The sequence below is a fragment of the Paralcaligenes ginsengisoli genome (assembly GCF_054781135.1).
Genome location: NZ_BAAGUZ010000029.1, coordinates 1 through 57,671, shown reverse-complemented (window position 1 = coordinate 57,671; position 57,671 = coordinate 1). Strand labels below are relative to the sequence as shown.

The 57,671-nt window shown below is 59.6% G+C and carries 41 protein-coding genes (1 of these 41 running past the window's edge); 17 read left to right on the top strand and 24 right to left on the bottom strand.

Translation table 11 applies throughout. The features are described 5' to 3' along the window. From ACYVIS_RS13755 to ACYVIS_RS13745, 3 genes are all read left to right on the top strand, one after another. Positions 1–1,805 carry the 3' portion of an EAL domain-containing protein gene (locus ACYVIS_RS13755; RefSeq protein WP_460874206.1) on the top strand. 1,369 nt of this gene lie to the left of the window's left edge, so only the last 1,805 of its 3,174 coding nucleotides appear in the window; the start codon falls outside the window, past its left edge; its stop codon occupies positions 1,803–1,805. A gap of 120 nt (positions 1,806–1,925) precedes the next feature. Further along, entirely contained in the window at positions 1,926–3,476 is a 1,551-nt protein-coding gene (locus ACYVIS_RS13750; protein WP_460874204.1) for a sensor domain-containing diguanylate cyclase, read from the top strand. A gap of 13 nt (positions 3,477–3,489) precedes the next feature. Beyond that, complete coding sequence (locus ACYVIS_RS13745) at positions 3,490–3,915, top strand: GNAT family acetyltransferase (RefSeq protein WP_460874203.1); 426 nt, start codon at positions 3,490–3,492, stop codon at positions 3,913–3,915. Between the two features lie 758 nt (positions 3,916–4,673). Here ACYVIS_RS13745 and ACYVIS_RS13740 read toward each other — a convergent pair. From ACYVIS_RS13740 to ACYVIS_RS13705, 8 genes are all read right to left on the bottom strand, one after another. Then, entirely contained in the window at positions 4,674–4,892 is a 219-nt protein-coding gene (locus tag ACYVIS_RS13740) for a hypothetical protein (RefSeq protein WP_232743741.1), read from the bottom strand. Between the two features lie 19 nt (positions 4,893–4,911). After that, positions 4,912–6,711 carry a gamma-glutamyltransferase family protein gene (locus ACYVIS_RS13735; protein WP_460874202.1) on the bottom strand — a complete coding sequence of 600 codons (1,800 nt, stop codon included), beginning with the start codon at positions 6,709–6,711 and terminating at the stop codon, positions 4,912–4,914. Positions 6,712–6,762: 51 nt separating this feature from the next. Next, complete coding sequence (locus tag ACYVIS_RS13730) at positions 6,763–8,268, bottom strand: ABC transporter substrate-binding protein (protein ID WP_460874201.1); 1,506 nt, start codon at positions 8,266–8,268, stop codon at positions 6,763–6,765. A 319-nt stretch (positions 8,269–8,587) separates the two neighbouring features. Next, positions 8,588–10,435, bottom strand: coding sequence for a dipeptide ABC transporter ATP-binding protein (locus tag ACYVIS_RS13725; protein ID WP_460874226.1), 1,848 nt, complete (start codon positions 10,433–10,435; stop codon positions 8,588–8,590). A 12-nt stretch (positions 10,436–10,447) separates the two neighbouring features. Beyond that, entirely contained in the window at positions 10,448–11,320 is an 873-nt protein-coding gene (locus ACYVIS_RS13720; RefSeq protein ID WP_460874200.1) for an ABC transporter permease, read from the bottom strand. After that, the gene (locus ACYVIS_RS13715) at positions 11,317–12,261 is read right to left on the bottom strand and encodes an ABC transporter permease (protein WP_460874199.1); all 945 of its coding nucleotides are present in this window, start codon (positions 12,259–12,261) and stop codon (positions 11,317–11,319) included. The genes ACYVIS_RS13720 and ACYVIS_RS13715 overlap by 4 nt, the downstream gene beginning before the upstream one ends. 99 nt (positions 12,262–12,360) lie before the next feature. Then, entirely contained in the window at positions 12,361–13,878 is a 1,518-nt protein-coding gene (locus ACYVIS_RS13710) for an ABC transporter substrate-binding protein (protein ID WP_232743746.1), read from the bottom strand. 29 nt (positions 13,879–13,907) lie between these two features. Next, positions 13,908–15,536 (bottom strand): gamma-glutamyltransferase family protein, encoded by a 1,629-nt coding sequence (locus tag ACYVIS_RS13705; RefSeq protein ID WP_232743747.1) that lies wholly within the window; start codon positions 15,534–15,536, stop codon positions 13,908–13,910. Between the two features lie 93 nt (positions 15,537–15,629). Between ACYVIS_RS13705 and ACYVIS_RS13700 the strand changes: the two genes are divergently transcribed. Next, positions 15,630–16,523 (top strand): LysR family transcriptional regulator, encoded by an 894-nt coding sequence (locus ACYVIS_RS13700; protein WP_460874198.1) that lies wholly within the window; start codon positions 15,630–15,632, stop codon positions 16,521–16,523. Here ACYVIS_RS13700 and ACYVIS_RS13695 read toward each other — a convergent pair. The 7 genes from ACYVIS_RS13695 to ACYVIS_RS13665 all read right to left on the bottom strand — a co-directional run bounded on the left by ACYVIS_RS13695 (position 16,501) and on the right by ACYVIS_RS13665 (position 25,236). Next, on the bottom strand, positions 16,501–17,103 hold the full coding sequence (locus ACYVIS_RS13695; RefSeq protein WP_232743749.1) for a peroxidase-related enzyme: 603 nt from the start codon (positions 17,101–17,103) through the stop codon (positions 16,501–16,503). The genes ACYVIS_RS13700 and ACYVIS_RS13695 overlap by 23 nt on opposite strands. Positions 17,104–17,235: 132 nt before the next feature. Beyond that, the gene (locus ACYVIS_RS13690; protein WP_232743750.1) at positions 17,236–17,928 is read right to left on the bottom strand and encodes an aspartate/glutamate racemase family protein; all 693 of its coding nucleotides are present in this window, start codon (positions 17,926–17,928) and stop codon (positions 17,236–17,238) included. A gap of 121 nt (positions 17,929–18,049) precedes the next feature. Continuing rightward, entirely contained in the window at positions 18,050–19,039 is a 990-nt protein-coding gene (locus tag ACYVIS_RS13685; protein ID WP_232743751.1) for a Bug family tripartite tricarboxylate transporter substrate binding protein, read from the bottom strand. Between the two features lie 110 nt (positions 19,040–19,149). Beyond that, the gene (locus ACYVIS_RS13680) at positions 19,150–20,913 is read right to left on the bottom strand and encodes a hydantoinase B/oxoprolinase family protein (RefSeq protein WP_232743752.1); all 1,764 of its coding nucleotides are present in this window, start codon (positions 20,911–20,913) and stop codon (positions 19,150–19,152) included. Then, on the bottom strand, positions 20,910–23,033 hold the full coding sequence (locus tag ACYVIS_RS13675; protein ID WP_460874197.1) for a hydantoinase/oxoprolinase family protein: 2,124 nt from the start codon (positions 23,031–23,033) through the stop codon (positions 20,910–20,912). Before ACYVIS_RS13675 ends, ACYVIS_RS13680 begins: the two co-directional genes overlap by 4 nt. Before the next feature lie 85 nt (positions 23,034–23,118). Further along, a complete protein-coding gene (locus ACYVIS_RS13670) occupies positions 23,119–24,375 on the bottom strand; it encodes an NAD(P)/FAD-dependent oxidoreductase (protein ID WP_232743754.1) in 1,257 nt (418 codons plus the stop codon). A gap of 75 nt (positions 24,376–24,450) precedes the next feature. Further along, positions 24,451–25,236: an IclR family transcriptional regulator gene (locus ACYVIS_RS13665; protein ID WP_460874196.1), complete on the bottom strand. Its 786-nt coding sequence runs from the start codon at positions 25,234–25,236 to the stop codon at positions 24,451–24,453. Positions 25,237–25,476: 240 nt separating this feature from the next. Between ACYVIS_RS13665 and ACYVIS_RS13660 the strand changes: the two genes are divergently transcribed. The 3 genes from ACYVIS_RS13660 to ACYVIS_RS13650 all read left to right on the top strand — a co-directional run bounded on the left by ACYVIS_RS13660 (position 25,477) and on the right by ACYVIS_RS13650 (position 29,660). Continuing rightward, complete coding sequence (locus ACYVIS_RS13660; RefSeq protein WP_232743756.1) at positions 25,477–26,445, top strand: DMT family transporter; 969 nt, start codon at positions 25,477–25,479, stop codon at positions 26,443–26,445. 87 nt (positions 26,446–26,532) lie between these two features. Continuing rightward, positions 26,533–27,294, top strand: a complete 762-nt coding sequence (locus tag ACYVIS_RS13655) for a class I SAM-dependent methyltransferase (RefSeq protein ID WP_460874195.1) — start codon at positions 26,533–26,535, stop codon at positions 27,292–27,294. A gap of 1,358 nt (positions 27,295–28,652) precedes the next feature. Continuing rightward, the gene (locus ACYVIS_RS13650) at positions 28,653–29,660 is read left to right on the top strand and encodes an aldo/keto reductase (protein WP_232743759.1); all 1,008 of its coding nucleotides are present in this window, start codon (positions 28,653–28,655) and stop codon (positions 29,658–29,660) included. Positions 29,661–29,680: 20 nt separating this feature from the next. Here ACYVIS_RS13650 and ACYVIS_RS13645 read toward each other — a convergent pair whose 3' ends face one another. From ACYVIS_RS13645 to ACYVIS_RS13615, 7 genes are all read right to left on the bottom strand, one after another. Next, positions 29,681–30,742 (bottom strand): serine hydrolase domain-containing protein, encoded by a 1,062-nt coding sequence (locus tag ACYVIS_RS13645; protein ID WP_460874194.1) that lies wholly within the window; start codon positions 30,740–30,742, stop codon positions 29,681–29,683. A 35-nt stretch (positions 30,743–30,777) separates the two neighbouring features. Beyond that, on the bottom strand, positions 30,778–32,013 hold the full coding sequence (locus tag ACYVIS_RS13640; RefSeq protein ID WP_232743761.1) for a CaiB/BaiF CoA transferase family protein: 1,236 nt from the start codon (positions 32,011–32,013) through the stop codon (positions 30,778–30,780). Between the two features lie 11 nt (positions 32,014–32,024). Further along, positions 32,025–32,804 (bottom strand): enoyl-CoA hydratase/isomerase family protein, encoded by a 780-nt coding sequence (locus ACYVIS_RS13635; protein WP_232743762.1) that lies wholly within the window; start codon positions 32,802–32,804, stop codon positions 32,025–32,027. 21 nt (positions 32,805–32,825) lie between these two features. Beyond that, entirely contained in the window at positions 32,826–34,109 is a 1,284-nt protein-coding gene (locus tag ACYVIS_RS13630; protein WP_232743763.1) for a TRAP transporter large permease, read from the bottom strand. A 16-nt stretch (positions 34,110–34,125) separates the two neighbouring features. After that, a complete protein-coding gene (locus ACYVIS_RS13625) occupies positions 34,126–34,668 on the bottom strand; it encodes a TRAP transporter small permease (RefSeq protein ID WP_232743764.1) in 543 nt (180 codons plus the stop codon). A gap of 27 nt (positions 34,669–34,695) precedes the next feature. After that, on the bottom strand, positions 34,696–35,718 hold the full coding sequence (locus tag ACYVIS_RS13620; protein WP_232743765.1) for a TRAP transporter substrate-binding protein: 1,023 nt from the start codon (positions 35,716–35,718) through the stop codon (positions 34,696–34,698). A 129-nt stretch (positions 35,719–35,847) separates the two neighbouring features. Then, positions 35,848–37,053 carry a pyridoxal-phosphate-dependent aminotransferase family protein gene (locus ACYVIS_RS13615; protein ID WP_232743766.1) on the bottom strand — a complete coding sequence of 402 codons (1,206 nt, stop codon included), beginning with the start codon at positions 37,051–37,053 and terminating at the stop codon, positions 35,848–35,850. Positions 37,054–37,340: 287 nt separating this feature from the next. Here ACYVIS_RS13615 and ACYVIS_RS13610 point away from each other — a divergent pair, with 287 nt between their 5' ends. The 7 genes from ACYVIS_RS13610 (at position 37,341) to ACYVIS_RS13580 (ending at position 49,165) form a co-directional block, all read left to right on the top strand. Further along, positions 37,341–38,015, top strand: a complete 675-nt coding sequence (locus ACYVIS_RS13610) for a GntR family transcriptional regulator (RefSeq protein ID WP_232744582.1) — start codon at positions 37,341–37,343, stop codon at positions 38,013–38,015. A 31-nt stretch (positions 38,016–38,046) separates the two neighbouring features. Continuing rightward, positions 38,047–41,064, top strand: a complete 3,018-nt coding sequence (locus tag ACYVIS_RS13605) for an FAD-binding and (Fe-S)-binding domain-containing protein (RefSeq protein WP_460874193.1) — start codon at positions 38,047–38,049, stop codon at positions 41,062–41,064. 134 nt (positions 41,065–41,198) lie between these two features. Continuing rightward, positions 41,199–42,692: an efflux transporter outer membrane subunit gene (locus ACYVIS_RS13600; RefSeq protein WP_460874192.1), complete on the top strand. Its 1,494-nt coding sequence runs from the start codon at positions 41,199–41,201 to the stop codon at positions 42,690–42,692. A gap of 18 nt (positions 42,693–42,710) precedes the next feature. Then, positions 42,711–43,889: an efflux RND transporter periplasmic adaptor subunit gene (locus ACYVIS_RS13595; protein ID WP_232743769.1), complete on the top strand. Its 1,179-nt coding sequence runs from the start codon at positions 42,711–42,713 to the stop codon at positions 43,887–43,889. Then, positions 43,886–47,071 (top strand): efflux RND transporter permease subunit, encoded by a 3,186-nt coding sequence (locus ACYVIS_RS13590; RefSeq protein WP_232743770.1) that lies wholly within the window; start codon positions 43,886–43,888, stop codon positions 47,069–47,071. The genes ACYVIS_RS13595 and ACYVIS_RS13590 overlap by 4 nt, the downstream gene beginning before the upstream one ends. Positions 47,072–47,105: 34 nt before the next feature. Beyond that, on the top strand, positions 47,106–47,792 hold the full coding sequence (locus ACYVIS_RS13585; RefSeq protein WP_460874191.1) for a heavy metal response regulator transcription factor: 687 nt from the start codon (positions 47,106–47,108) through the stop codon (positions 47,790–47,792). After that, positions 47,789–49,165, top strand: coding sequence for a heavy metal sensor histidine kinase (locus ACYVIS_RS13580; protein WP_232743772.1), 1,377 nt, complete (start codon positions 47,789–47,791; stop codon positions 49,163–49,165). The genes ACYVIS_RS13585 and ACYVIS_RS13580 overlap by 4 nt, the downstream gene beginning before the upstream one ends. Here the strand turns inward: ACYVIS_RS13580 and ACYVIS_RS13575 are convergent. Further along, the gene (locus tag ACYVIS_RS13575) at positions 49,143–50,138 is read right to left on the bottom strand and encodes a LysR family transcriptional regulator (RefSeq protein WP_460874190.1); all 996 of its coding nucleotides are present in this window, start codon (positions 50,136–50,138) and stop codon (positions 49,143–49,145) included. The two genes, ACYVIS_RS13580 and ACYVIS_RS13575, sit on opposite strands and share 23 nt — an antisense overlap. A 127-nt stretch (positions 50,139–50,265) precedes the next feature. Here ACYVIS_RS13575 and ACYVIS_RS13570 point away from each other — a divergent pair, with 127 nt between their 5' ends. Continuing rightward, on the top strand, positions 50,266–50,913 hold the full coding sequence (locus ACYVIS_RS13570; protein WP_460874189.1) for an FMN-dependent NADH-azoreductase: 648 nt from the start codon (positions 50,266–50,268) through the stop codon (positions 50,911–50,913). 37 nt (positions 50,914–50,950) lie between these two features. Here the strand turns inward: ACYVIS_RS13570 and ACYVIS_RS13565 are convergent, their stop codons facing one another. After that, the gene (locus tag ACYVIS_RS13565; RefSeq protein ID WP_460874188.1) at positions 50,951–51,163 is read right to left on the bottom strand and encodes a hypothetical protein; all 213 of its coding nucleotides are present in this window, start codon (positions 51,161–51,163) and stop codon (positions 50,951–50,953) included. Between the two features lie 315 nt (positions 51,164–51,478). Here ACYVIS_RS13565 and ACYVIS_RS13560 point away from each other — a divergent pair, with 315 nt between their 5' ends. Both ACYVIS_RS13560 and dbpA read left to right on the top strand, forming a co-directional pair. Then, positions 51,479–55,597 (top strand): Pls/PosA family non-ribosomal peptide synthetase, encoded by a 4,119-nt coding sequence (locus ACYVIS_RS13560; protein WP_460874187.1) that lies wholly within the window; start codon positions 51,479–51,481, stop codon positions 55,595–55,597. 113 nt (positions 55,598–55,710) lie between these two features. After that, on the top strand, positions 55,711–57,099 hold the full coding sequence (gene dbpA, locus ACYVIS_RS13555) for an ATP-dependent RNA helicase DbpA (protein ID WP_460874186.1): 1,389 nt from the start codon (positions 55,711–55,713) through the stop codon (positions 57,097–57,099). Positions 57,100–57,671: the final 572 nt, after the last annotated feature.

Here is a 57,671-nt window from a genome sequence, read left to right as displayed (position 1 = left end):
CATTGCTGGCCAATATCGTACTGCTGGTGGGCCTTGCACTTACCGCATTCCTGATCAGAACACAACGACTGGCATCGGGCATTCGTCATCGCTCCATCCAGTTGCATCACGGCTCGCTCCACGATGCCCTGACGAACCTTCCCAACAAGCGGCAGCTCGAGCTGCAACTAAGCAGGGTCTGCCAGGCGGCAAAGGCCGAGAACGCCGCCGTTTGGGTCGTCTTGGTCAATCTCGATGGCATGAAACTCATCAACGACTCCATGGGCCATAACATCGGCGACAAAATCCTTGTGGAAGTCGCTCAACGCATGCGTGAAGAAGTGGGTAAAAAAGGGGTTCTGGCCCGTATAGGCGGAGTCGAGTTCGTGGTTGTACATGCGGGTGTTGCGCGTCAAGATGTGCTTGATGCCACGCGGCGCATTATTGCCGCCGTTACCGGACCGTACCATATCGAGAATATGCAATTTCGCCTGACGGCCAGTGCGGGCATAACGGTTACCAACGATCACGCGGCCGAACCGATGGAGCTTGTGCGTGAAGCCGATCTGGCCATGACCCGTGCCAAGTACAACGGCCGCAACACGTGGCATGAATATACGACCGATTTAAGCGCACTCGTGGCCGAGCGCCTTTCATTGCGAACCGAACTTCAGAAATTCCTGGATGAAGATGGCCTCGAGCTGCACTATCAACCCCTGATCGACGGCAGCACAGGCCGTATAGTAGGCGTGGAGGCCCTGCTGCGTTGGCAACACCCGACTCTTGGATATATTCCCCCCTCGGTTTTTATTCCATTGGCCGAAGAAACCGGGCAAATCATTCCCTTGAGCGATTGGGTATTGAACACGGCATGCCGCCACATCAAAACCCTGAAAACGCGAAACCTGTCCGACTTTCCCGTGGTCGTGAATATCTCGCCCCTGCATTTTCAGAGAACCGATTTCATAGATAGCATCAGGAAGAAGCTGCAGACCTATTCCCTGCCCGCAAAATGCCTGGAAATCGAAATTACGGAAGGGATATTGCTGGACAATGCCACCCATACCATTACCAAGCTGAAAGAGCTGAAAGAAATAGGCGTGGCCGTATCCATAGACGATTTCGGGACCGGCTATTCCAGCCTCAACTATTTGAAAAATCTACCCATAGACAAAATCAAGATAGATCGCTCTTTCGTCAACGAGGTAATCAGCGACAGGCATGACGCCGCTATTGCAAAAGCGATTATCGACATAGCGCATCATCTGAATGTAAAAGTCATTGCGGAAGGAGTGGAAACAGAATCGCAGTACTGGTTTCTGAAGCGCAATTTCTGCGATCAGTTTCAGGGGTATCTGTTCGCCAAGCCCATGTCATTCGGAGACCTGGAGCAGCGGCTCAAAGAACATGGAGGCTGCGAAATCCTGCCGGAACCCAAATACAAAAAAGAATCCGACCGGACTCTCTTGTTGCTGGATGATGAAGAAAATATTCTTCGCGCCCTGGCACGGCTGCTGCGTCGCGACGGCTATCGCATTCTGACGGCAAAAACGCCGCCCGAGGCATTCTCGATATTGGCGACTCACGATGTTCAGGTAATTCTGTCCGATCAACGCATACCCGAAATGACCGGCACGGAATTTTTCAGCAGCGTCAAGAAAATGTATCCGGCCACCGTCCGTCTGATACTTTCCGGCTACACCGACCTGAAATCGGTCACGGAAGCCATCAACCGGGGTTCAATATATAAATTCCTGACCAAGCCCTGGGATGAGGAAGAATTACGCAGCGAAATCGCGCATGCTTTCAAAGGCTATGTGTCGTAAGGCGATCCATGTATTGCAGCCTGCGCGGCCCCTTGCCGACAGCCATGGCCGCACGGGAAAACGCTATGCTATGGTGCTGTGGGCACCATAGCGTTATTATTCGCCAAAGAACAACGAATAATGAAAACAACTTGCGCTCCGTCGATCCTCTCGCGGCTTGTATTGCTGGCCACGGCATGTATTGTGCCTGCCTCGTTGATGGCTGTCCTGCTTATTACCTACGACTATCATCAAGCCCGGACACAACTCACGCACAACTCAATGTCGACGGCCAGGGCGATGGTCCTGGCCGTCGACAGGGACTTCGCCAGCACAGAGTCCACTCTGATTGCCCTGGCCACGTCACCGTACCTGAGCACTCAGGATTATGCCGCCTTTTATAGACAGGCCAGCGAAATTCTTCGCGATCCGGCAAACATCGCCATTGCATTAAGCGACGCAGCGGGAAAACAATACCTCAACACCATTCGTCCGTATGGCGCACCGCTTCCCCGACAAAGCAATTCCCGTCAGCTGCAACGTGTTGCCGAGACGCAAAAAACGGTGATTTCCAATCTGTTTGTCGGCCCTGTAACCCGCCGGCCTCTCGCTGTCATGGGCGTCCCGGTCGTACGCAAAAACAAGGCCATCTATAACTTAAGCGCGGGAATGTTCGCCGAGCATTTCAGCAAACTGCTTGCCCAGCAAACATTGCCCCCAGACTGGATTGGCACTATTGTGGACAAGAGTGGAACGATTGTCGCCACCACCCACGACACGCATCGGCTCACAGGCATGCAAGCCCCCCTGAGCCTGATCAAGCATATGACCCTGGACCACGAAGGCTCGTTTGAAAATACCACCCTGGCGGGCGCACCCGCGCTGACTGTTTTCAGCCAATCTCCCATATCAGGCTGGACCATAGCGATAGAAATCCCGACCCAAAGCTTGGATTCCGCTTTGTGGGATAGATTCTTCTGGCTGATCTTCGCTACCGCCGCACTGCTGGCAGGCAGCCTGGGCTTCGCCTGGCTGATCGGCGGAAAGATAGCCCGATCGGTACGCGGCCTGGCCTCTCCGGCGCTTGCGCTGGGACGCGGCGAACCGGTCAAGCCATCGTCATACCATCTCAAAGAAGCCGACGAAGTCGGGCTGGCCTTGGTAAAAGCCTCCGAGATGCTTTTTCATGCCCGGCATCAGGCCAACCACGATCTTCTTACCAAACTCAGCAACCGGTCGCTTTTTACGGAAATCGTCGATCAGCAGTTGCGGCTTTTGGGAAGAATCCACAGCCACATGTCCATTCTCTACATCGACCTGGACGGTTTCAAGGCGGTCAATGACGAACATGGCCACGCGGCGGGAGACAAGCTGTTGCGTTTGGCGGCCGAACGGCTCAAGGCGGGAATACGGGAGTCCGATGTTGCCGCGCGACTGGGCGGCGACGAATTCAGTGTCCTGCTGGTCAATGCCTCGATGGCGGACGCGGAAATGATCGCCAAGAAACTCGCCAAGAGTCTTTCCGTTCCATACCAGCTTGACACATTATCCGTCGAGGTTTCGGCCAGTATCGGCGTAGCCAGCTTTCCCGAGTCGGGAACCACCAGCAAGGCGCTTTTGCACAGCGCAGATCATGCCATGTACAAAGCAAAGGCGATGGGCAAGGGGTGTGTGGTTGCAGAAATCAGCTAAGGAATACTCATCTATGCAAATCCGTGCCTATCAAGCCGCCGACGAAGAGGCTGTCATCGCCCTCTGGCACGAATGCGGGCTGGTTCGGCCCTGGAATAATCCGCGGCGCGACATTGCTCGCAAGCTTACCGAACAGCCTGAACTCTTTCTGGTGGGCACTGTAGCGCAAACCCTTGTCGCCACCGCCATGATCGGCTTCGATGGCCACCGCGGCTGGCTCTATTATCTTGCGGTTGCGCTCACGCATCGTCATCAGTCCTATGGCCGGCAGCTCGTGCAGGAAGCAGAGCATTTGCTGATCCAGCGCGGCTGCCCCAAGCTGAATCTGCTGGTGCGCTCTTCCAATTCAAAAGTCATCGAGTTCTACCAGAAACTGGGCTACGCCCAGGACGAAGCGGTCAGCCTGGGGCGCAGGCTTATTCCCGATCAGGATACCTGAGCTTTCCGTGGTCAGGCTCACCGGCCGCTAGAGAATTTTTGGTTTAAGTGTTTACGGGGGTGGACGCGTTTCAGTGGCTTTCGTTTTGAGCCGTTCAGGTCTGAGTTTATTACCTTGGACGGCAGTTCTATTAAGACGCCGCAGGGTGGGCGGTGCGGTGTAGTCCGGCACGTCCAGCGGTCGTGGTGCTACGCACCCCGACTGCCCGGGTCTGCCTCGTCCAGGCGGGCGTCGGGCGAACTCGCGTCGCCCCGCGATGCGGGGCGCCACTCAGACAGCGCCCGCCGAAAGCCCCCGCCTTCCCTTCGTCAGCACCCGGCGCTGGACTACCGCCGGACTACACCGCACCGCCCACCCTGCGGCTTGCGTTGAGGCAATGCATAGAGAGAGGCATTAGGGTCATGCACTGAGAGAAACGGTGAGGTCATGCATCGAGGTATACGCTGGGGCCGGCACGTTCATTCCAGGCATGCCCTAACGTGAGCCGTCTATCGGGACTTGGGGTCAGGACCGGCGTAAGGCGTGCGCCGGATGCTACCGTAGGGAAGGCGGGGGCTTTCGGCGGGCGCTGTCTGAGCCCAGCCTCGCGAGGCTGGGCGAGTTCGCCCGACGCCCGCCTGGACGAGGTAGATCCGGATCAAGCACGCCGTGCCGGCCCTGACCCCAAGCCCCGATAGACGGCGTCTTCAAATACCAAACCGTAAATACCAAAGCTACCAAAACGTCAAATGCCGCAAACACTTCGAACAAAAAATGCTCTAAGCAGGCCTTTGCCGCAACGAGTCGATCCAGTCCGGGTTGGGCTGGCCCACCCATGCCAAGGCCTGGGCGCGCGATGGCGCGCGCCACACCCCGCCGCCTATGCTCGGCAGCGGTTTCACCCCATACCAGAACCAGCGGCCGTCTTCGTCCTGCGCCACCCAGTTCCATCCGTGCGGAGCGCCCGACCAATCCGGCTCATTTATTTCGACAGACATTCCATTCCCTGGATCACCGTTATCGCCCGGCGGCATAGGCTTGAAGCAGCCGTGGCGAAGCAGCAGCGTGCATCAGGCCATCTTCGTCACGCGACACTGCGGTCAATCGCCCGATACTCCATTCCGGCGACTCTTCAATCTGATGCCCGCGCCGCTGCAAGTCGTCGATCACCTCGCGGCCATAGCTGCTTTCGATTGTAATATTTCCGGGCTTGCGACCGCGTGGATAAAAGGAACTGGGAAAATGCTGTGTGTGAAACATGGGCATATCGATGGCTTCCTGCAAGTTGAAGCCTTGCTGAATATGCCGTAAAAACAGGATCAATTGCCATTGCTCCTGTTGATCGCCTCCGGGTGTGCCGAAAGCCATGTAAGGCACCCCGTCTTTTGACAGGAACGTGGGGCTCAGCGTGGTTCTCGGCCGCTTATAAGGAGCCAGCGTACCGGGCAGACCCTCTTCGAGCCAAAACATTTGGGCCCGGGTATTCAGGCCAAAGCCCAAGCCCGGTATCACCGGCGACGATTGCAGCCAGCCGCCCGATGGCGTGGCCGCAATCATATTGCCCCAGCGGTCAATTACGTCAATGTGCGTGGTATCGCCCTTCTTGGCCGACACGAGCCGGTTTGCCTTATCCATGGCGGAAAGAGGCGTGTCATCCGCCGTTTGGGGCGACAGGCGGTTCAGGACAGCCATGACGCGCGCGACTTGCGCCTCGTAGCCCGGGATTATGCCTGGGCTCAATTCATTGAATGCCTGTTCGCCAATAAGGCGGCTGCGCACCCGGTTATATTCGTCGGACAAAAGCACGGACAGCGGAACATCGATAAAATCGGGGTCGCCGTAATAGGCCTCACGGTCGGCGAAAGCCAGCTTCATGGCTTCAACCAACAGGTGCACGAAACGCGGGTCGCCCGGCTTCAGGCTTGAAATATCGGTGTGCTTGAGCAAGGCCAGCACTTGCAGGAATGTCGGGCCCTGGCTCCACGGCCCCGTTTTGGCGACATTTATATTTCCATATTGGTACTGCAGCGGCGCTTCGTAACTGGCCGACCAGCGGGCCATATCGTCGCCTCTTATGACTCCCTTATGCGGCGCCCCGCTTTCGTCCATCACTTCCGTATGGGACGCGAACCGATCGATTGCCTCGGCCACAAAGCCCTTGTAAAACACTTGCCTGGCCATTTCGATTTGCTTTTCGCGATTGCCTCCGACGCTTTCCGCCTCGGTCAGCAAGCGGCGCCAGGTATTGGCCAGCGCCGGATTGCAAAAAAGCTTCTTTCCCCTGGGAACAGCACCTTGAGGCAAGTAGACTTCGGCCGAAGTCGGCCAATATGCCTCAAAAAAATCCTTCATGCTCGCAATGGTGTTGGACACGCGCGGCAACAGCGGATGGCCTGTCTGGGCGTAATAAATGGCCGGCTCCAGCACATCGCGCAGCGACTTCGTGCCGTGGTCGCGCAACAGGATCATCCATGCGTCGAAAGCGCCGGGCACCACCGCAGCAAGCAGCCCGTTGCCGGGGATAAGCGTTAAACCTTCAGCCCGATAGCGGTCCAGCGTGGCGGCGCCCGGCGTAGTGCCTTGCCCACACAGCACTTCGATTTTTTTTGTGGCTGCCGAATAGAAAATACCCGGCACTTCGCCGGCCGGCCCCACCAGATTGGGCTCGACCACATGCAACACGAACGCGCTGGCCACGCACGCATCGAAGGCATTGCCGCCGCGCTCCAGCATCGACATGCCTACCGCGGTGGCAAGCCAGTGAGTCGAGGTGACAACACCGAAAGTGCCGGCGATTTCCGGACGGGTCGTAAACATAATCAATGGCCTAGAATGTAAAAAGACTCGAACAAGCCAAACGGCAATGGCCTACTGCTTGGCCAGTTCCACCCCTTTCAGGCGAATCAGGCCGTCGGGATAGGGCACAAACCCCTTTACCCGTTTCTGCACGGCAAAGGTCCAGGGTAGATAGTAGGTGTAGAAAATGGGCCGTTCAACCTGCATCCGCTGAAGGAATTCCGCATAAAGCGCCTTGCGTTTGCCGGTATCCTGCTCCACTCGCGCATCGACCAGCAGCTTGTTGAGTTTTTCGTCGCAGAACTTGCCATCGTTGAGGCTGCCCTTGCAACTGACATACTGAAACACGTTGCCGCTGGGATCGACGCGGCCCGACCAACCGGCTTGCCCAAGCTGAAAATCGCCGCGCGCCAGAGTCGATTGCAAGGCGGCAAATTCCATGGGCCTGAGGCTGATGTCGAATCCGGCTTCACGCCCCGTCGCCTGTATCAGTTCCATGACCTGCTGCATAATAGTATTGGTGCCATACGAGATTTCAACCTTGACCCGATCAAACCCTGCCTCCTTCAACAAGGCGCGCGCCTTTTTTACATCGCGGCCTTTACGCTCGACGCTCTTGTCGTAAGCAAAACTGGCGGGAGGGAAAGGCTGGAAAGCGGGCTGGTACAGGCCCATCCCCACGACCTGATTTATGGCGTCCCTGTCGATGGCTAGATCAAAAGCCTGCCTGACTCGAGCATCTTTCGCAAAAGGGTTGCTGGCCCCTCGAGGGCCATTGGCAAAATTGACCGAAATGGCCTGGAAGCCCAGGCCGGTAATCGGCATGAATACGAGGCTGGGATCGTTCTTGACTGTTTCGGCGTCGCTCGGGGCAATGCGCTCGGCCATATTCAGCCCGCCGGCGCGCAGGTCATTGAGCCGCACCGTTGCGTCGGGAACCGGCTTGAAGATGACCGTATCGATATGAAAATCCTTGGCATCCCAGTATTGCGGAAATTTTTCCAGCACAATGCGGTCGTTCTGGACGCGCTCCTTGAAACGATAAGGGCCGGAGCATACGGGATGTTTTCCTGGATCTTTATCGAAGCTTTTCGGCGACTGCATCATGCCCGCACGATCGGACAACTGCGACAGGAACGATGCGTCGGGCTCGGACAAATGGAGCACGACTGTCCTGGAGTCCGGCGCGTCGACGCTGACCAGCGTTGCCAGCTCGCTTTTGCGATTGCTGTCGGGCAATGTCTTGGCGCGATCGAGGTTGGCCTTGACCGATGCGGCATCGATAGGAGTGCCGTCGTGATATACGGCTTTATCGCGTAAAGTGAATTTAAGTGTTTTATCGTCGAGCCATGTCCATGAGGTGGCCAATTGGGGAACGATTTTCAGGTCGGGCGTGATGTCAACAAGCTTGTCGCACAGCGACGCAAATACAATACGACCCACGAATGTCCTGGCTCGCACCGGATCAAGCTGGTCCGGATCGTCCTGCAAGCCTATTTTCAGGGTAGTCTGGGCAAACGCCGCGCCCGATAAAAGCACGCCCGCTATCGCTGCGATTTTCAGGATTACCTTGTTCATGATCAAGCTCCAATGGAAATGAGTTGTTTCGTTGGCGGATTAGATTCTTGGAACATCAAGCGGTGCCGGTGGGCCAGGCTGGGCAGGCGAGCTCGAACCCGCCACGCCAAGGACCCGGGGCGGGGAATCAAGGGAGCAACTGTCTGAGCGTGACGCTTGCGCACAGCCCGGGGGGCTGTGCGCCACGCGAGTTTTGCGACCGCCCCGAGCCAGGTCCTTGGCGTGGGCAGCCCTGGCACAGCCAGGGCCGGGTGAGGCGAGCCTGCCCAGCCTGGCCCACCGGCACCGCTGGCGCGGGCATCGGCAATACCGTCCGGCATCAATAGACCCCTACAGAATGGCGCGCCACAAAATGACCCTTGCCGACCTCCACCAGAGGCTCGACCAGCGGATCATCGCCCACACTGCGCACGGCGCTGGGAATTTCATCCACCAGCAGCGAGTGCTCCCGGTGCCGGCGCGAAGGGTCGGCAATCGGCACGGCAGCCATGAGCTTTCTGGTGTAAGGATGTTGCGGACTCTCGAAGATGGCGCTGCGCGGGCCGATTTCAACCACCTGCCCCAGATACATCACCACCACTCTATGGCTGACGCGCTCCACCACGGCCATATCGTGGGAAATGAACAGGATGGACAGGCCCAGCTCGCGCTGCAGGTCCAGCAACAGATTGACGATCTGCGCCTGTATGGATACATCCAGGGCGGACACCGATTCATCGGCAATAATGATTTTCGGGTTCAAGGCCAGGGCCCGCGCGATGCAAATGCGCTGCCTTTGTCCGCCTGAGAATTCATGGGGATAGCGGTCTATCATTTCAGGACTCAGGCCGCACTTGTCCATCAGCCAGCGCACCCGTTCGTACGCTTTGCGCCCTTTGGCCACGCCGTGGATCAGCAGCGGCTCCATAATTGAATAACCGATGGTCACGCGCGGATCGAGCGATGCAAAGGGGTCCTGGAACACGAACTGGATGTTCTTGCGCAAGGCCTGCATCTGGCCCGCACTCAAAAGGCTTATATCCTGCCCCGCGAAAAGAATTTTCCCGGCACGCAGCCGCTCCAGCTGGGCCAGGGAGCGTCCGGTGGTGGTTTTGCCGCAGCCCGACTCACCCACCAGGGCCAGCGTTTCGCCCGGATATAAATCGAAACTGACCTGCTCCACGGCATGCACCCGCTGACGCACGCGGCCAAACAGGCCGCTGGCAATATCGAACCGCGTTACCAGCTTATCGACTTGCAGGAGCGGCCCTTGCTCATATTTGACCGTGGATGACAGCGGCAGCGGCTCTTCATGGGCGGACGCGGCGTCGGCACCCAGCAAAGCAAAGGGCGTGGGCTGGCCTATGCCTTTCATGGAGCCCAGTTTCGGCACCGCGGACAACAAGGCTTTGGTGTACCAGTGCTGAGGCTGATTGAATAAAGCATCGGATGAGTTTTCTTCCACCTTTTCACCACGATGCATCACCATGACCCGGTCCGCCACTTCGGCCACGACCCCCATGTCATGCGTGATGAAAATCACGCCCATATCCATGTCCTGCTGCAATTGGCGTATAAGCTGCAGGATCTGGGCCTGGATGGTGACATCCAGGGCGGTGGTGGGCTCGTCGGCAATCAGCACCTGCGGCCGGCACGACAGCGCCATGGCGATCATGATGCGCTGTCGCATGCCGCCCGACAATTGGTGAGGATAGCGGCCTTGTATCGCACGGGCATCGGGAATACGCACGGTTTCCAGCAGGCGCAGCGTTTCCGCCTGGGCCGCGGCCGCATCCATGCCTTGATGCAGGCGCAGCGCCTCGGCAATCTGATTGCCGGTGGTAAAGCTCGGGTTCAGGGACGTCATGGGTTCCTGAAAAATCATGGCGATGTCGGCGCCGCGTATCGTCCTCATGGCGGGCTCGCTTGCGGCGACCAGATCGAGCACGTCGCCGCTGCGACGGCGCAACAGGATTTCGCCGTGTGTAATGCGGCCCTTGCCAAACTCGACCAGGCGCATCACCGACAAGGACGTTACCGACTTGCCGGAACCCGACTCCCCCACAATCGCCAGTGTCTCGCCCTTTTCCACGTAAAAGGACACATTGCGCACCGCCTGGACCAGGCGATCAGGGGTTTTAAAGGAAACGCTCAAGTCTTCAACTTGAACGACACGCTCTGCATTCATCATCGGCATATGTCAACTATCCTGACGCGGGTCCAGCGCATCGCGCAGGCCATCACCCAACAAATTGAATCCGAATACCACCAGGAAAATCGCCGAGCCCGGAAAAACCGACATCCAGGGCGCCTGGATCATGAAATTCTTTGCCGTATTCAGCATCGACCCCCAGGAGGGATCGGGCGGCTGCAAACCCAGCCCCAGGAACGACAGGCTCGCCTCGGCAATGATTGCGCTGGCAATCAGGATGGTTGCCTGCACAATCAGCGCCGGCATGATATTGGGCAATATGTGGCGCAGGATGATGCGGCGGTTCGAGGCACCCAGCGAGCGCGTGCTCTGGACGTAATCTTCGTTCTTGACCGACAAGACCTGGCCGCGCGCCAGGCGTATGAACAACGGCGCGGCCGACATCCCGATGGCAATCATGGCGTTGATCAGGCTGGGGCCCAGGAACGCCGCCAGTGCAATGGCAAGAATCAGAAACGGAATCGAAAACAGGGCTTCCGTCACGCGTGAAATACAGCCGTCGATCCAGCCGCCGAAATAACCCGCCAGCAAGCCGAACGGCACACCGACCATCAGGGCGATCAGGACCGAGCACATGCCCGCCATCAGGGACGCGCGCGTGCCATACACCATCCGGCTGAAAATATCGCGCCCCAGTTCGTCGGTGCCGAACCAGTGTGCCGCCGACGGCGCCTTGCGAATGGCCGAAAAACTGACCTGCACCGGATCTTGGCCGGCAATGAGCGGGGCCAGTACGGCAACCAGGACAAAAAACAGGACAATGACGGCCCCAAGCACGGCCGAGCGATTCCGCTTGAACTTTCCCCAGGACCGGCTCCTGCGGCGGGGAGCGGCGCCCGCATTCATGACTTGCGCATTCATGCGTACCTCAACCGGGGATTGACCAGGATATACAAGATATCGGCAATTAATGTCAGTGTAATGAAGCCCACCGCAATGCACAGCACAATGCCTTGCACCACGGCGTAATCACGGTTGAACACGGCGTCGACCAGCAATTTTCCAAATCCCGGTATGCCGAAAATCTGTTCCGTCAGCACCGCTCCGGCGAGCAGTTCGCCAAACAGGATCGTCACCAACGTCACGATCGGCATCAGGGCATTGCGCAAGGCATGACGCAGCACCACCACCCATTCCGAAGCGCCTTTGGCGCGCGCGGTACGTACGTAATCGGCGCTCAAGGCCTCGAGCATGGCCGAACGCGTATGGCGCATCAGGTAAGCGCTGATAACCGTCGACAGCACGGCCGCGGGCATGAGCATGGTTTTAAGCGACAGGCCGAGATCTTCACTTGGCGGCACAAAGCCCGAAGCGGGAAGCAGCTTCCAGTGGACGGCAACTATCATGATCAGGATGATGCCCAGCCAGAAATTGGGTATGGACATTCCGGACAAGGCAAACAGATTGGCTCCAAACTCGAGCCGCGTGCCTTTTTTTACCGCGGCCAGTATGCCCAGGGGAATTCCTATGAGAATGGAAAAAAACATGGCCATCACCGCCAACTGGATCGTGACGGGCAGCTTTTGTTTGACCAGAACCGTCACGGGAATATCGGTGCGCAGCGACACGCCCAGGTTGCCCTGCCCAACCTGCTTGACCCAAGCCAGGTACTGCACCGGCAAGGGATCGTTCAGGCGGTATTTTTCCCGCAAATAGGTCAGTACGGCCGGATCCCGCTCTTCGCCCGCCATGGCCAGCACCGGGTCGCCCGGCAGGATTTTCTGCAGACTGAAAATAAGCATCGACACCAGTATCAGCGTCGGTATCGCCACAATTATGCGGCGCAAAATAAGTTTGAACATGCCAGGGTGCCCTGCAATGCTTGATAGATTGAAAGACAGGCCGTGTGCGTCAAAGCCGCTGCCTGGTTGCGGCCTTGACGTGCTGCGTAGGCCTGGGGCCTAGTTTTTGGAGAAAGACACACCCTTCAGGCGGATCATGCCATCCGGATACGGCGTGAAGCCTTGCACCTTCTTGCGCACGGCGAACGGCCAGGGCTGGTAATACGTATACAGGCTGGGCAGATCGTCCTGCAAAATAGTCTGGGCCTGATCGTAAATAGCCTTGCGCTTGGCTTCGTCAGGCACGGTGCGGGCTTCCTTCAGCAATTTGTCCACCTCGGGATTGCAGTATTTGCCGTCGTTCAGGGCGCCGCCGCAGGTCACGAAATTGTAGATATTGCCATCCGGATCCACCCGGCCCGACCAGCCGCGCATGTCGACCTGGAAGTTGCCCTTGGAATCGTCCGCCAGCATGGCGGCATATTCGGTGGGACGCAGGCTTAGCTGGAACCCGGCCTGGGCCGCCATGGCCTGCACCATTTCGGCCGTCGAAGATGCAATCGTATTGTTGCCGAAGGTCAATTCAGCCTTGACGGTTTCCATGCCGGCTTTTTTCAGCAGCGCCTTGGCCTTGGCGATATCGGGCTTGGTGACCGGGAACTTGTCACTGTGGTAAGGGCTGGCCAGGGGAAAGGGTTGCTGCGCCGGGATGAAAATGCCGCCCCCGATAACCTGATTGATGGCATCGCGATCGATGGTCAACTGGAAGGCCTGCCGGACCAGCTTGTTGCTGAACGGATTGGTCTTGGCCTTGGGGCCATTGGCCACGTTGAACATGAATTGCTGGAAACCCAAGCCGGTGACGGGTGCGAACACCAGGCTTGAATCGGCCTTGACTTGCGCCACATCGGACGGATTCAGCCGCTCAAGAATATCGATGCTTCCGGAACGCAGATTCTGCAGGCGCACGGTTGTATCGGGAATGGGCATGAACACCACTTTCTTGAAGGCAAAGTCTTTGGCGTCGTAGTACTTGTCGAATTTTTCCAGGACGATGCGGTCGTTCTGCACACGCTCCACGAATTTGTAAGGACCCGAGCAAATCGGATCGCGCCCCACCGTGGCGGCGTTATCGGCACCCTGGAAGCTTTTGGGCGACAGCATCATGCCCGCACGGTCCGACAGTTGCGCAAGCAAGGTCGCGTCGGGCTGCTTCACCGTAATGACCAGGGTGGAGGGATCGGGGGCATCGACCTGCTGGATCGAAGCCAGCTCGCCCTTGCGCTGGCTTTCCTTCATGGTTCGGTCGCGATCCAGATTGGCCTTGGCGGCCGCCGCATCGAACTTGGTGCCGTCATGGAACAAGACATCATTGCGCAGCTTGAACGTCAAGACCTTGTTGTCGGGACTCCAGGACCAGGACGTGGCCAATTGCGGAACGAACTGCAGCTTGGCATTGATATCGACCAGCTTATCGCACAAGGACGTAAAGACGATGCGCGACACATACGTGCGTGAACGGGCCGGATCGAGGGTATCCGGGTCCTCCTGCATGCCGATGCGCAAGGTTTGCGCAAAACTGGCCGTGGCCGCCGCGCCCAGCACCAGTCCGCCCAGCAAAACCGTGATTTTTTTCATATGTTTGTCTCCTGATTGATCTTATTGTCTTAAAACCCGACGGCCTGACCGTCGCGCCGGCTGTCGCTGGCCGCCACATACCCCTTCTCGTTGTCGTCCTCGGACATGCGCCAGATAAACTGCCCGGCGCCGAAATCCATATAGGGATCATAAACAGACTTGAATTTATGTCCAAGAGACTTCAAGCCTTCGACCGTGCCGGCGTTCATGTTCGGCTCGATATCGAGGGTAAAGTCGCGGTTCACTTTCCAGCGCGGAGCGCAGCAGGCGGCCTGAGGCTGCTGATCGTAATCGATCATGCGCACAACGGTCTGCAAATGCCCCTGGGGCTGCATATCGCCCCCCATGACGCCGAAGCTCATGACCGGCTTGCCATCTTTGCTGAGGAATCCGGGAATAATGGTATGGAACGGCCGCTTGCCTCCTCCGACCACATTGGGCGAGGCGGGGTCCATGGAAAATCCGACTCCGCGGTTCTGCATGCTGATCCCGGTGCCCGGCACCACGACGCCTGAGCCGAAGCCCATATAGTTCGACTGAATGAACGAAACCATCATGCCGCTTTCATCGGCGGCTGTCAGATAGATGGTGCCTCCCGCATACGGCCGGCCGGCCGCGTAGGTCCCGGCCTTGTCCAGGCGAATCAGCTTGGCCCGGCTGTCGAGGTAATTGTCGTCCAGCATCTGCAGCGGCGTGATGTCCATGGTGCGCGGTTCGGACACATAACGGTATAAATCGGCGAAGGCCAGTTTCATCGCTTCGATCTGGACATGCTGCGACTGCACGGAATCGACCGGCATATTGCGCAGGTCGAAATGTTCGGCAATCCCCAAAGCCATCAAGGCCGCAATGCCCTGGCCATTGGGAGGGATTTCATGGAGCGTATAGCCATGATAGTTCCTGGATATGGGTTCGACCCATTCCGGCCGGTAGTTGCGCAAATCGTCGAGTGTCATAGCGCCATTGCCTGCACGGCTGAACGCGGCGATCTTCTCGGCCAGCTCGCCTTCATAAAAATCGCGCCCGCGGCTTTGGGCAATGCGCTTCAGCGTGACGGCGGCATCGGGAAAACGGAAATGCTCTCCTACTTCGGGGGCACGGCCCTCGGGCATGAATGCCTGGGCATAGCCCGGCTGGTCTTTCAGCTCTTTTGCCGCCTTGGCCCATTTTCCCGCCACGATCGGCGGAACGGCATAGCCCCGTTCGGCGATTTCGATCGCCGGCTCGAACAAAACCTCGAAAGGCAGTTTGCCGAACTTTTCATGCAAGGCTGCCCAGCCCGCCACGACACCAGGTACGGTGGCGGAATCCCATCCGCGTATCGGCTGATTGGCCTGGCCATTGCTGTCGACGCCATGCTTGCGCTTGAAGTACTCGACATTCCAGGCCGCCGGCGCCACGCCGGATGAATTCAGGCCATGCAGCTTTTTGCCATCCCACAAGATCGCGAAGCAATCCCCGCCGATTCCGCAGGAAACCGGCTCGACCAGTACCATCGTGGCGGCCGCGGCAATCACCGCATCAACCGCATTGCCGCCTTTGAGCATCATGCGCAATCCCGCTTGCGCCGCCAGCGGGTGCGAGGTTGAAACCACATTGCGCGCAAACAGGGGGGCGCGAATGGAAGGGTAAGGATTGGTCCAGTTAAAGTTTTTCATACAAGCGCTACAGATATTTGGGGGGCTTTTAAGCTACTATCAATCAATCATTAAATCAATTTAGTTTTCATATTTGAACTACAAGTTTTTCTTATGAGTACCATACGCTTCATGCGCACGTTCCTGGCTGTGGCCCGTCATGGATCCTTTTCCGACGCCGCGGAACATGTCGCCCTGACCCAGGCGGCGGTCAGTTTGCAGATGCGTGCTCTGGAAGAAGAGTTTGGCCGCCAGTTGTTCGATCGCAGCGGCAGGTTGGCTTCGCTCAACGCAGCGGGCCAGGAAATCCTGCCCGAAATCGAGCATCTGCTTGCGCTTTACGACCGTATGCGAGTGCCCAAGCCGCCGCCGGGGCAGTTCGTCGGGAATTTGACCATCGGCGCCATCGTCTCCTGCATGAGTATCCTGGCAAAAATCGTGTCGGAACTCAAGAGCGAGCATAAGGAGTTGGGAATACGCCTGGTCTCGGGCAAATCCAGCGAGCTGAGCCACAAAGTCCAGGCCGGCGAGATCGATGCGGCGTTCGTGGTGGGCGTCGGCAAGAAGTGGGCCGGCACCCGATGGAAAATGCTTTATCAGGAGCCTTTGCGGCTCATCACCCCGAGCTCTGTCGCGGGCGACGACCCCAGGGAAATCCTGAGAAGCCACCCTTTTCTGCGCTTTGACCGCACCCAGCATACCGGAGGTCAAATAGACCGGGTTTTGAAAAAAATGGGAGTCATTCCCGACGACTTTCTGGAGCTGAACGCCATCGAGCAGGTGCTGGATCTGGTCGGACACGGTGTCGGCGTTACGATCCTGCCCCTGCTTCACACCGTGAAGTGGAACAAAGCCCATAAGCTGCGGATCCTGCCCTTGCCCGAGGATCTGGGTTCAACTACCCGCGATATCGGCATGCTCGAACGCCGCGACCACCGTTTGCAGGACGCCACTGAAATGATTTTTGGGCGCTATTCGCGCAGCCTCACTTCTTTTCGGGAGCTATGAAAGGTTCGGGACGGTTCATGCCGTGATATTCGCGATTCGGCATCATGTCCGTACCAATGGCAACCCGGTTCGACAGGTTGAAAAAGCCCACTGTGTCGCACAGATCGAAGATGTCTTCGGAGCCAAGCCCCACCGCACGCAACTGATTCCGATCGTCGTCGACGACGAGGTGGGGAGTCGCAGTCAGTTTCCAGGCGAAATCCAGCATGGCGCGCTGGCGCGGATCCAGTTTCGCCACCCGATAATTCATGACCATCATTTCGCCGAGTTCCGGGTCGCCGGACAACTGGCGCACCGCCTGGCCATGAGCAACAAGGCAGTAGTAGCAGTGGTTCGCGCTCGACACCACGACCGCGACCATTTCGCGTTCAAGCTTGCTGAGCCCCGACGGCGCAAGCATGAGTTCGTTGTACATGGCCATGAAATTGCGCAGCTTATTGGGTCGCAGGCTGTAGGCCGAAAGTACATTGGGAACCAGGCCAAGCTTGTCCATGCACTTCTGGTACACGGCCTTGATATCATCGTCCAGGGTGGCGGCGTCAGGGACCCCCAAGGCTGAAATGTGTGCGGGTTGCGGCATGGGACGGGCTCCTTTTCGTGATTGGCCTGATACTTCCCGCCACTTTATCAGGGTTCGAGGCAAACGCGGCGCGGGCGCCGATAAGCGGCACCGCATCTACGCAAGCGGAATGCGGGCCAAGAGGAATATCCGCTACAGCAAGGCGTGAAGCGCCGCGGCTTCCGCATGGATGGCGGCGGTATCGAAAACGGGAACAGCCACATCGGCGGCTTTGATCAGCAGGCCAATCTCCGTGCACCCCAGAATAATGCCTTCGGCCCCCTGTCGGGTCAGGGTTTCGATGATCCGCAGATATTCTTTCCTGGACGAGTCGGAAATAATGCCCAGGCAAAGTTCTTCGTAGATGATCTTGTGCACGAGGTTTCTGTCTTCCGCATCGGGAACCAGAATCTTCAAGCCATGGTGCGATTCGATGTAGCCTTTATAAAACTCCTGCTCCATCGTGAATCGCGTACCCAGCAAGCCGACTTTTCCGAGCTTGCTGTTCTTGATTGCATGCGCCGTTGCGTCGGCGATGTGCAACACCGGCAAGCCCCCTGTTTCCTGTATTCGGGAAGCAACCTTGTGCATGGTATTGGTGCAGACGACCACGAAATCCGCTCCGGCCTTTTGCAGGGCTTGCGCGCATTTTCCGAGATAATCGCCAGCGGCCGCCCAGTCGCCCTCGTGCTGGAAGGTTTCGATTTCCTGGAAATCAACGCTATACAAAACGATTTTTGCCGAATGCAGATCGCCCAGCCGTTTCTTGATGACGGTGTTGATGATCGTGTAATAGGGAACAGTGGACTCCCAGCTCATTCCGCCCAGCAAGCCTATGGTTTTCATACTCAGTCCTTGGAAGCAGCGCTCATCGCAGCATCAGGACATTTTATAGGCCAATCAAGTGCGCCGCCGCCGAAGTGCCATGCACGGCCACGCATGGCACTTCGGCGCCGCGGCGGCCTCGCTAGGGAGTATTTTTGGCCGCTTTGACCGCACCCTTCCATTTTGCAAGCTCGTCGACCAGAAAGGCCTGCGCCTGCTCGGGCGTACCACCCACCGGCGTGGTGTTCGCCGCTGTCAGTTTTTGCCTGAGATCTGGCGCGTCCAGGGCGGCCTTGAGCACATGATTGATTTTTTCAACCACCGCACGCGGCGTTCCCTTGGGCGCAACAATTTCGTACCACAGCATCAATTTGAAATCCGGGTAGCCGGATTCGGCGAGGGTCGGGACTTTTGGCGTTATGGCCGAACGCTCCAGGGAAGTGATTGCCAAGGGCCGCAATTTACCGGTTTCGAAATAACTGCCAGCCCCCTGATAGCTGATGAATATGGCCTGGACCCGGCCCGCGAGAACGTCCAGCAATGCCGGATTTATTCCCTTGTAAGGCACATGTATCATTTTTATCCCGGCCGCGGCGCTGAACAGTTCCATAGCCAGGTGCACGGCGGAACCTTCGCCTGAAGAACCAAAGCTCACGCCACCCGGATTCGCCTTGGCCATCTTGACGAACTCCGCGACATTGTGCGCCGGCACTTTGCTGCCCACGGCCAGATACACGGGTTGTGTGGCGATCAAGGAAATCTGCGTGAAATCTTTCAGCGGATCATAACTGGGAGTTGGATTGACCGTGCTATTGATCGCGTAAACAAAGGCATCGCTGGTATTGAGCAGCAGCGTGTAGCCATCCGGCGCGGCCCGGCTCACATGCTCGCTGCCTATGCTGCCGCTCGCGCCGGGACGGTTTTCAACAATGACGGGTTGCCCGGTGCTCTTCGACATCTTGTCGGCAAGCAGCCGCCCCAGTGTATCGGTGAAGCCGCCTGCCGCCCAGGGTACAACAAGGCGGATGGGCCGGTCGGGATAACTGCCCGCCGACGGGCCGGCCGCGAGCGCCGTATTGGCCAAAGGGGTGCCAAACAACATAAGCAACAGCATATTGCGTAGGATCTTCATGTTATTTACCTTAAAAAGTTATTCGATTCAATCCCTGCCTCTCCTGCCTACAACTTGCACCGGCTGCACGCCATGGGCCGCCCGGGCCGCACTGGCGCCACCGCCGTGTTTCATCGCAATAGCTCAACGACATCAAGGTTTTTTGCATCAAACCGGATGCCGTAATCCCTTTCCGCGCAGGCCAGGGAAATAAAACCGCTGCGTACGTCTCGCCGCACGGCATCGACTTCGCGGCTGAACGGATCGCCATAACCTCCGCCGCCCGGGGTGTAGTGAGTGACCGTGTCGCCTTCCGCCAAAGACTCGATATCCCCAATGGCGTGTTGCAGTTGACGCTCGCCGGGCAGGCCTTCGTTGATGACCCAGCGACCGCCGTCTCCCGCATGGCCTCCCGCAACGCCTTGAGGCAGCGATACCGATTTCTGCGAGGTATGCTGCAATTCAGGATCGCCACCAAGAATTTTGTACGAAAGAATCTGGCCCACACCCCCGCGAAAACGCCCCGCCCCCCCCGAGTCGCAGCGCATTTCACGGCGCAGGTAAAGTACGGGCGATTCCATCTCGATGGCTTCGCTGGGCGGAATATGGCAATTGGTCACATGGCAGGCGACAACTTCGATGCCGTCGGCCCGAGCGGTGGCGCCGATTCCTCCAGGCACCACTTCACCGAAAACCGTGCGCGCCCCGCTTCCCGGCTGCGTGGCGATGGTGTAGTTGTAGAGGCAGCCGCAGGAATCCGCCATGACACGCTCGGGAATGGCCTGCGCCAAAGCGCCCATGACGAGATCGACAATGGTGTGGCAGACAATCATGCGTTGGTACACGGCCGCGGGCGCGCGCGCATTGACCAGCGTACCCGGCGGCGCAATCACATGGATGGGCCGCTTGCAACCTTCTGTGCTGGGAATCGAGGCGTCGGTCACGCATCGCATGGCATAGTAGACAGCAGCCAGGGTGGTCGCCAGCGGACTGTTGATGGGGCCTTTGACCTGGGCATCGGTGCCGCTGAAATCAAGCGTGACATCGCTGCCCTGTTTAATGATGGCCAGGCGCAGATAGTACGGCCCCCCTTTTGCCCCATCGTCCAGCAAAGGCTCCTGATGCCGATAAATGCCATCGGGAATCTCGGCCAAAACCTCTCGCGTGCGCCGCTCCGAGTAGTTGATCAACTCGGTGAAGCAGGCCTGCATCGTCTGCGCTCCATATTTCCGGAACAGCTCGAGCACATCATCGGCCGCCACCTTGACGCTGGCAATTTGCGAGATGACATCGTTTTCCAACATGTCCCGCGTGCGTGTATTGGTCAGGATGATATCCATGACCTTGGTATCAAGCTCCGTACCTTCGACTATTTTCAAGGGTGGAATGCGCAGCCCCTCCTGGTAGATCTCGGTGCCCCAGCCACGGGTACCCATGTTCATGCCGCCAATGTCAAAGTGATGCACCATCAACCCGGAAAAAGCAACCAGGCGACCCTCGAAAAACAAAGGATGGAACGCAAGGTAATCGTTCGTGTGGGTCGCCGCCAGCGATTCACCGCCGGCATAAGGATCGTTGGTAATGACCACATCGCCAGGCTTCCATGCCTCCAGCGGAAAATAGTGCTCCAGGATCGTCTTCAGGCAAATACCCACGGTATTCAGTTGAATGGGCGGCCCCGCCTCCTCGGCCAGGAGTTGCCCATGCGTGTCCAGAATCGATGCCGAACAATCCTCCATTTCCTTCACAATGAAGGAATTTGCGGAACGGATCATACGGCGCGTGATGCGCTGGGCAACGGCTTTCAGGCCATTGCGAACGATCTCCAGTGTGACGGGATCGACGCGCGGCGGCGCAATCCCGCGATCCGGCTGTAGTACGGAAGACGGCATCATACATACTCCTTGCCTGATAATTGGACATCTGCGATGGATGCGAGGGTGGGCTGCGCGTGAGTCAAATGGGCATTCATCATCGAATCAAAGCCCGCGCTCCAGCCTGGCGCGAGAAACAAGGTTCCGCCCGCATACTCGACAATGGCTGGACCGCCGACTTCCTGTCCGGCACTCAGATCGTCGAAACGATAGACAGGCGCCGCCAGGCGCTTATTCGCCTCGACCAACAGTTCGCGCCGGCCGACCGGGGCGGGGGGCGCATCCGAGAAGGCGTGATCGGGCCAACGAGCATGCGAGCTTGCACCTATTGCCGTCACACGCACATTCACGGTCTGGACTTCGCGGCCCGCCAGGTTGTAGCCATAGACCTGCCGGTGCTGGGCATTGAACCGCGCCACCAGCTCATCGAAGCCGTCGGCCAGCTCCGATCTGGACAAGGGCAATGTCAGTTCATAATTCTGGCCTTGATACCGCAGATCGACCGATAGCGTGCAACTGCGCGCATCAGGCTCGACACCGTCCTCGGCAAGGGCAGCTTGGGCTTCGATCAGCATTTCATCGAACATGGCTGCAAGCTGCGGCGCAATCGCCGGCCCAACCTTGAGAACGATGGTCCGCGCGTAGTCGTGGCGAACGTCGGCGCATAACAAGCCCATGGCCGACATATTGCCCGGAGCGGGAGGGATCAGGACTTTGCGTATCGATAAGGCCTCGGCCAACCGGACCGCATGCAGCGCTCCGGCCCCGCCGAATGCCACCAGGGTAAAGTCGCGAGGATCCAGGCCGCGATCAACCGTTACCAGACGAATCGCATTGGCCATATGCGCCTCGGCTATGGCAATAATGCCCAACGCCGCATCGTCCACCGGCATGCCAAGCGGCCTGGCGATTTTTTGCTCGATAGCATCGAAAGCGAGCCGAAATTGCAAACTCCGCGCTCCGCCCAGGAAATAGTCGGCATTGAGGCGGCCGGCGACCAGATTGGCATCTGTGACCGTGGGGCAATCGCCGCCCTGCCCATAACAGGCAGGGCCGGGAGCCGAACCGGCGCTGTGCGGGCCGACACGCAGCGCCGTTCCACCATCCACCCACGCAATCGAACCTCCACCGGCGCCGATGGTAACCATGTCGAGTGTCGGAACAAGCAATGGATGTGAACCTATGCGGCTGCGATTGGCCAGGACCGGCGCACCATTGGTGATCAAAGACACATCGGCGCTCGTCCCTCCCATGTCCAGCGTGATGAGGTTCTTGATGCCGCAGGCCGCAGCAAGAGCGGTGGCTCCGACTATGCCTCCCATTACACCGGAGTGGGTGATGGCGGTGGGAGCCTGCGATGCCATATCGAAGGTCGATATGCCACCGTTGCCGCGCATGATGAAAGGCACTGCGGGTACGCCGCTTTGTGCAAGCGCCTGTTTCAGCCCTTGCAAGTGCAAAGTAATGGGTTTCTTGATAAAGGAGCTGACGCAGGTGGTACTGGTACGTTCGAATTCACGGAACTCCCGCACCACGTCGGAAGACAAGGAAATGTCGATCTCCGGGCAAATTTCGGCAGCCAGTTCCGCAATGCGGCGTTCATGCAATGGATTGGCGTAAGCATGCAAAAGGCAAACCGCAATGCTGTCGACACGGGCCGAGGCAAGCGCGCGCAATGCCTCGCACACGCTTGCCTCGTCAAGCGGGGTAACGATGCGCCCCAGATGATCGATCCGCTCCAGTGCGCCGAAGCGCAACTGGCGCGGTACCAGCGGAGCCGCCGGCCGCCAATGAATGTCATAGACGTCTGGTTTGCGCGACGCTCGACCGATTTCGAGCACATCTCGAAAGCCTTCGGTGGTAATCAGGCCGACACCTGTTTCTTTCCCTTCCACAAACAGATTTGTGACGAATGTGCTGCCATAGACAAAGCAATCGATTGCCTGCATGGACACGCCCGCAATCTCGATGATTTTTGCCATCCCGGCGATAATGCCTATGCTTAAGTCCTCGCGTGTACTCGGCACCTTCAATGTCACCAGCTTGCCCTGGCCGGCCAGCACCAGATCAGTATGCGTGCCTCCGGTATCGACACCAATCGCTATTTGGCCCTGCTTCTCGGAATATGTGCTCTTTGCCATCTACGCTCGTCCTTCAAAACCCGCTTACTGGAAAAATACCGCCCGGTGCCGGAACAACGCCCAGCGCCGCGCACCAGGCCAATCGTCAAAACCGGCTTAAACGATATGGCGAAATATCAATCGCGGACCGTGCCCCGGAAAGCAACTGGCAGGTCAGTTCGGCCGTCATCGGCGCTCCAGTCAAACCGGTGTGCCCATGTCCGAATGCATAAATGACGTTGGGAGCAGTGCTCGCCCGATCGATGACCGGCAGGCTATCGGGCGTCGAAGGCCTGGAACCCATCCAGAACGTCGCTCCATCGGTATTCAAGCCGGGATACATGCGTTTCGCGTTTGCCAGCAAGGCCCTGGCGCGCTGCTCATCCATCGGAGCATTCGGTTTGGCAAACTCAACCGTACCGGCAATACGCACACCATGCTCCATGGGTGTCAGGCCGAACATCAGGTCCCGGTTGCTGATTTTTATGGCGGGGCGCACATGCGGATCGGGAAGCATGACGTGGTAGCCGCGCTCAGCCTCAAGCGGAATCGAATCGCCCAGCAATGCCGCCAATTCACGGGAACGCATACCCGCCGCGATGACGACCGCATCGGCCGCCAGCTTCACGCCGTCGTCGCAACAAACGAACTTCACCGCCTTCGCCTGACGCTCCAAACCAAGCACCTCCGCGCGCCTCAAGCGCCCACCGATCTGCTGAAACAAATCGACCAGAGTCTGGACCAGACGCAGCGGATTTACTGTGTGGCCGTTATCGGAAAAAAACAGACCTTTCGTAAAACCAGGGGCAAGCTGCGGATCCAGCTGCCGGATCTGGGCCGCGTCCAGTGCCTGGGTCTGGACACCGTGTTTCTCGCGCAGGGCGCGGGCGAGTGTTTCGGTGGGACCGGCGCGCTCGCTTTTCCAAACATAAATCTGCCCTGTCGTTTCAATCAGGCCCGCGGCTTCCGGGCCCAGGAGGCGGGCATAGGCGGTCAGGCTAGGGGCGTGCAACGCCCTCAGGGCCGTGGCGGCGGCCTCGACGCGATCGATGCTGCCGGCGCGAATCCAGCGCACCATCCATGGCAGCACCACAGGCAAGCGGCCCCAGCGGATTACAAGCGGGCCGGACGGATCTGCCAGCCACCGCGGGACTCTTTTCAGCATTCCGGGCAAGGAAGCGGGAACGCAGAAATCGGGGCTGATCGCGCCGCCGTTACCGTACGAACACTCCATTCCGGGCGGCCCTTTGTCGACCAAAGTGACCGAGAACCCCTGCCGCTGCAAAACCAGCGCAGTCGCTGCGCCAATAATGCCTGCACCGATGACAACGACTTCACGATTGGAAATGCCGGATGAATGCATGAACGGTTCTCATATGAAAAAACGTGCTGAAGGCCGGTATCCGGAATGATCTGAAACCGGAACCCTGACTGCGACTCATTGCTGTGCCGGGACGCCATCCGGCGTTGCGCCCCGATGCAGCAGCGCCTCGCTGATTTCCCGGGCCGACGCAACGACTGCTTGAATGATTTGTTCACGCGCAGGGTCGAAGCGCTGACTGGGAGCGATGACTGCCAGACCGGCAAGGACACGGTCGCCCGATAAAATCGGCGCCGCCACGCCCGATGCTCCGAGAACATTGCTGTCGGCAATCGTGACATACCCTTGTTTTCGCCCCAACTCGACGGCCTTCCTGATGGCTTGCCTATCGGTCGCGGTTCGAGGCGTAATGGCGGCAAGATCGTGCGTTTCCAGGTAGCGCTCGAATTCCGTGTCGCTCAAGCTGGAAAGAATTACCTGTCCAATCGAAGTGCAGTAGGCGGGGCGTAAAAACTCCAGACCAACGTCATAGCGCAAGGGGTTGTCGCTGACTTTTTTTGCGATGTACTGGATGCTCAGGTTTGATGTTGGAACACCTAGAAATGCCGACTCCCCCGTCGCAGCCACCAGGCGATTCATGACCGGCTGGCTGGCTCGCAGAAGCGTGGCGCTTGCGCCGCCAACCCAGCCCACGTCGCGATAGCATTCGGCCAGACGGTAGCCGTCGGCCGCGGCCTGAATATAGCCCCTGCCCTCCAAGGTCGACACCAACGCCGATGCGCTGCTTCTTGGAATTCCCAGCTGCCTGGCGATTTCATTGACACGTATGCCTTGCTGCAAGGTAGCCATGAGCTCCAACACGTCAAGAATGCGCGCCGCGGATTTGACCGAAACTGTTCTCATATGTGTACATAGTGCTTTAATATATACAAAATATAATAGACTTGCGAACGCCGGACAATTACTTTTTCGTAATATTCTGTAATTTCCTGGAAAGATCATGGCCGGCGGCAGGCAATGCGGAACACCTGCGACACATGCGAAGGCCTGTGTGTACTGAGTGTGCAAGGCAGCCGTGCAGGCAACGAGACTGGCGCCGTCGCTCTGGGATAAGATTCGCCTTTAGATATGATTGTTGCCCGCATGAGCTCGAACGATACGAACCGGAAAACAGGATCTGCCCCACCCTGGCTCAAGGCGGCGCCGGCAATCTTCCTGCTGCTGTGGTGCAGCGGCTTTGTATTCCTGAAGATCGGACTGGCGTATGCGGATCCGCTGACTTTTCTGGCGCTGCGCTATGCCCTGGTGCTGGCCGTGCTGGCACTGCCGGCCCTGATTCTGCGACCGGCCTGGCCACGATCGGCACGTGCCTGGGGCCACCTGGCCATGGTCGGCCTGCTGCTGCAGGCGTCCTACTTCTCGTTTACCTATCTTGCCTTCAAGCACGGCATTTCGGCCGGGGCGCTGGCGCTGGTCACCTCCATGCAGCCCCTGCTGATCGGCTTGCTGGCGCCCGCTTTCGCAAACGAAAAAATCAGCCTCCGGCGCTGGGCCGGCCTGACCCTGGGAGTGGCGGGCGCCGCTATCGTGATTGCAGGCAAATCCCAGTTGGACATTGCAACGCCCGCCGGCTTGTTTTACGCCTGCGCCGCCCTGTTGTCCATCACGGCCGGCACGCTATGGGAAAGAAAATTCGGCACCGAAACGCATCCGATTCCGGCGAACCTGATCCAGTACGCGGTAGGTCTTGCCGTCACGCTGCCTCTGGCCATGGCGCTCGAACCCATGCGGGTCGCCTGGACGACACCCCTGCTTTTGTCCCTGGCCTACCTGGTACTGGCCAACTCGCTGATCGCCATTACCCTGCTGCTGACCATGTACCGCCATGGCGAAGCATCGAGGGTATCGGCCCTGTTCTTTCTGGTGCCTCCGGTGACCGCGCTCATTGCGTTCGTCATACTGGGGGAGACCATACCAGTGCTGGCCTGGCTCGGAATGCTTCTGGCCGTTGCCGGAATATTCCTGGTTACGCATAGCGCCAAAGCCGTTCCAGCCACAAGTCAAAGCCTGGAAACCGATGCAATAAATGAACCAGGCAGTACAAGGGTATAAGAATACATACCAGTATAAATTATGGACTTGTGCCAGTATTAAAGGCTCCATAAACTGGGCATCTTATCCCCACAAATGAGGAAAATCATGGATCAGCACGGCTTGGTTACCCAACAATTCGGCAGCACGGCAAAAAACTACCTGACCAGCGCGGTGCATGCCCAAGGCGCCGATCTGCAGCGCCTCTCCGATCTGGCCAGGCAATTGCAGCCCAAGCGGATCCTGGACCTCGGCTGCGGCGGCGGCCACGCAAGCTATGCGCTGGCGGCCGCCGCAGCGTCCGAAGTCGTGGCCTACGACTTGTCCGATGAAATGCTGGCGGTCGTGGAAGAGGAAGCCAAACAGCGCGGCCTCGGCAACCTGGCCACCAGGCAGGGTTCGGCAGAAGCCTTGCCCTTCGACGATTCGAGCTTCGAATTGATTGCCAGCCGCTATTCGGCGCACCACTGGATGCGGATCAATGAATCGATCGCCGAAGCGGCGCGCGTGCTGGCGCCCGGCGGTACGCTGATCATCATTGATGTCGCGGCACCTGAAACGCCGCTCTACGATACCGTACTGCAGACGGTCGAGTTGCTGCGGGACTCTTCGCATGTACGCGATTACCGACTCTCCGAATGGCGCGCCATGTTGGGTGCCGCGGGCCTTTCGGTCATGAACAGCGACAGCTGGAAATTGCCGTTGGCGTTCGACAGTTGGATCAAGCGTATTGGCACGCCGCCGGATCGCGTGGCCGCCTTGAATGCCACGATGAAAGCCCTGCCCAGGGAAGCCTGCGAATATTTTGCAATCCAGGCCGATCACTCGTTCAGCATCGACACTGTCTGGATAGAAGCCCGGCGCGACTGAAGCGCTTCCAGCGGAACTGGACCGCACGTCTCACCGACCGAGGGATCGGCAGTCCAGGCCAAAAAAAGCGGCCCGCTCGGGCCGCTTTTAACAGAATGGATAATCAACGGCGCCAATGGCGACCGCCACGCCAGCCGTGATGATAGCCCCCGCTCCAACCGAAACCGAAAAACACTGGCGGCCCGACGTAGACAGGCGCCGGCGCCACATACGCGGGAGCGTCGTAGCCATCGTAGTAGGTGTATCCCGGGGAGGCCGGATAGACTGCGCACCCCCCAAGAGCCGACATGATACAGAGCGAAAAGATAAGGCGTTTCGCCGCGCCGGTCGTAATTTTCCTCATGTAGCTTCGACCCCTGATAGTTCAAGCGGTTCAGAAGTCTTATCGAATGTTACAACTGCATTTCCCTGTTGCAGAAAGGCAATCGATGGGTTTGAAGTGGGTCGACTTGCGATTAGAGTATTTTTGGTTCGAGTTGTTTGTGGCATTCTGTTTATGGCATTCGATGGTTTGGTATTTAAAGACGCCGTCTATCGGGACTTGGGGTCAGGCCCGGCACGGCGTGCTTCATCCGAATTTAGCTCGGCAAGGCGGGCGTCGGGCGAACTCACTGCGCCTCGCAAACTGCGCGAGGCTCCGTTCAGACAGCGCCCGACGACTACCCCCGCCTTACCGAGCTAAATCCGGCGCACGCCTTACGCCGGTCCTGACCCCAAGTCCCGATAGACGGCTCGCGTAATGGCATGCCTGGAATGAGCGTGCCCGCACCCATGCCTCTATCACGTGACCACTACACCACGATATGCCAAACCCTGGATTTACTAAGCGCCCGACGCCTCGACGTATACCTCGATGCATGACTTCAACGTTTCTCTCGCTGCATTGCCTCAACGCAAGCCGCAGGGTGGGCGGTGCTGTGTAGTCCGGCGGTAGTCCAGCGCCGGGTGCTGACGAAGGGAAGGCGGGGGCTTTCGGCGGGCCCTGTCTGAGCAGTGCCTCGCGCGCGAGGCACTGCGAGTTGGCCCGACGCCCGCCTGGACGAGGCAGACCCGGGCAGTCGGGGTGCGTAGCACCACGACCGCTGGACGTGCCGGACTGCACAGCACCGCCCACCCTGCGGCGTCTTTATAGAACCACCAACCGCGCTACAGACAACACAGCCCAAAGACACCGCATAAGCCTAAAACAACTCAAAACGAAAGTCATTGAGACATGTTCAGTGTGTAAACACCTGAACCAAAAATACTCAAGCCGCATGCCCGGTTTTTCCCGGACCACGCAATGGATGTGCTATTTTTATTCTTTTATCGCCCGACCCGCACTCCGCGGCGCGGCCGGCAAACCAGACAGGAAAATCATGCAATATCGACGTCTTGGCAAAAGCAATCTGAAAGTTTCGCCCCTGTGCCTGGGGTCCATGATGTTCGGCGATCAAACCGAATTGGACGAAGCGCAGCGCATAGTCGCCTCGGCGCACGAACAGGGAATCAACTTCATCGATACCGCCGACGTCTACAGCAAGGGCGGCTCGGAAAAAATGGTCGGCAAACTGCTGAAAGCCAATCGCCACGACTGGGTACTGGCAACCAAACTGGGCAATGCCATGAGCGCAAAGCCGAATCAATCGCACTACTCGCGCAACTGGATGATGCTTGAAGTGGAAAACAGCCTGCAACGCCTGGCTACCGACTACGTAGATATTCTGTATCTACATCGTGACTTCCATGAAGAAAACCTGGAAGAAGTCGTGCGCACTCTGGGCGACTTGATCCGCGCCGGAAAAATCCGTGCTTTCGGGGTATCAAATTTCCGCGGCTGGCGCATTGCCGAGATGATTCGCCTATGCGAAAAAACCGGCGTGCCCCAGCCTGTGGTGTGCCAGCCCTATTACAACCTGCTCAATCGCGGACCCGAGGTGGAAATTCTGCCCGCATGCGCCCATTACGGCCTGGGCGTGGCGTCGTACAGCCCTATTGCCCGAGGCGTGCTGACGGGCAAATACCTGCCGGGCCAGGCCCCTGCCGACAATACCCGCGCGGCCCGCGGCGACAAGCGCATTCTGGAAACCGAGTTTCGCGAAGAATCCCTGGTCATAGCGCAAACCCTTTTGCGACACTGCGAAGCGCGAGGAATAAAGCTTGGGCACTTCGCCACGGCCTGGGTCCTGGCCAATGCCAACATCAGTTCCGTGATTGCCGGCCCTCGCACGCTGGCGCAAATGGAAGATTATTATCCGGCCATGGATATCCGGATCAGTGCCGAAGAAGAAGCCCTGGTAAACAGCCTGGTTACCCCGGGACATGCCTCGTCGCCGGGCTACAACGACCCCGGCTACCCATTTTATGGACGTATCGCGGCGGAATAAAGCGTAAGCCGGCGGCCGGGCTACGGCCTGGCGCCGGCATCGACCGCCCGCAGCACCCGGCCGAAAAACCCGTCGGCATGGTCGGGATCAAGCCAGCGCACCACCAGCACCATGCGACGCTCGGGCTCAATCCACATGAACGAACTCCCCGCGCCGATGGCGAAATAGCTTGACGCGGGCAGGCTGGGAAACACGCGCCGCTCATGGTTCAGCCACACCAGATAGCCATAGTAAGGAGCAATGGCGCACGGCACGCGCATGCGCCGCATCCATTCGGAAGAGATGATCCGCCGGCCGTTCGCCTGGCCATCGTCCAGGAACAACTGGCCGATAAGCGCCTGGTCCACGCTGCCTATCGACATGCCGCCGCCCCAATGAGTGCCCCCGGGGACCGACTGCACGCGTTGCCCCGCCACATCCACCCAGGCATTGTCGTAGCCCACCCAGCTCCATTCGTCGCTGGCGCCGATCGGGTGCATGATCGCCTCGCCGAACACTTCGGGAAGAGGCCTTCCGAACAGGTGCAGCAGGGCCAGGGAAAGCTGGTTGATGCGCACGTCGTTGTATTCCCAATATGTGCCGGGGGCGTGCAAAGGCCGCAGATCGCCTTTTTTACCTGCCGGCGCAGCGCCGAATTTTACGGCGCGATAGTGATCGGCTTGATCGGGAACCCCAAAGCACACTCCCTGCCACTCGCTGGTCTGCTGCAGCAGGTGCGCCCAGGTCACACCGGCATTGCGGCCTTCATCAAAACCAATACCCGGAACGCGAACATGGACAGGCTCGTCGACATCCGGCAGCAAACCCCGATCGTGCGCGACACCGGCCAGCAGTCCCAGATAAGTTTTGGCGATACTGAATGTCAGGTCGGCCCGTTTGGGCTCGCCCCATGAAACCAAAGGCTGTCCATCCAGAACTATGGTGCCGGACACCGGCCCGCGCGAATGCACCGGGCCGAGCAGACGATTCCAGGGAGGAGGATCCTGCAAGTGAACACCCCAGTTGCCATCGACATTCCGATCCCAACGGGTCTCGTGATCAATGGCAAATTGAACCGCCTGCTGAAGCTCGTTGTGTTGCATGTAAAGTTCTCTCGATGTCGATAATATTCAATTCGTCAACCGGCCGGCGACTCGGCACGCCCCGCCTCGACAACGCCATCGGCAATAAAGCCGTCGATTTGGGCATCGGTGTAATCGTACTCCCGAAGCACCTCGCGGGTATGCTCCCCCAGCATGGGCGCGGGCCGCGTAATTTGCGTCGGCGTCTCGGAGAAATGAATGGGACAGCCCAGCGCCCGGGTCCGTCCGGCCTGCGGGTGCTCCAGGTCGACCACCATGCCGCGCGCCAGCGTCTGTGGATGCGACAGGGCCTGCCCTATTGTGTGCACCGGCCCGGCGGGAACTCCGGCGCGATCAAATGCCGCCAGCCAGTAGGCCTGGTTGCGTTTCACCAGCACCGCATCCATGGCTCCGGTCAGGGATTCCAGATTTTCCATGCGTGCACTGTTGCTGGCATAACGTGGATCATCGCGCCACTCGGGATGCCCGAGCACGTCCGCAATGCGTTCCCAGTTGGCCTGATTCGCACCCCCGATATTGATCCAGCCGTCACTGGTCCGGAAAGCCTGGTACGGGGCGGCCAGCAAATGGGCCGACCCGGTCGGCCCCGGCGACTCGCCCGTCGCGAAGTAGGTGGCCGCGTGCCAATACGTTTGTTGCAACGCCGCTTCCAGCAGCGACGTATCAACGACCTGGCCCCTGCCCGTCTTGAGCTTGTGCGCGTATGCCGCGGTAATTCCGGCAACCGCCAGAATCCCCGCATTGATGTCGGCGATGGAATTGCCCGTCTTGACGGGCGCCCCGCCGGGTTCACCGGTGATCGACATCAATCCGGAAAAGCCCTGTGCAATCAAGTCAAAGCCCGCCTTGTCGCCATAAGGGCCGTCTCGACCGTAGCCGGATACGGCGCAGTAGATCAGGCCGGGGTTGATGGACGACAGAACCTCGTAGCCGAGACCCAGCTTTTCCAGCGTACCGCGACGGTAGTTTTCAGTCAGTACATCGGCATCGGCCACCATGCGCAGCAAAATCTCGCGGCCCTGCGCGTGCTTCAGGTTCAGCGCAATACCCCGCTTGTTCCGGTTCAATATCATGAACGGCGCCGACACACCATTGACGCGTGGCTCCCGATAGCCGCGCGAGTCGTCGCCACCCGGCAATTTCTCGACCTTGACCACGTCGGCCCCCATATCGGCCAGCATCATCCCGCATGTGGGTCCGGCCATGATCTGCGCCAGCTCAAGCACGCGCATGCCGGCCAGGGGGCCGGGCCGGACGGTATCAGGCTTCATTTCAATATCCTTCATTTGCCATGAAATTCAGGCTTTTGCTTGGCCAGGAACGCGGCGTAGCCAATACGGAAATCGTCGGTATCGAAGCAGTCGAAACATTCGTCGTATTCGACAGCGGAAATGGGTTGCGGGTCTGCCAGCCTGCGGGCAAATTTTTTATGCCAGCGCGCGGCCAATGGAGCACCGTCGGCAATGCGCCGGGCGCTGGACAGTGCCTCGGCGGCCACCGCCGCGTCTGGCACCACACGTGTGACCAGTCCTTTGGCCTTGGCTTCGGCCGCATCGAAGACCCGGCCCTCCAGCAAAATTTCGAGTGCGATATCGGCTCCCACCAAACGCACCAGGGGCGCCATTTCCTGATAAGCCATGACCAGGCCCAGGTTCTTGATGGGCGCGCCGAATCGGCTCGATTCGCCGCAAATGCGAATATCGCACAACGCGGCGATCTCCAACCCTCCGCCTACGCAAATGCCATGGATCTGCGCCACCAGGGGATGCCTGCAATGGGCCAGTGCCGCGGCCGTCGCGTGCATGACGCGGCCGTACTCGATTGCCTGCAACTTGTTGGCCCGCTCGGTCTGGAACTCGGCGATGTCATTGCCCGGCGAGAACGATTTTTCGCCGGCTCCACGCAATACGATGCAACGCAGCGTATCGTCGGCCGACAAGGCATTGATCGTATCGCCCAATTCCTGCCACATGGGCCGGGTCATCGCATTGAGTTTCTCGGGGCGATTGAGCACAACGGTGGAAATCGTGTCGTTGCGCTCGACTTGAATCAGATCAGACATGAAAATATCCCGCGTGCATGGTTATCGATAAAACAAGTCCACCAGGCCCAGGCCGGTGATCGGTACGTAAGTCACGACAAGCAGCACCGCAAGCAGCACCCCGATGTACCAGATATTGACCCGTGTCACTTCCCATACCGACGACTTGGCGATAGAGCTCGCCACCATCAATACGCTGGCCACCGGAGGCGTTTGCTGGCCTATGCCAAGATTGATCGTAACAATCAGTCCAAAGTGGATGGGGTCGATTCCCACCATATGAACCAGCGGCATGACCACCGGAATGACCAGAATGATGGCGGCGGCCGAATGCAGAAACATGCCCAGAAACAGAAACAGCACATTAAGCAAAGCGAGCACTACCCATTTGTTCGATGTGAATTCGGCAACCGCGTGCGCCAGCGCCTGCGGCGCCTGGACCTCCGACAGATAGCTTCCCAAAAGCGCGCTGGTGGCGACCAGCAGCATCACGATGGCGGTCTGTATGCCTCCTTCCAGTATGGCCTGGCGCAGATGTTTGAGATTGAGTTCGCGGTAAACGACCAGCCCGACGAACAAGGCCGCGACGACGGCCAGGGCGGCGCCCTCGGTGGCCGTGACGACGCCGCCGAATATGCCGCCAAGAATAATGATGGGCAGCACAAATGCCCATAGAGCCTCGCGGGCCGTCTTGCGTACGCGCCTCATCGAAAACGCCTCTTCGCGCGGCAGTTTGTAGCGATGCGCCAGAAACGAGGCCACCCCCATCAAGCCCAAGCCGCCCAGGACACCGGGCACGATACCCGCCACGAACATCTGCACCACCGAAGTCTCGGCCATGACCGCATACAGAATCATCGGGATCGATGGGGGAATAATGATGGCCAGCGTGGACGCCGAAGACATCGTGGCCGCCGCCATGGGGGCGGGATAGCCTTTGGCTTTCATACCCGGAATCAGGATCGACCCCAGTGCCGCCACATCGGCCACGGCCGAACCGGAGATCTCGGCGAAAAACAGCGATGAGCCGATGGACACGTGCGCCAGCCCGCCGCGTATCCAGCCGAACAGAGCCGATGCGAACGCAATCAGACGCCGTGAAATCCCCGAAGCGTTCATGATCGCGCCCGCGAGAATGAACAGGGGAATCGCCAGCAGAGGAAAGTTGGTGGCGCCATTGAAGGTAACCAGCGCCACATTGGGCAAGGCATCGAGGCCGTGACTCCAGACCATCGCCAGGACTGCGACTATGCCCAGCGACACCGCGATCGGCACATTGATCACCACCAGCAACAGAACCGCGCCGAACAACAGCAGCATGATCATGATAGTCCTTTGAGATTCATTGCAGGCCGTCGGCCAAAGCCTCGGAATCGTGTCCAGGCTCGGTCCGCCTGACCAGATCCACCAGATGCATGATTTCGGCGACGACAATCAACGCGGCGCTGATCGGGATGGCCGACTGCACGAGATTGACCGGGACCGCGGGCAGGCTCACCAGCGACTCCCCCGACAGCACCGGCATGATCGACAGGCCCACCCAGCCGAACAAGGCGAAAAAAGCGATCACCAGCAATTGCGCCACAATATTGACCTGCCGCTTCAGCCCCGGCGACAGTTGATCGACCAGTTCCGGGCAACCGATATGCGCGCGCCGCACCGACGCCAGCGCCGAGCCGTAGAACGTCAGCCAGGCCAGCAGCAGCGATGCCGTTTCGTCGTACCAGACCAGGGACTCCCCCAAGGTTCGGAACACCACGCCCACGGTGACTTCCACGGCCAGGATGATCATCAGGGCGCTCACCACCCATTCAAGCACACGGCCATAGCCATCGCGAAAGCGATGCATCGAATTGCCGGCCGCGCGTTGTGAAGAATCATGCATATCGGTTTCCCCTGCCTGTTGACCCAACTATTTGCCCAGCGCGACGGCCTGGTCGATCAGTTCCTTGGCGCCCGGAACCTCTTTGCCGAATTCCGCATAAATAGGCTTGCTGGCGGCGATAAAAGCATTTTTATCGACCTCGTTGACCTTCATACCGTCATCTTTCAATTTCTTGAGCAGGTCCGTGTCCTGCCTGGCGGCGGTTTCATAGACATACGCCTGGGTTTCCCGAGCGGAATCTTCCAGTATTTTCCGTACATCGGCCGGCAGCTTCTCGTAGCGCTTCAGGCCTACGGTCAGGTACGCGGGGGTATACACGTGGCCGGACAGGGAAAGGTACTTCTGCACCTCCTGGAGTTTGGCCGAGTAGATTTGCGTCAGGGGGTTTTCTTCTCCATCCATGACTCCCGTCTGCAGCGCGCTGAACAGTTCGGAAAAACTCATGGGGCTGGGGTTGGCCCCGTATTCCTGGAACATTTTCACTCGCCATTTGCCTTTGGGCACCCGCAGCTTGATGCCCTTCAGGTCGGCGGGAGTGACGATGGGATGCTTGTTGTTGGTGATATGACGATAGCCGTTTTCCCAAACGGCCAGGATTTTCAGGCCTTTCTTTTCGGCGGCAGGCTCAAGCTTCGACCAGAAAATCGCCTTTTCGATGCGTTTCATGTGCTCGCGATCCTTGACGATATAAGGCATCTCGAAAATGCCGAACAGATCGACCTCGGATGACATCACCGTCGACGGCAGGGCCATGTCGAGCGTGCCGAGCTTGAGTTTCTGCAGCATTTCCTTGTCGCCGCCCAACTGGCTGGAGCCGAACACAACGACTTTGTATTTACCACCCAGCTTGGCATTGGCGCGTTTTGCAAACTCGTCGGCACTCAGTTGAAACAAGGAACCCGGGTTGCCGACATGGCCCAGCTTGAGTTCGATTTGCGCCTGCGCGGTGCCCGGACTCGCCAGCATGGACATGGCGCCCATTGCCGCTACAACCGCAAAGGCCCGGAAACGGGCGGCGATGCGCACAGCGCGAAAATTGAATGACCTCATGATATGTCTCCTTTGCAAGGGTATTTCGATTGTGGTCCTTCTACTTCTCATCGCCCGCGCATCGCAGGCTGTTTACGGCCCTTATGCCCAACGCGCGCCCGGACCGTGGGCACCCGGGCCTTTGTACTGTCAGGCCGCGGCCTTGCATGCGGCCGCGGCTGTTTCCGCCAGATAATCCATGGCGGCCTGCGCGCCACCTTTGCGGTGAGGCACGCCCGCCACGGCAAGCCCCATTTCGATGCCGGCCAGCGTGCCGCACAAGGTCAGATCGTTCATGTCGCCCAGATGGCCAATGCGGAAAACCTTGCCCGACAACTTGCTCAGCCCCTGTCCGAGCGACATGTTGAAATGCTCCAGGACGGTTTTGCGAAATGCATCGGCGCTGTGTCCTTCAGGCATGAGTACGGCGGTGAGCGCCGGGCTGTACTCGTTCGGATCCAGGCACAGGATTTCCAAGCCCCAGGCGCGAACCGCACGGCGCGCCGCCTCGCCATGGCGCCTGTGCCGCGCGAATACATTTTCCAGGCCCTCCGCAAACAGCATGTCGAGCGCTTCATGCAGGCCATAGAGCAGATTGGTCGCCGGCGTATAAGGAAAATAGCCTGTCGGGTTAATGGCGAGCATGTCTTTCCAGTCCCAGTACGAACGCGGCAAAGCGGCATTCTGCGACGCAGCCAGCGCCTTGGCGCTAATTGCGTTGAACGACAGGCCGGGAGGCAGCATCAGGCCTTTTTGCGAACCGGAAACCGAGACATCCACCCCCCATTCATCGTGGCGGTAATCGATCGAGCCCAGCGACGAAATGGTGTCTACCATGAACAAAGCCGGATGGCCGCTGCGGTCGATGGCCCGGCGCACCGAATCGACCGGACTGACCACGCCCGTGGCCGTTTCATTGTGAACGATACAGACCGCCTTGATGTCGCGGTTTACGTCCCGAACCAGCCGCGCCTCGATTTCCGCGGGATCGGCGCCCCGGCGCCAATCGCCCGGCAGAAATTCGACCTGCAGGCCAAGCTTGAGCGCCATCTTCTTCCATTGCGCGGCAAAGTGGCCGGTCTCGGCCATCAGCACCAGGTCGCCGGGAGACAAGGCATTGACCAGCGCCGCTTCCCATGCCCCGGTACCCGAAGACGGATAGATCACGACATCGGACTGCGTCTGGAATACTTTTTTCATTCCCGCCAGGACCGATTTACCCAGAACACCGAACTCGGGGCCACGATGATCGATAGTCACATTATCGATAGCGCGCAAAACCCTGTCGGGAACGTTCGTCGGCCCTGGAATTTGCAGGAAGTGACGGCCGGAGGGATGCGAACTAAGCGGAATCATGGCAAGGGCTTATCCTATTTTTGGTATACAAAAAACATTAATATGGAAAATAATAAGAATATATTCAGTTCGACGCAAGCAAAAAAAATGCTGCATAACAGCATAATCATTTGACGTATAATAAAATTCAAGTGTAAAAAACAGAAAATCCATGGAAAAAATAACCCCATGCGTGCTTCCGATTCCAATCACTATTTGTATACCAAATGAACAAACAGCCGCCAATACAAGGCGAAGCCCAGGCGCTTGAATCCGGCAGTCAGGCCGTGCCCAATCTCCTGGCATCGATGGCCATCGATGCGGTAGACCGCAGTACCCTGCCCACCACAGTGGCCGGCCGGCTGCGCGAACTGATCATCGAAGGCGAATTGCCTGCAGGCACCCGCCTGAACGAGCGGGCTCTGTGCGACCGGCTTGGCGTCTCGCGCACGCCGCTGCGCGAAGCGTTCCGTTTGCTTGCGGCCGAAGGTCTGGTGCACATTCAGCCCAATCGCGGAGCCCAGGTCATCGCCCTGTCCGAAAAAGACGTGCGCGAAAGCTTCGAAGTCATGGCCGCGCTCGAGGCCTTGTCGGGCGAACTGGCTTGCCTTCATGTCACCGATCGGGAAATCGACGAAATCAAGGCGCTTACCTTCGAAATGCAGGCCAGCCATGCCCGCCAGGACCTGTCTTCCTATTACCGGGTCAATCGAGCCATTCACGACCGCATCAACCAGGCCGGCCAGAACCAACTGCTGTCGCAGGTCTATGCCACGCTGAACCTGCGCATACAGAATCTGCGTTTTCGCTCCAACCTGAATCGCGAAAAATGGGACAAGGCCATGCGCGAGCATACCGACATGGTCGAAGCGCTCGCGGCCCGCGACGGCCCGCGCCTTGCCGCCATCATGCGCACGCATTTGCAGCGCAAGGGCGAAACGGTCCTCGAAGCCCTTTTCCACACGTCTCCCGACCTGGCCTGACCCAAACCGCCCTATCCTCTACAGGACTCCGATGAACGCCCCCATGCCCGCAGCCGCCCTGAACCGTCTCGACTCTGTCCGCAGCGAACTGGCCAGGCGGCTGCGCAACGAAGTCAGGGGCGAGATATTGTTCGACCGGGGTTCGCGCGGCCGCTATGCCACCGACGCCTCGATCTACCAGGCCGACCCTGTCGGCGTACTGATCCCCAGAACCCTGGACGACGTACGCATCGCCGTAGCCCTGTGCCGCGACATGAAAGTACCGCTGGCAGCCCGTGGAGCCGGCACCTCGCAATGCGGACAGACCGTAGGCGAACTGCTGCTCATCGACAACAGCAAATACCTGAATCGCGTAACCGGATTCGACTTTGACGCCATGACGGTAACCGTCGAACCGGGTATTGTGCTGGACCACCTGAACGCCTGGCTCAAGCCGCATGGCGTATGGTTTCCAGTCGATGTCAGCACGGCGGCGCAATGCACCATCGGCGGCATGGCTGGCAACAATTCCTGCGGCTCGCGCTCAATTGCATACGGCAATATGGTGCACAACGTGCACCATATCGACGCCCTGCTGGCAGACGGAACCCAGGCCCGGTTCGGCAATGCCGCCGATGCCGCCGGCTCGCGCATGACCTCCATCGTCGCCGCGCTGCATCGCATTGCGGAACGCGAACGCGAAGAAATCGAACGCATGTTTCCGCGTGTGCTGCGCCGTGTCGGCGGTTATAACCTCGACATTTTCCATCCGCAAAGCGTGCGGCCCTATACGGCCGACGGCAGTGCCAACTTGTCGCACCTTCTGGTCGGCAGCGAAGGAACGCTTGCCTACACCCAGCAGATCACGCTCAATCTCGTACCGCTGCCCGGCCACAAAACACTCGGCGTGGTGAATTTCCCCACTTTCTACCAGGCCATGGACCTGACGCGCCATATCGTCAAACTGGAGCCTTGCGCGGTCGAACTGGTCGACCGCACAATGATCGACCTGGCACGCGATAATCCGGCATTCAAACCGGTCATCGACCAGGCGCTTATCGGCGCGCCGCAGGCGATCCTGCTGGTTGAATTCGCCGGCGATACGGCAGGCGAACAAACCCGCAGGCTGAAATTGCTGGTCGAACTGATGAGCGACCTTGGGCTGCCCGGCAGCGTTGTCGAAATGACCGATACCAGCGCGCAAAAAGCCCTGTGGGAAGTGCGCAAGGCCGGCCTGAACATCATGATGAGCATGCGCGGCGATGGCAAACCCGTGTCGTTCATCGAAGACTGCGCGGTACCGCTCGAGCATCTGGCCCAATACACCGAGCGTCTGACCGGGATCTTCCGCAAACACGGCACACGCGGCACCTGGTACGCGCACGCTTCGGTCGGCACCTTGCATGTGCGGCCCATTCTCGACATGCGCTCGGGCGGCGCCGAAAAAATGCGCGCCATCGCCGAAGAAGCCAGCGCCATGGTTCGCGAGTACAAAGGTGCATTTTCAGGTGAGCACGGCGACGGCCTGGCCCGCAGCGAATGGGTATCCTGGCAATTCGGGCCTCGTCTGACGCGCGCCTTCGAAGAGATCAAGGATCTGTTCGATCCAGACGGCATCATGAATCCCGGCAAGATCGTTCGTTGCCCCAAAATGGACGACGCCTCGCTGTTTCGCTTCAAGCCCGGTTATCAGGCCATACCGCTGGTGCCCGCACTCGACTGGTCGGCATGGAATGTACAGAATGATCCGGACGCAAACACCACCAGCGCTCCCGGTACCGGCGGCGATCCGGCGGGCGGCTTTGCCAAGGCCGTGGAAATGTGCAACAACAACGGCCATTGCCGCAAATTCGATGCCGGCACCATGTGCCCGAGCTATCGGGTAACGCGCGACGAGCAGCACCTGACGCGCGGCCGCGCCAATACACTGCGTCTCGCGCTCTCGGGGCAATTGGGAGCCGATGCGTTCACCTCGGACGAAATGCGCGACACCATGGATCTCTGCGTAGGCTGCAAAGGCTGCCGGCGCGAATGCCCGACGGGCATCGACATGGCGAAGATGAAGATCGAATTCCTGTATCAATCGCAAAAGAAACACGGTTTGCGGCTCAAGGATCGGCTGGTTGCCACATTGCCGCATTGGGCTCGCTGGGCGGCAAGGTTTCCGGCATTTTTCAATATGCGCGACACCTTGCCCGGCGCGGCCCTGATATCGGAAAAATGGCTGGGCTTTTCGGCCCGCCGCTCGCTTCCGAAGTGGCGCAGCGACACTTTTCTACGCGATGCGCAATCGGTCGACGCAGCCGCGGCCGACCTGGTGCTGTTCGCCGATACATTCAACAATTATTTCGAATCCGAAAACGCGCGCGCCGCGCACAGAGTGCTGCAGGCCGCGGGCTACCGCGTCTACATCGCCAAGCCCGCCCCGTCCGACGCCGCGCGCGCAAGGCCGCTCTGTTGCGGCCGCACCTATCTGGCCGCCGGCCTTGTCGACCAGGCCAAAGTCGAGGCCCGCCGGGTCATCGAGGCCCTCGAGCCATTTGTCTCACGCGGCATTCCTGTTGTGGGGCTCGAACCGTCCTGCCTGCTGTCCCTGCGCGACGAATTCCTGGTAATGGGCTTGGGCAGCAGCGCCGCCAGCCTGGCAAAAAACTCGTATTTATTCGAAGAATTCCTGGCGCTCGAACATAAAGCCGGCCGCTTGCACTTGAAGCTGGCCGCGCTTCCGCAAAAACGCGCCTTGCTGCACGGCCATTGCCATCAGAAGGCATTCGACGCGATCAAGCCTGTGCAACAGGTATTGGGCCTGATTCCCGAGCTGAAAGTCGAGCTGATCGAATCGAGCTGCTGCGGCATGGCGGGCAGCTTCGGCTTCGACGCGCAGCATTACGACATATCCATGCAAATGGCCGAACTGTCCTTGTTGCCTGCTCTGCGCAAAGCCGAGCCGGACACGCTGCTGGTCGCCGACGGAACCAGCTGCCGCCATCAGATCGCCGACGGCCTGCACCATACCCGCAAAGCGGAGCACGTTGCCTGCGTCCTGGAACGCGCGCTGGCCCGAAACTGACAAAACTGTCATATTCGCGACAGCCTGAAGCCCTGCAACAAAGTGTAAAGTCAGGCTATGCTCATGTCTGCGAACTTCCACTGGCTCCCGCCCGCCGACATTTTATTGATATAGCCCGAGTGCCGTAAACCCCTATGCTTCTTCCTTTGCTGCTATTACAAGGCGCGCCGCGACGTACCACCGGCGCCGCCTGCCTGGCCATGGCTGTGTTGCTGGCAGGTTGCGCCGTCGGGCCCGACTACGTACGCCCAAGCATGGAGGTTCCGGCCGCCTACAAAGAAGCAGGCCCCTGGAAAACGGCGCAACCGCGGCAGATCGACAGCGGGCATAACTGGTGGCAAGCCTATGGCGACCTAACATTGGACCACCTGATCGAACAAGCCAATCAGGCCAATCAGAACATACGCCAGGCCGAAGCCCAGTATCGTCAGGCGCTTGCCGTGGCGGCCGAGGCACGGGCTGGCTTCTGGCCTACCCTGGGCATCGGCGGCGGTGCCGGACGTGCGCAAACCAATACCAACGGCCCCAAGCTGGGCAACAACTACACGGTTGGGGTGACCGCCGGGTGGGAGCCTGATCTCTGGGGAGGCATACGCCGCAGCGCCGAGGCCGGCCAGGCGGCAAGCCAGGCCAGCGCCGCCGACCTGGCCGCAGCCCGCCTGAGCATACAGACCACACTGGCGCAAGACTATATGCAGTTGCGCGTCACCGACTTGCAACTGGATCTCTATGCCCGAACCCTGAAGGCCTATCAGCGCGCGCTCACACTCACGCAGAACCAGTACGCGGCCGGCGTGACCCTGCGTTCGGATGTGGCGCTGGCACAAAGCCAACTGAGTACGGCGCAGGCGCAGGCACTCGACCTGCAGGCCCAGCGCAGCCAGTTGGAACACGCGCTCGCCATCCTGACCGGCAAGGCGCCGGCGGCCTTTTCGCTGCCGCCCGTGCCGTCAAACTCTGAACAAACCTTGTCCTTGCCCATGCAATTGCCGGCCATTCCCACCGGGCTGCCCAGCGATCTGCTCGAACGGCGCCCCGATATCGCCAGCGCGGAACGCCGCGCGGCCGCCGCCAATGCCAACATCGGCGTGGCTCGTGCTGCCTACTTCCCTTCCCTTATGCTTAGCGCGAGCGGCGGCTTCGACTCCGGCAGTTTCCTGCAATGGTTCAATGTGCCGGGCCGAGTCTGGGCACTGGGCGCATCGCTGGCGCAAACCGTCTTCGACGGCGGCCTGCGCAAGGCGCGCGATCAACAGGCCACGGCGGCCTATGACGCTGCCGTGGCGCAATACAAGCAGACCGTGCTGGGCGGCTTTCAGGAAGTGGAAGACAACCTGGCCACCCTGCGGATTCTGGCGCAGGAAGCCGTGGCGCAAGACCAAGCCGTACAGTCGGCCAGGCTCGCGGCGAACCTGGCCCTGGCCCAATATCGCGCCGGCACCAGCATTTACCTGAATGTCGTTACGGCGCAGGCCTTGGCATTAAGCGCCGAACGCACCATGGCGCAACTGCGCGGCCGCCAACTGCTTGCCAGCGTCGCCCTGATCAAGGCCACCGGCGGCGGCTGGAGCGCCAGCCAATTGCCGGCCGGCCCATCGGAAACAGCCTCCCGCGCCAAATCCAATTAAAAATCCAAGTAGAAATTCATGACTACACTATCTTCCACACGACGCTCCATGCTGCTGATCGGCATACCCGCGCTGATCGTGCTTGGCGGCCTCGTCTGGTACATAAGCCATCATCACAGCGACAGCTCCACACCACCCGACAGCCAGGCAGCGCCGGTCGTGGCAACGACGGCGCCGGTCACGCAGCAGGATGTGCCCATCTATCTCACCGGCGTAGGCACCGTGGTTCCCAGAGAAAGCGTCACGGTCAGGACCCGGATCGACGGCGAACTCGACCAGGTCGGCTTCACGGAAGGCCAGGACGTGGTGAAAGGGCAATTGATCGCGCAACTCGATCCCCGCACGCAGCAGGCCCAGCTGGATCAGGCCTTGGCGCAAAAAGCCAAGGACCAGGCGCAACTGGTAAACGCCAAGCTCGATTTGCGCCGCTATACCGAACTCATCAAGCAAGACGCCGCCACCCGCCAGACCCTGGATACCCAGCGTGCCCAGGTGGCCCAGATCGAAGCGGCCGTGCAATCCGACAACGCCCAAATCAGCTTTGCCAGGACGCAGCTCAGCTATACCCACATCACTGCCCCGATCAGCGGACGCACAGGCGCACGGCTGGTAGACCCGGGCAATATTGTGCATGCCGCGGACGCCAACGGCCTGGTGGTAATCAACCAGATAGACCCCATTGCAGTCGTATTCACCTTGCCCGAAGAATCGTTCCAGGATATCAATCATGCGCTCAAGGCCAGCCAGGAACCGCTGGCCGTGGAAGCTTACCCCCGCAACAGCGCGCAAGTCCTGGGACGCGGCCATCTGATTCTCCTGAACAACCAGATCGACACCAGTACAGGTACGGTTCAGATCAAGGGCAGCTTCCCCAATCCCGAACATAAGCTCTGGCCGGGCCAGTATGTGAATGCGCGACTGTACCTGGGCATACGCAAGCAGGCGCTGACCGTGCCGGCCGAAGTCGTTCAGCGCGGCCCCGACGGCACCTATGCCTATGTCGTCGACTCCGACGAAACCGTACGGATTCAAGCCATACACGTCATCAACATCCAGGATGGCATCGCCATCGTCGACCAGGGCTTGAGCGCCGGGCAGCGTGTGGTGCGGGATGGCCAATACAAGCTCAGGCCGGGCCTGCGTATAAGCGAAGCGCAAGCGCAAACCGCCCCTGCAGCGAAAGGAAACGCCAAGTGAGCATTTCCGCCACCTTCATCAAGCGCCCGATCGGCACGTCGCTGCTGGCGCTGGCGCTGTTCCTGGTTGGCGCGGCGGTGTTTCCGCTGCTGCCGGTGGCACCCCTGCCGCAAGTCGATTTTCCTACGATTCAGGTTACGGCCAAACTTCCCGGCGGCAACCCCGAAACCATGGCGTCCAGTGTCGCTCAGCCACTTGAGCGGCAGTTCTCCCTGATTGCCGGCCTGACGCAAATGACCTCGGTCAGCGCGCTGGGGTCCACGCAAATTACCCTGCAATTCGACCTGAATCGCGATATCGACGGCGCCTCGCTCGATGTGCAGGCCGCAATCAACGCCGCCGCGGGGCAGTTGCCGGCGAATCTGCCGAATCCGCCGACTTTCCGCAAGATCAATCCGGCCGATTCATCCATCATGATCCTGTCGGTGCAGTCGAATGCCTTGCCCATCACCGAGGTCAACGATTACGCCGACAATATTCTGGCGCAACAGATTTCACAAATCGAAGGTGTCGGGCTGGTCAATATTTTCGGCCAGCAAAAGCCCGCGGTTCGCATACAGGTAGATCCGGACAAATTATCCGCCATGGGCCTGAGCCTGGAAGACATACGCGGCGTCATTGCCAGCACCACGGTCAGCCAGCCCAAAGGAACCATAGACGGAAGCAAACAAAGTTTTACCGTCTACACCAACGACCAGCTGCTGAGCGCCGAACCGTGGAACGACATGGTGCTGGCCTACCGGCACGGCACGCCTATTCGGGTACGCGACGTGGGCACGGCCGTGGCGGGTCCCGAAGATGTAAAACAGGCCGCATGGGCATTTGCCGGCAAAGCGGCGACCGCCGAAGATGCGGCCATCAATGGCCGTTCCCTGGTGGTCGGCATCACCAAGCAGCCGGGCGCCAATGTCATTGAAACAGTAAAACGCATCCGCGCCGCGCTACCGCGCCTGAAAGCCTCCATTCCGCCTACGATCCACGTCAGTACGCTCATTGACCGGACCCAGAACATACGTGCCTCGGTCCACGAGGTCGAACTGACCCTGCTCTTGTCCATTGCGCTGGTGGTGGGGGTGATTTTCGTTTTCCTGCGCAGCGTTCCCGCCACCCTGATCCCCAGTGCGACAGTGCCGCTGGCGCTGCTGGGCACCGTCGCCATCATGTATCTGGTCGGCTTCAGCCTGGATAACCTGTCCCTGATGGCGCTGACGATTGCCGTGGGTTTCGTGGTCGATGACGCCATTGTCATGCTGGAGAATATCTACCGGCATATCGAAGACGGCATGTCGCCCATGGAAGCCGCCTATAAGGGCGCCGGCGAAATCGGCTTTACCATTATCTCGATTTCCGTATCGCTCGTCGCCGTATTCATACCGCTGCTGCTGATGGGCGGCATCGTCGGGCGCTTGTTCCGGGAATTCGCCATTACAGTCACGCTGACCATCGTGGTGTCGGTCTTGATCTCGCTGACGCTGACGCCCATGCTGTGCTCGCGTTTCCTGAAAAATTATCACGCTGAGTCGCACGGCCGCATCTACCAGGTGTTCGAGCGCGGTTTCGACATGCTGCTCAACGGCTACCGGCGCGGACTGAACCTGGTCTTGCGCCATCAGTTCATTACCCTGTGCAGTTTCATCGCCACCCTGGCTGCCACCGTGGTGCTGTTCATTGTCATTCCGAAGGGATTTTTTCCCCAGCAAGATACCGGCTTCATCTTCGGGTTTGCCGAGTCGGCCCAGGATACGTCCTTCGACGCCATGAACCAGCGCATGATGAAGCTGGCCGATGTAGTGCGCGAAGATCCGGATATTACGAGTTTCGGGATGAGCAGCAACCAGCCTACCTTCAATACCGGCAGGTTCTTCATCAGCCTCAAACCCAAGGAAGACGGGCGCACGGTCAGCGCGGACCAGGTCATTGCACGTCTGCGCCCCCAACTGGCCAAGGTCGAAGGCATCAAGCTCTTCCTGCAGGCCGGACAAGACATCAATGTGGGCGGCCGCCTGTCGCGCACTCAATACCAGTACACAGTAACGGACGCCAATCTGGACGAGCTCAACACCTGGGCGCCCAAACTGCTGGAGCGATTCCGGCAACTACCCGAACTGACCGACCTGGCGACCGATCAGCAAAATGCCGCGGCCACCGCAACAGTCACCATAGACCGGGCTCGCGCCTCGAGTTTCGGCATTTCGCCGGCGCTGATCGACAACACCATCTACGATGCCATAGGCCAGCGCCAGGTGGCGCAGTATTTCACGCAAATCAACAGCTATCACGTCGTGCTTGAGGTAACGCCGCGCCTGCAGAAAGATCCCGATCTGTTCAACAAGCTTTACGTCACCTCGCCGCTGACCGGCCAGCAGATACCGCTTTCGAGCTTCGTGAAAGTGGACACCACCAAAACCGGATATTTATCGATCAGCCACCAAAGCCAGTTCCCGGCCGTGACGATTTCGTTCAATCTGGCGCCGGGCGTCGCCCTGGGACAAGCCGTTACGGCCATCCAGAAGGCAGAGTCCACCATGAATGTGCCCCAGGCCCTGGTCGGCTCCTTCCAGGGCACGGCCAAGGCGTTCGGAGAATCGCTGGCAACCCAGCCCTACCTGATCGCGGCCGCCCTGGTAGCGGTCTATATCGTGCTGGGCCTGCTGTATGAAAGCTACATTCATCCGCTGACGATTCTCTCGACCCTGCCTTCGGCCGGTGTGGGTGCCCTGTTGATCCTGATGGCCAACGGCTACGACCTGAGCGTCATCGCCCTGATCGGCATCATTTTGCTGATAGGCATCGTCAAGAAAAACGGCATCATGATGATCGACTTCGCCCTGACCGCCGAACGCCAGCACGGACTGGAGCCCAAAGAGGCCATCTACCAGGCCTGCCTGCTACGTTTCCGTCCGATCATGATGACCACCATGTGCGCCCTGCTCAGCGGCCTGCCGCTGATGCTGGGCCACGGCGCGGGCTCGGAACTGCGCCGGCCGCTGGGATTCGCGATGGTCGGAGGCCTTATCCTGTCGCAAGCCCTGACGCTGTTCACGACGCCGGTCATCTATCTGTACCTGGACCGCGCCCACTACTGGTACATGCGCCGCAAAAAGGCTCGCAAGGCAAAAAAAGTCAGGAAAGAACGCCTGGCCCGGCGCGCCTTGCCGGCCCCTGGAAACACCGCTGAATGATTTAAACTATTAGGGAGTCGCAACGGTGTTTCCCATGAAAATCCTGATCATCGAAGATGAGCTGAAAACCGCAGATTACCTGCACAAGGGATTGACGGAGCAAGGCTGCGCGGTAGATCTGGCGCACGACGGCATCGACGGCCAGCATCTGGCCCTGCATCACGATTACGATGTCATCGTGCTCGATGTCATGTTGCCCGGCCAGGACGGCTTTTCGCTGCTGCGCGCCCTGCGCGCCGTCAAACAGACGCCGGTCATCATGCTGACCGCGCGCGACCGTGTCGAAGACCGTGTCAAAGGCCTGCACGAAGGCGCCGACGACTACCTGGTCAAACCCTTTTCATTCATGGAATTATTGGCTCGGCTGCAGGCCTTGAACCGGCGCGGGCGCACACAGGAACCCGTGCAGTTGCGCATCGGCGACCTGCATATCGACCTGATCAGCCGCAAAGCCTATCGCGGCAATATCCGCATCGACCTGACGGCCAAGGAGTTTTCGCTGTTGGCGGTGCTGGCGCGGCGCCAGGGCGAAATCCTCTCCAAAACCGCCATTGCCGAACTGGTCTGGGACATGAACTTCGACAGCAACACCAATGTGGTGGAAGTCGCCATCAAGCGCTTGCGAGCCAAGATAGATACTCCCTTCAGTCCTCGCCTGCTGCATACCATCCGCGGCATGGGCTATGTGCTGGAACTGCGCCGGGAAGAGGTCTCCAGATGAAACGCTCCATCACCGTGCGGCTGGTGGCCATGTTCGCGCTTGCCACGCTGGCCACGTTTCTGCTGATCGGCGCCGCCCTCTATGGCGTACTGCAGCGCGAACTGGCCCGGCATCAGCACGACGAACTGCAAACGGCTTACCAGGACATGGAATACATGATCAAGCGTGCCGGAACCCCCAAGCGCTGGTCGCATGTCGTCACCAAAATGGATACCCTGACCCTGGCCAACGGCAGCAAACGTTTCTGGGCAAACAGCCCGGACCCGCGCTATCGGTACGGCCGGGATCTGTCCGAAATCCAGGCCGTCCCCCACTCGGCCAATGGCATGGGCATGCTCGAACTGCCCGAACGCGCCTACCCCCTGTACACCCTGACCAAAACCATCGCCGCCTACCAGGACCGGCCGGCCGTCGAACTTACCATAGGCATAGATGCCATGCCCTATGTGCACACCCTGCATACCTTCCTGATCGCGCTGATGGCGCTGTCGCTGACCGCCGTGCTGCTGGTCATGGTCCTGGGCTACTGGATTGCCCAGGTGGGTTTGCGCCCCCTCAAGCTATTGTCGAAAGAAGCGCAAACCCTGAGTCCCAGAACGCTGTCGCAGCGCTTGCGGATCTCGCCGCTTCCCGCGGAACTGTCCGATCTCGCCACAGCCTTCAATGGCGCGCTGGGCCGGCTCGAGGCGGCCTACAACCAGCTCGAGGCCTTCAATGCCGATGTGGCTCACGAACTGCGCACGCCGCTGACCAATCTGATCGGCGAAACCCAGGTTGCCCTGTCGCGCCAGCGTACGGCTCCGCAGTTCCAGGAAGTGCTGCAATCGAACCTCGAAGAGGTGGAACGCCTGCGTTCCATCGTCAACGACATGCTGTTTCTGGCCCGTGCCGATCAGGGCGAAGCCGCCACAGGCCTGGTGCAGACGCCTATTGTGCAGGAAATCGGCAAAACCATTGAGTTTCTGGAGTTCGTCCTGGACGAGACACAGGAAACCGTCAAAATCGACGGCGACACCGCTGCCGAGGCAAAAATCGAAACCGCCCTGTTTCGCCGCGCCATGACCAACCTGCTGCAAAATGCAATTGAGCATTCCCGTTCCGGCGCGCAGATCCTGGTCAATCTTCACCAGGAATCCTCGCTCATCCGGATTGCGGTCTCCAATCCGGGCGAACCCATCGCTCACAATCACCTGCCCTTGCTGTTCGACCGGTTTTACCGGGTCGACGCCGCGCGCCATAACGGCCAAACGCATGGCCATGGCCTGGGCCTGGCCATTGTCAAGGCGATTGCCACCATGCATGGGGGCGAAGTCTTCGCCAGCAGCGCAAACGGCATGAACACAATCGGCTTCAGTGTGCCGGCGGCGGGCTGAACCCTTGCGGCCGGCTGGAAGCCGCCGCCGAACGCGTACTGGCCTCGATTCGGGCAATGCACTCTTCCACTTCATTGGAAATGCCTGCCGCACGCTCGCCCAGAAAATCCAGCAGTTGTCTTACGGCGGGAACCAGCCCCCGACGGGACGGAAATACCGCGTGCACGATGCCAGGCTGCAAGGCCCAGCCGGGCAACACCGGCACTAAACGGCCATCGTTCAGCTCGTCGCGGCACATATAGTCGGGCAGCATGCTGATACCTGTGCCAGCCAGCACCGCAAACTTGATGGTCAGCAAATCGTCGGCCACATAACGGGGGCGGTGCTGAACCGTGTGTTCCTGGCCATTGGGACCAAGCAGCTTCCAGCTCGACCGGCCATCGGCCGCCGACATGGCCACGGTATCGAATCGGGACAGGTCATCGGGCGCGACAGGCTGCCCCTGGCGCTGCAACTGCGATGGGCTGGCCACCAGCAGTGCGTGAGACAAACCAAGATGCTTGACGACCAGGCTGCCGCTGTCGGCCAGGCTAGGCCGCACGCGCAGTGCAATGTCCATACCCTCTTCAACCAGGTCCACGACGCGATTGCTGACTTCCATCATGACCTGGACCAGCGGATAGCGGGCCAGAAACTCCGGAAGGACCGGGCCAACCACGGTTTGCGCCAGAGTCACCGGGCAACTGAGGCGAATGATGCCGCAAGGCTCGCTTTGAACCTGGGCCACAGTGGCGGCGGCGGCATCGGCCTCGGCGCACATGGCCACGCAATGGCGCAGATACATCTCGCCAACAGTCGTCAGGGACAGCTTGCGCGTAGTACGTTGCAGCAAACGGACGCCCAGATCCGCTTCGAGCTTGGCCACGCGCCGGGACAAACGCGATTTGGGCAGCCCCATGGCCCGTGCGGCCGCGGCGAAACCACCACGGTTCACCACCTCGGCAAAGTAGCGCATATCGTTCAGGTCTAGCATCGGCGGCCTCAATTAGATCAATAAACAGGACAATTTATTGCAGTTTTGCCAACTTATCAATGATTCGATACTTATTCATAATACATTCATCGCCGCCTGGTGTGGCTTACTTATGTTGAAGAAAATCATGAAACTGCTGCATATTGATTCAAGCGTCACCGGCGCAAGCTCCGTCTCACGCCAACTTACCGCACGTATCGTCGCCCAGTGGCGCGCCGACCATCCCGCCATCGAAGTCGACTACCTGGATCTGGCCGCCGCAGCCCCCAGCCACCTGTCGGCAGATTCACTGGGCTTCCGGCTTCCCCCCAGCACCGCAAGCCTGAGCGAAGTGCAACGGCAGGAAAATGCAATTTCCGAAGCGCTGGTAACGCAATTCCTTGCGGCCGACGTCATCGTGGTGGGCGCTCCCTTGTACAACTTCTCGATCCCCAGCCAGCTCAAGGCCTGGATCGACCGCATTGCACAAGCCGGCCGCACATTCAAGTACACCGAAAACGGCCCGATCGGCCTGGCTGCGGGCAAAACCGTAGTGGTGGCCTCGAGCCGCGGCGGAATCTACTCCACCAGCGATGCCGGCCGCGCCATGGAACATCAGGAAAGCTATCTGCAAATCGTATTCGGCTTTTTCGGCATCACCGATGTTCGTTTTGTGCGTGCTGAAGGCGTGGCAATGGGCGATGCGCCCAAGGCCCAGGCGATTGCCGCCGCCGAGCAGGAAATCAAGGCGCTGGATACCGCCGCCAACGAAAGCGCCGCCGCGCTGGCCGCCTGAACGGGCTGGGTGCATCGACCCGCCGGCCCGCGGCAATCTACGCCAGATTGTCGCGGGTCCACTGTTCACACTCCAGCGCCAGACTCATTATGCGCTGGATGATCTGCACCTCGGTCTTCCCCGCCGCGCGTTGAGCGTCACTGAAAATTTCCAGACTCTCATCGGTAGGGAACCAGTCTTTTTCCGGCTGGATCTCCAGGCCATCGACGTGCTTGATATTGCCGTTAGGCAAGATATACCAGGTATCCATCACGGGTATCCTATTTGTCCCAATTTCAGGCAGCCGTACCTGCGCCGCGGCCGGACACCTAGACACCTATTCTATTGGCGGCAGTCAGGCGTCCTGTCGCTATGCGCGGGCATATCGTCGCGAAGGAGGCTGAAATATACGCCGCCACCGTAACACTCTTTACATTCTTTATGGGGTTTTATGGCGCGCACGCAACAATTCTTTGCACAACATGCCGCGACAACGATATTAAAATGGCGGATCAAAGAATTTGATTGGGTTGGCATGAGTTCAACACCATAATTCTACTTTCGGCTTCAACACACCTCTTACTACATGTCTGACTCCTATGTTTTGCATGGCTCGCAACAGCCGGAATTGCTGCACCGTAAAACATTGGCCGACGTGTTTGAGGCAAGCGCCACACACCACCCCCAGAACACCGCGTTGATTTTCGGCACACGCAGCCTGAGTTACGCCGAACTCAATGTCGAGGCCGATCGCGCCACCCATCGCCTGATCGAAGCCGGGGTGAAGCCCGGACATATCGTTGGATTATGGTTGCCGCGCGGCATCGATTTGCTGATCATGCAACTGGCGATCGCCAAAACCGGCGCAGCCTGGCTTCCTTTCGACGCGGATACGCCCGTTGAGCGGATAGCCGTATGCCTGGAGGATGCAAAAGCAAGCGCCCTGCTCAGTTGCGCGGACCTGCTGCCGCAACTGGGTTTCCTGGCTGCGCCGGTGCACACGGCGGAGCAGTTGCTGGCACCGCTGGACAACGATCACCCCCCCTTGCGCCACCGCGCCGGCACCCAGGGCGAAGACACCGCCTATGTCATCTACACCTCCGGATCCACAGGCAAGCCCAAGGGCATTGCCATCACACAAGCCAGTATCTGCCATTTTTTGCAAAGCGAAAATGCCATACTGGGAGTGCGCGAAAGCGACCGGGTATACCAGGGATTCTCGGTGGCATTCGACATGTCGTTCGAGGAAATATGGATCAGCTACCTGGTGGGTGCCACCCTCTGGATAGCTCCCAAGGAAATCGCGGCCGATCCCGAGGCCCTGCCGCGTGCATTGACGGCGGAAAACATCACGGTTCTGCACGCCGTGCCGACCTTGCTGGCCCTGTTCTCCCAGGATGTGCCCAGCTTGCGGATTATCAACCTGGGCGGGGAAATGTGCCCCGAAACGCTGGTCGAGCGCTGGGCAAAGCCCGGACGGCAGATGTTCAACACCTACGGCCCCACCGAAGCGACTGTCTCGGCCAGCCTGGCCCAGTTGAAACCGGGCGAGGCCGTGACAATTGGCCATCCTTTGCCCAACTATGGCTTGCTGGTGGTCGCAACCGGGACAGAAGGCGCCGAAAGCCAAACGCTGCGCATATTGCCTCACGGCGAGATCGGTGAGCTGTGTATTACCGGCCCCGGCGTGGCGGCGGGCTACCTGGGGCGGCCCGACCTGACCCGGGAAAAATTCCTGCCCAATCCCTGGAGCATTGGCGAGCACGACCAACGGCTTTACCGCACCGGCGACCTGGCCCGCATCGACGCCGATCATCGCGTGCATTGCCTGGGCCGCGCCGACGATCAAGTCAAGATCCGCGGTTTTCGGGTAGAGCTGGGTGAAATCGAAGCGGTGCTGGCTCAGCAGCCGGGCATAGGTGCCACAGCGGTGGTGCTGCGCCAGGATGCCGGCATGGACCAGTTGATTGCGTTCTGGGTGGGCGCCAATGGCGAAGCCACCGCCATGCCAGACAACGGGAACGGAACCGCCGCCGGGGATGCCGATACCTCCACGGCAACGCTGCGCGCGGCCCTGGGAGCACGCTTGCCTCCCTATATGGTGCCGGTGCGCTTTGAACATCTGGCGGAAATGCCGCGCCTGCCTTCCGGCAAGATCGATCGCAAAACGCTCAAAGCCCTGCCGCTGGCTGCCAGCGGCCCGGCCGAAGGCTCGGACGCAGCGGAAACCCCGGCGGAAGAAGCCTTGTTTGCCGCGCTGGAAACGCTCTTTCCGGGCCAGGCCGTACGCCGGGAGCTGGATTTTTTCAGCGACCTGGGCGGTCACTCGCTGTTTGCCGCACGACTCGCCTCCGCGTTGCGAGCCGATCAGCGCTTTGCACAAGTGACCGTGCGCGATATCTACCAAAACCGCCAGATCGGCCGACTGGCCCAAGTGCTGTCCACCGTCATGGATCGCCAGGCCAGCGACACAGCGCTTCACGGCGCAGAACGGACCGTCCCCCCGCCCCGGATCATGCATTCGCGATGGCGACGCTGGCGTTGCGGGGTCGCGCAGGCTGTCACCGTGCCGTTCCTGGTGACGTTCAAAATGGCGCAATGGCTGCTGCCCTTCTTTGCCTATCAATATCTTACGGGCGACCCGGGCGATTCCATCACCCGGGCCGTTGCCGTGTCGGTCGTGGTGTTTTTGCTGGCTACCCTGCTGGAGTTCGTCCTGGCCTGCGCCGGCAAATGGCTGATTCTGGGGCGATTGAAACCCGGGCGCTATCCGCTTTGGGGCGTGACTTACTTCCGCTGGTGGCTTACCGATCGCATACTCGAAGCAACACCCCTGTACATGCTCAACGGCTCTTCCTTATATGTCTACTGGCTTCGCGCGCTCGGGGCCCGGATCGGCAACGACGTGCTGATTGGCTCGATTACCTTGCGTGTGCCGGATCTGCTCAGCGTCGGCGACGGCGTCAGCATAGGCAACGGCGTCAACCTGGAAAACGCCCGCGTACAGAACGGCGAATTGATACTGGGCCAAATCACGCTGGAAGACCAGGTCTCGCTGGGCGCCTATGTGGTAATGGAAGGCAACACCCATATCGGCGAGTGGGGGCACGTGGACGGGCAGTCGGCGTTGCGCGATGGCTCGCGGGTGCCGGCCCGCCGCATCTGGGGCGGTTCGCCCGCCATCGACCACGGGGAATTCGATCCCGCCAGCCTGCCTTTGCGGCCCGTCGAATCGCGAACCCACATCATCGGCAAGAACATCTACTTCGTGCTGGGCGCCCTGTTCATCAGCGTGCTGTTTTTCATGCCCCTGTTCCCGACCTTCATCCTGGTTGACTACCTGGACATCGACAACCTGTCCGTGGGCGCGCTGCAGCGCGCCGGCTTCGTCAACGGCTACGATGTCTTCGCCTTGCGCCTGATCAAATACTTCCTGCTGGCGCTGCCCGCCAGCGTCGTGATGATTGTCCTGACCGCCCTGCTGGCCGCGGGCATACGCTGGGCGCTGCTGCCCAAACTCAAGCCAGGCCGCTACCCTGTGAATGGCAGGGTCTTCCTCCTCAAGTGGCTGGTCAACCAGATTCAGGAGTCCAGCCTGCAGGTGCTGCATGGCGTCTACGCCACGGTGTTTTCCTCCACCTGGTATAGGTTGCTGGGCGCGCGGGTCGGCCGCGATGCGGAGATCTCTACCGCGCTGGGGGTAGTGCCCGACATGCTGACTCTGGGCGACGAGACCTTTATCGCCGACGCGGTCATGCTGGGCGACGAACATATCGACGGCGGCTGGATGACCGTAAAGCCGACCGTTATCGCGCGCCGCAGCTTTGTCGGCAATGGCACCTATATACCCGACGGCACCAACCTGCCGGAAAATGTGCTGATCGGAGTGCTTTCCAGCCTGCCGCGCTCGACGCAGGTCAAAAGCGGTGATACCTGGCTGGGCTCGCCTCCCATCAATCTACCCGCCCGCGAGACGGTGCAGGGCTTTCCCGAAGAGCTGACATACCACCCCTCGCCCTCGCGACGCCTGCAGCGCGGCCTGGTTGAGACCTTCCGTATCGTGGCGCCGCATTCCCTGGTGATCGCCGCCGGCTATGCGATCGTGCTGGATGTCATGCCCATTGCGGGGGCCGGCCACTGGCTCTACACGATCCGCGAACTGGCCATTTCCGGACTGCTGTTCGGCCTTGCGACCTTTCTGTTCGTGGCCTTTTTCAAATGGGTGCTGCTGGGCCGCTACCGGCGCTGCGCGGTACCCATGTGGACTCCATTCGTGTGGCTGTCCGAGGCCACCACCAATATGTATGAAGGCATTGCCGTTCCGAATTTCCTGCGCTACCTGCGGGGCACGCCTTTCCTGCCCAAGGCACTCAACCTGCTGGGTTGCCACATCGGACGTGGTGTTTACCTGGACACCACCGACATCACCGAATTCGATTGCGTGCACATAGGCGACTACAGCGAGCTCAACGCCTTGTGCTGCCCACAGACCCATCTGTTTGAGGACAGGGTCATGAAAATCGACGATGTGCGCATCGGTGCGCGCACCTACATGGGGCCGCGCAGTACCATCCTGTACAGCGCCAATATCGCAAACGATGTACGCCTGGGTCCGTTGACCCTGGTCATGAAGGGCGAGAACATACCCGCCAATACCGCCTGGCACGGCTGCCCCGCCATGCCTCAGCCTGACAATCCGCGGTAGGGGCGGGCCCTGTACCCGCCCGTTTGGCCACGCATTGATCGCGGAGGGCCACAAGGGCGACCCCTACGGTCGCCTGCTACACTTGACGCTCTTCCATGCGGGCAAACATCATTGTGACCACGACTTCCTTTTCCAGCCTTCCCCTTACGCCCGCCACGCTCGACAACCTCAATAACCTGGGCTACGTCGACATGACGCCCATCCAGGCGCAAAGCCTGCCTTCGATTCTTGAAGGCCGCGACGTGATCGCCCAGGCCAAAACCGGCAGCGGCAAAACCGCCACCTTCGGCCTGGGCATATTGCACAAGCTGAACCCTGCCGATTTTGCCATCCAGGCCCTGGTGCTGTGCCCTACCCGCGAACTCGCCGACCAGGTGGCCAACGAGCTGCGCCGTCTTGCCCGCGCCGCCGGCAATGTGAAAATACTGACGGTATGCGGAGGCACTCCCATCCGGCCGCAAATCGAATCCCTGGCGCGCGGCGCGCATATCGTGGTGGGCACCCCGGGCAGGCTGCTCGACCATATCGACCGCAACAGCATCGATTTATCGGCTATCCAAACCCTGGTGCTGGACGAAGCCGACCGCATGATCGACATGGGGTTCTACGACGATATCGTCACCGTCGTGAACGCGTGCTCGGCAAAGCGGCAAACGCTGCTGTTTTCGGCAACCTATCCCGATGATATCCGCAAGGCCAGCGCCCGCTTCCTCATCAAGCCAACCGAAGTCAAGGTGGAGTCGCAGCACGACGCCAGCCAGATCGAACAGCATTTCTATGAAATCGCCCCGGAAAACCGCAATGCGGCAGTGGCCCAGTTGCTTGAGCATTTCCGTCCGGTATCCACGCTGGCTTTCTGCAACACCAAGGCACAATGCGAAACGCTTGCGGCAGAGTTGCGGAGCCGCGGTTTCAGCGCCCTGGCACTGCATGGCGATCTGGACCAGCGTGAACGCGAAGATGTGCTGGTGCAGTTTTCCAACCAGAGCTGTTCAGTGCTGGTAGCGACCGATGTCGCGGCGCGCGGCCTGGACATACAAACCCTGGGGGCGGTGATCAACGTCGATGTCACGCCGGACGCCGAGGTGCATATCCACCGCATCGGACGCACCGGGCGCGGCCAGGAAAAAGGCCTGGCCTTGAGCCTGTGCGCTCCGTACGAAATGCGCTGGGCCAATCTGATCGAACAGTATCAAGGCAAGCCCCTGGTCTGGTCGGATCTGGCCGCGCTCAAGCCGGCTCCCGGCGGCCGCCTGCGGGCACCCATGGTCACGCTCTGCATTCAGGGCGGCAAAAAAGACAAGCTGCGCCCGGGTGATCTATTGGGCGCCCTCACGGGAGATGCGGGCCTGAATGCGGATCAGGTCGGCAAGATAAATATTTTCAATTTCGTGAGCTTTGTGGCGCTGGACCGGCGTATTGCCAAGGAAGCCTACGCCAAGCTGGGCAACAGCAATATCAAGGGCCGCCGCTTCAGAATGCGCTTCATGCCGGAAAACTAGGGGATTTTTGATTCGAGTGGTTACGACACTCGATTGTTTACGGGGATCGATGGATAGGTATTTAAAGACGCCGTCTATCGGGGCTTGGGGTCAGGACCGGCACGGCGTGCTTGATCCGGATCTACCTCGTCCAGGCGGGCGTCGGGCGAACTCGCCCAGCCTCGCGAGGCTGGGCTCAGACAGCGCCCGCCGAAGGCCCCCGCCTTCCCTACGGTAGCCTCCGGCGCACGCCTTACGCCGGTCCTGACCCCAAGCCCCGATAGACGGCTCGCGTTAGGGCTTGCCTGGGATCAACGTGCTTGCACCTACCGTTAATGGGCCTGCGCCCTAGAACCGTTAACATGCCTGCACCCATGTCTCTATCGCGTGGCCACTACACCACGCTGTGCCGAACCCTGGATTTACTGAGCGCCCACCGCCTCAACGTAGCTTGTGATTGGCTAAACGCCGCTTCCCCAATATATACCTCGGTGCATTTCCTCAACGCGAGCCGCAGGGTGGGCGGTGCTGTGCAGTCCGGCGGTAGTCCAGCGCCGGGTGCTGACGAAGGGAAGGCGGGGGCTTTCGGCGGG

Bases quoted from the DNA above. Each gene is read 5' to 3' on its own strand.
- ACYVIS_RS13625 (WP_232743764.1), bottom strand. From the start codon at position 34,668: ATGCATGATTCTTCACAACGCGCGGCCGGCAATTCGATGCATCGCTTT.
- ACYVIS_RS13705 (WP_232743747.1), bottom strand. From the start codon at position 15,536: ATGAAAAACTTTAACTGGACCAATCCTTACCCTTCCATTCGCGCCCCC.
- ACYVIS_RS13700 (WP_460874198.1), top strand. From the start codon at position 15,630: ATGAGTACCATACGCTTCATGCGCACGTTCCTGGCTGTGGCCCGTCAT.
- ACYVIS_RS13665 (WP_460874196.1), bottom strand. From the start codon at position 25,236: ATGAGAACAGTTTCGGTCAAATCCGCGGCGCGCATTCTTGACGTGTTG.
- ACYVIS_RS13615 (WP_232743766.1), bottom strand. From the start codon at position 37,053: ATGATTCCGCTTAGTTCGCATCCCTCCGGCCGTCACTTCCTGCAAATT.
- ACYVIS_RS13720 (WP_460874200.1), bottom strand. From the start codon at position 11,320: ATGAATGCGCAAGTCATGAATGCGGGCGCCGCTCCCCGCCGCAGGAGC.
- ACYVIS_RS13600 (WP_460874192.1), top strand. From the start codon at position 41,199: ATGCTTCTTCCTTTGCTGCTATTACAAGGCGCGCCGCGACGTACCACC.
- ACYVIS_RS13745 (WP_460874203.1), top strand. From the start codon at position 3,490: ATGCAAATCCGTGCCTATCAAGCCGCCGACGAAGAGGCTGTCATCGCC.
- ACYVIS_RS13670 (WP_232743754.1), bottom strand. From the start codon at position 24,375: ATGCATTCATCCGGCATTTCCAATCGTGAAGTCGTTGTCATCGGTGCA.
- ACYVIS_RS13595 (WP_232743769.1), top strand. From the start codon at position 42,711: ATGACTACACTATCTTCCACACGACGCTCCATGCTGCTGATCGGCATA.
- ACYVIS_RS13585 (WP_460874191.1), top strand. From the start codon at position 47,106: ATGAAAATCCTGATCATCGAAGATGAGCTGAAAACCGCAGATTACCTG.
- ACYVIS_RS13695 (WP_232743749.1), bottom strand. From the start codon at position 17,103: ATGCCGCAACCCGCACACATTTCAGCCTTGGGGGTCCCTGACGCCGCC.
- ACYVIS_RS13605 (WP_460874193.1), top strand. From the start codon at position 38,047: ATGAACGCCCCCATGCCCGCAGCCGCCCTGAACCGTCTCGACTCTGTC.
- ACYVIS_RS13645 (WP_460874194.1), bottom strand. From the start codon at position 30,742: ATGCAACACAACGAGCTTCAGCAGGCGGTTCAATTTGCCATTGATCAC.
- ACYVIS_RS13610 (WP_232744582.1), top strand. From the start codon at position 37,341: ATGGCCATCGATGCGGTAGACCGCAGTACCCTGCCCACCACAGTGGCC.
- ACYVIS_RS13715 (WP_460874199.1), bottom strand. From the start codon at position 12,261: ATGTTCAAACTTATTTTGCGCCGCATAATTGTGGCGATACCGACGCTG.
- ACYVIS_RS13635 (WP_232743762.1), bottom strand. From the start codon at position 32,804: ATGTCTGATCTGATTCAAGTCGAGCGCAACGACACGATTTCCACCGTT.
- ACYVIS_RS13675 (WP_460874197.1), bottom strand. From the start codon at position 23,033: ATGGCAAAGAGCACATATTCCGAGAAGCAGGGCCAAATAGCGATTGGT.
- ACYVIS_RS13565 (WP_460874188.1), bottom strand. From the start codon at position 51,163: ATGGATACCTGGTATATCTTGCCTAACGGCAATATCAAGCACGTCGAT.
- ACYVIS_RS13640 (WP_232743761.1), bottom strand. From the start codon at position 32,013: ATGAAGCCTGATACCGTCCGGCCCGGCCCCCTGGCCGGCATGCGCGTG.
- ACYVIS_RS13680 (WP_232743752.1), bottom strand. From the start codon at position 20,913: ATGATGCCGTCTTCCGTACTACAGCCGGATCGCGGGATTGCGCCGCCG.
- ACYVIS_RS13730 (WP_460874201.1), bottom strand. From the start codon at position 8,268: ATGAACAAGGTAATCCTGAAAATCGCAGCGATAGCGGGCGTGCTTTTA.
- ACYVIS_RS13560 (WP_460874187.1), top strand. From the start codon at position 51,479: ATGTCTGACTCCTATGTTTTGCATGGCTCGCAACAGCCGGAATTGCTG.
- ACYVIS_RS13725 (WP_460874226.1), bottom strand. From the start codon at position 10,435: ATGAATGCAGAGCGTGTCGTTCAAGTTGAAGACTTGAGCGTTTCCTTT.
- ACYVIS_RS13575 (WP_460874190.1), bottom strand. From the start codon at position 50,138: ATGCTAGACCTGAACGATATGCGCTACTTTGCCGAGGTGGTGAACCGT.
- ACYVIS_RS13735 (WP_460874202.1), bottom strand. From the start codon at position 6,711: ATGTTTACGACCCGTCCGGAAATCGCCGGCACTTTCGGTGTTGTCACC.
- ACYVIS_RS13630 (WP_232743763.1), bottom strand. From the start codon at position 34,109: ATGATCATGCTGCTGTTGTTCGGCGCGGTTCTGTTGCTGGTGGTGATC.
- ACYVIS_RS13690 (WP_232743750.1), bottom strand. From the start codon at position 17,928: ATGAAAACCATAGGCTTGCTGGGCGGAATGAGCTGGGAGTCCACTGTT.
- ACYVIS_RS13570 (WP_460874189.1), top strand. From the start codon at position 50,266: ATGAAACTGCTGCATATTGATTCAAGCGTCACCGGCGCAAGCTCCGTC.
- ACYVIS_RS13655 (WP_460874195.1), top strand. From the start codon at position 26,533: ATGGATCAGCACGGCTTGGTTACCCAACAATTCGGCAGCACGGCAAAA.
- ACYVIS_RS13710 (WP_232743746.1), bottom strand. From the start codon at position 13,878: ATGAAAAAAATCACGGTTTTGCTGGGCGGACTGGTGCTGGGCGCGGCG.
- ACYVIS_RS13750 (WP_460874204.1), top strand. From the start codon at position 1,926: ATGAAAACAACTTGCGCTCCGTCGATCCTCTCGCGGCTTGTATTGCTG.
- ACYVIS_RS13650 (WP_232743759.1), top strand. From the start codon at position 28,653: ATGCAATATCGACGTCTTGGCAAAAGCAATCTGAAAGTTTCGCCCCTG.
- ACYVIS_RS13580 (WP_232743772.1), top strand. From the start codon at position 47,789: ATGAAACGCTCCATCACCGTGCGGCTGGTGGCCATGTTCGCGCTTGCC.
- ACYVIS_RS13660 (WP_232743756.1), top strand. From the start codon at position 25,477: ATGAGCTCGAACGATACGAACCGGAAAACAGGATCTGCCCCACCCTGG.
- ACYVIS_RS13620 (WP_232743765.1), bottom strand. From the start codon at position 35,718: ATGAGGTCATTCAATTTTCGCGCTGTGCGCATCGCCGCCCGTTTCCGG.
- ACYVIS_RS13740 (WP_232743741.1), bottom strand. From the start codon at position 4,892: ATGTCTGTCGAAATAAATGAGCCGGATTGGTCGGGCGCTCCGCACGGA.
- ACYVIS_RS13685 (WP_232743751.1), bottom strand. From the start codon at position 19,039: ATGAAGATCCTACGCAATATGCTGTTGCTTATGTTGTTTGGCACCCCT.